This is a genomic window from Corynebacterium sp. HMSC22B11 (assembly GCF_001815965.1).
GTDB lineage: Bacteria > Actinomycetota > Actinomycetes > Mycobacteriales > Mycobacteriaceae > Corynebacterium.
This window is the reverse complement of the sequence record NZ_KV823527.1, coordinates 1-52380: the sequence shown is the minus strand read 5'-3', so window position 1 is coordinate 52380 and position 52380 is coordinate 1. Positions and strand designations below refer to the sequence as shown.

Annotated in this window: 39 protein-coding genes, 4 tRNA genes and 1 pseudogene; 30 read left to right on the top strand and 14 right to left on the bottom strand. The window is 64.8% G+C overall.

Annotation, left to right across the window (positions count from 1 at the left end; genetic code table 11):
* Positions 1-80 precede the first annotated feature (80 nt).
* Entirely contained in the window at positions 81-962 is an 882-nt protein-coding gene (locus tag HMPREF3088_RS09940) for a 1,4-dihydroxy-2-naphthoate polyprenyltransferase (protein ID WP_070759821.1), read from the bottom strand.
* Positions 963-1206: 244 nt separating this feature from the next.
* Here HMPREF3088_RS09940 and HMPREF3088_RS09935 point away from each other — a divergent pair, with 244 nt between their 5' ends.
* Both HMPREF3088_RS09935 and HMPREF3088_RS09930 read left to right on the top strand, forming a co-directional pair.
* The gene (locus HMPREF3088_RS09935; protein WP_070759820.1) at positions 1207-1869 is read left to right on the top strand and encodes an excalibur calcium-binding domain-containing protein; all 663 of its coding nucleotides are present in this window, start codon (positions 1207-1209) and stop codon (positions 1867-1869) included.
* 111 nt (positions 1870-1980) lie between these two features.
* Entirely contained in the window at positions 1981-3969 is a 1989-nt protein-coding gene (locus HMPREF3088_RS09930) for an FAD/NAD(P)-binding protein (RefSeq protein ID WP_070759819.1), read from the top strand.
* A 67-nt stretch (positions 3970-4036) separates the two neighbouring features.
* Here HMPREF3088_RS09930 and HMPREF3088_RS09925 read toward each other — a convergent pair whose 3' ends face one another.
* Genes HMPREF3088_RS09925 through HMPREF3088_RS09910 form a run of 4 tightly spaced genes read right to left on the bottom strand, consistent with a single transcriptional unit; the run spans position 4037 to position 9392 of the window.
* Complete coding sequence (locus tag HMPREF3088_RS09925; RefSeq protein ID WP_070759818.1) at positions 4037-5818, bottom strand: dipeptide ABC transporter ATP-binding protein; 1782 nt, start codon at positions 5816-5818, stop codon at positions 4037-4039.
* Positions 5815-6720: an ABC transporter permease gene (locus HMPREF3088_RS09920; RefSeq protein ID WP_070759817.1), complete on the bottom strand. Its 906-nt coding sequence runs from the start codon at positions 6718-6720 to the stop codon at positions 5815-5817. The genes HMPREF3088_RS09925 and HMPREF3088_RS09920 overlap by 4 nt, the downstream gene beginning before the upstream one ends.
* 3 nt (positions 6721-6723) lie before the next feature.
* Positions 6724-7701 carry an ABC transporter permease gene (locus HMPREF3088_RS09915; protein WP_070759816.1) on the bottom strand — a complete coding sequence of 326 codons (978 nt, stop codon included), beginning with the start codon at positions 7699-7701 and terminating at the stop codon, positions 6724-6726.
* 2 nt (positions 7702-7703) lie between these two features.
* The gene (locus tag HMPREF3088_RS09910) at positions 7704-9392 is read right to left on the bottom strand and encodes a TIGR04028 family ABC transporter substrate-binding protein (RefSeq protein WP_070759815.1); all 1689 of its coding nucleotides are present in this window, start codon (positions 9390-9392) and stop codon (positions 7704-7706) included.
* Between the two features lie 86 nt (positions 9393-9478).
* Here HMPREF3088_RS09910 and HMPREF3088_RS09905 point away from each other — a divergent pair, with 86 nt between their 5' ends.
* On the top strand, positions 9479-11662 hold the full coding sequence (locus tag HMPREF3088_RS09905; RefSeq protein WP_070759814.1) for an FAD/NAD(P)-binding protein: 2184 nt from the start codon (positions 9479-9481) through the stop codon (positions 11660-11662).
* Here HMPREF3088_RS09905 and HMPREF3088_RS09900 read toward each other — a convergent pair.
* A complete protein-coding gene (locus HMPREF3088_RS09900) occupies positions 11659-13005 on the bottom strand; it encodes an AMP-binding protein (protein WP_070759813.1) in 1347 nt (448 codons plus the stop codon). The two genes, HMPREF3088_RS09905 and HMPREF3088_RS09900, sit on opposite strands and share 4 nt — an antisense overlap.
* Before the next feature lie 125 nt (positions 13006-13130).
* On the opposite strand from HMPREF3088_RS09900, the gene HMPREF3088_RS09895 reads away from it, so the two are divergent.
* Positions 13131-14495, top strand: coding sequence for a cutinase family protein (locus HMPREF3088_RS09895; protein ID WP_083317398.1), 1365 nt, complete (start codon positions 13131-13133; stop codon positions 14493-14495).
* A gap of 85 nt (positions 14496-14580) precedes the next feature.
* Positions 14581-15522 (top strand): RluA family pseudouridine synthase, encoded by a 942-nt coding sequence (locus HMPREF3088_RS09890; protein ID WP_070759811.1) that lies wholly within the window; start codon positions 14581-14583, stop codon positions 15520-15522.
* Positions 15523-15541: 19 nt separating this feature from the next.
* Here HMPREF3088_RS09890 and HMPREF3088_RS09885 read toward each other — a convergent pair whose 3' ends face one another.
* Entirely contained in the window at positions 15542-16498 is a 957-nt protein-coding gene (locus tag HMPREF3088_RS09885; RefSeq protein WP_070759810.1) for a 1,4-dihydroxy-2-naphthoyl-CoA synthase, read from the bottom strand.
* Positions 16499-16543: 45 nt separating this feature from the next.
* Between HMPREF3088_RS09885 and HMPREF3088_RS09880 the strand changes: the two genes are divergently transcribed.
* Both HMPREF3088_RS09880 and HMPREF3088_RS09875 read left to right on the top strand, forming a co-directional pair.
* Positions 16544-17716, top strand: coding sequence for an o-succinylbenzoate synthase (locus HMPREF3088_RS09880; protein ID WP_070759825.1), 1173 nt, complete (start codon positions 16544-16546; stop codon positions 17714-17716).
* A gap of 206 nt (positions 17717-17922) precedes the next feature.
* Complete coding sequence (locus tag HMPREF3088_RS09875; protein WP_168167051.1) at positions 17923-19677, top strand: ATP-binding protein; 1755 nt, start codon at positions 17923-17925, stop codon at positions 19675-19677.
* A 239-nt stretch (positions 19678-19916) separates the two neighbouring features.
* Here the strand turns inward: HMPREF3088_RS09875 and HMPREF3088_RS09870 are convergent.
* Positions 19917-20380 (bottom strand): annotated as a pseudogene (locus HMPREF3088_RS09870) (pyridine nucleotide-disulfide oxidoreductase); the annotation flags it as partial.
* 232 nt (positions 20381-20612) lie between these two features.
* On the opposite strand from HMPREF3088_RS09870, the gene HMPREF3088_RS10905 reads away from it, so the two are divergent.
* From HMPREF3088_RS10905 to HMPREF3088_RS09840, 6 genes are all read left to right on the top strand, one after another.
* A complete protein-coding gene (locus HMPREF3088_RS10905; protein WP_083317397.1) occupies positions 20613-21755 on the top strand; it encodes a type IV toxin-antitoxin system AbiEi family antitoxin in 1143 nt (380 codons plus the stop codon).
* A 19-nt stretch (positions 21756-21774) separates the two neighbouring features.
* Positions 21775-22581 (top strand): nucleotidyl transferase AbiEii/AbiGii toxin family protein, encoded by an 807-nt coding sequence (locus HMPREF3088_RS09860; RefSeq protein ID WP_210401528.1) that lies wholly within the window; start codon positions 21775-21777, stop codon positions 22579-22581.
* Positions 22582-22744: 163 nt separating this feature from the next.
* Positions 22745-24724 carry a 2-succinyl-5-enolpyruvyl-6-hydroxy-3-cyclohexene-1-carboxylate synthase gene (gene menD, locus HMPREF3088_RS09855; protein ID WP_070759806.1) on the top strand — a complete coding sequence of 660 codons (1980 nt, stop codon included), beginning with the start codon at positions 22745-22747 and terminating at the stop codon, positions 24722-24724.
* Entirely contained in the window at positions 24717-25301 is a 585-nt protein-coding gene (locus HMPREF3088_RS09850) for a hypothetical protein (protein WP_070759805.1), read from the top strand. Before menD ends, HMPREF3088_RS09850 begins: the two co-directional genes overlap by 8 nt.
* Complete coding sequence (locus HMPREF3088_RS09845) at positions 25298-26503, top strand: glycosyltransferase family 4 protein (RefSeq protein WP_070759804.1); 1206 nt, start codon at positions 25298-25300, stop codon at positions 26501-26503. The genes HMPREF3088_RS09850 and HMPREF3088_RS09845 overlap by 4 nt, the downstream gene beginning before the upstream one ends.
* Positions 26504-26539: 36 nt before the next feature.
* Entirely contained in the window at positions 26540-27232 is a 693-nt protein-coding gene (locus HMPREF3088_RS09840) for a demethylmenaquinone methyltransferase (RefSeq protein ID WP_012359529.1), read from the top strand.
* A 134-nt stretch (positions 27233-27366) separates the two neighbouring features.
* Here HMPREF3088_RS09840 and HMPREF3088_RS09835 read toward each other — a convergent pair whose 3' ends face one another.
* Positions 27367-28803 carry a geranylgeranyl reductase family protein gene (locus HMPREF3088_RS09835; RefSeq protein ID WP_070759803.1) on the bottom strand — a complete coding sequence of 479 codons (1437 nt, stop codon included), beginning with the start codon at positions 28801-28803 and terminating at the stop codon, positions 27367-27369.
* A gap of 211 nt (positions 28804-29014) precedes the next feature.
* Here HMPREF3088_RS09835 and HMPREF3088_RS09830 point away from each other — a divergent pair, with 211 nt between their 5' ends.
* Together HMPREF3088_RS09830 and HMPREF3088_RS09825 are read left to right on the top strand one after the other, a co-directional pair.
* Positions 29015-30025: a polyprenyl synthetase family protein gene (locus HMPREF3088_RS09830; RefSeq protein WP_070759802.1), complete on the top strand. Its 1011-nt coding sequence runs from the start codon at positions 29015-29017 to the stop codon at positions 30023-30025.
* Positions 30026-30165: 140 nt separating this feature from the next.
* Positions 30166-30248: transfer RNA gene (locus tag HMPREF3088_RS09825), tRNA-Tyr, on the top strand.
* Positions 30249-30323: 75 nt separating this feature from the next.
* Here HMPREF3088_RS09825 and HMPREF3088_RS10285 read toward each other — a convergent pair.
* The 3 genes from HMPREF3088_RS10285 to HMPREF3088_RS09815 form a co-directional block, all read right to left on the bottom strand.
* Complete coding sequence (locus HMPREF3088_RS10285) at positions 30324-31025, bottom strand: nucleotidyl transferase AbiEii/AbiGii toxin family protein (RefSeq protein WP_246818160.1); 702 nt, start codon at positions 31023-31025, stop codon at positions 30324-30326.
* Positions 30916-31161, bottom strand: a complete 246-nt coding sequence (locus HMPREF3088_RS10825) for a hypothetical protein (RefSeq protein ID WP_256374479.1) — start codon at positions 31159-31161, stop codon at positions 30916-30918. The genes HMPREF3088_RS10285 and HMPREF3088_RS10825 overlap by 110 nt, the downstream gene beginning before the upstream one ends.
* A 191-nt stretch (positions 31162-31352) precedes the next feature.
* Complete coding sequence (locus HMPREF3088_RS09815) at positions 31353-32366, bottom strand: type IV toxin-antitoxin system AbiEi family antitoxin domain-containing protein (RefSeq protein WP_070759800.1); 1014 nt, start codon at positions 32364-32366, stop codon at positions 31353-31355.
* A 217-nt stretch (positions 32367-32583) separates the two neighbouring features.
* Between HMPREF3088_RS09815 and HMPREF3088_RS09810 the strand changes: the two genes are divergently transcribed.
* Positions 32584-33117: a type 1 glutamine amidotransferase domain-containing protein gene (locus tag HMPREF3088_RS09810; protein WP_070759799.1), complete on the top strand. Its 534-nt coding sequence runs from the start codon at positions 32584-32586 to the stop codon at positions 33115-33117.
* Between the two features lie 118 nt (positions 33118-33235).
* Here HMPREF3088_RS09810 and HMPREF3088_RS09805 read toward each other — a convergent pair whose 3' ends face one another.
* The gene (locus tag HMPREF3088_RS09805) at positions 33236-34012 is read right to left on the bottom strand and encodes an SPFH domain-containing protein (RefSeq protein ID WP_070759798.1); all 777 of its coding nucleotides are present in this window, start codon (positions 34010-34012) and stop codon (positions 33236-33238) included.
* Positions 34013-34518: 506 nt separating this feature from the next.
* On the opposite strand from HMPREF3088_RS09805, the gene HMPREF3088_RS09800 reads away from it, so the two are divergent.
* From HMPREF3088_RS09800 to HMPREF3088_RS09765, 8 genes are all read left to right on the top strand, one after another.
* Positions 34519-34591 (top strand) — tRNA-Thr (locus HMPREF3088_RS09800).
* Positions 34592-34658: 67 nt separating this feature from the next.
* Positions 34659-34732: transfer RNA gene (locus HMPREF3088_RS09795), tRNA-Met, on the top strand.
* A 350-nt stretch (positions 34733-35082) separates the two neighbouring features.
* A tRNA-Trp gene (locus tag HMPREF3088_RS09790) sits at positions 35083-35155 on the top strand.
* Between the two features lie 42 nt (positions 35156-35197).
* Positions 35198-35542 carry a preprotein translocase subunit SecE gene (gene secE, locus HMPREF3088_RS09785; RefSeq protein ID WP_083317396.1) on the top strand — a complete coding sequence of 115 codons (345 nt, stop codon included), beginning with the start codon at positions 35198-35200 and terminating at the stop codon, positions 35540-35542.
* A 224-nt stretch (positions 35543-35766) separates the two neighbouring features.
* Positions 35767-36651, top strand: coding sequence for a transcription termination/antitermination protein NusG (gene nusG, locus HMPREF3088_RS09780; protein WP_070759797.1), 885 nt, complete (start codon positions 35767-35769; stop codon positions 36649-36651).
* A gap of 143 nt (positions 36652-36794) precedes the next feature.
* Positions 36795-37235: a 50S ribosomal protein L11 gene (gene rplK / locus HMPREF3088_RS09775; protein ID WP_070759796.1), complete on the top strand. Its 441-nt coding sequence runs from the start codon at positions 36795-36797 to the stop codon at positions 37233-37235.
* Positions 37236-37341: 106 nt separating this feature from the next.
* Positions 37342-38058: a 50S ribosomal protein L1 gene (gene rplA, locus HMPREF3088_RS09770; RefSeq protein ID WP_070759795.1), complete on the top strand. Its 717-nt coding sequence runs from the start codon at positions 37342-37344 to the stop codon at positions 38056-38058.
* Positions 38059-38252: 194 nt separating this feature from the next.
* On the top strand, positions 38253-39689 hold the full coding sequence (locus HMPREF3088_RS09765) for a hypothetical protein (protein WP_141759461.1): 1437 nt from the start codon (positions 38253-38255) through the stop codon (positions 39687-39689).
* Between the two features lie 105 nt (positions 39690-39794).
* On the opposite strand, the gene HMPREF3088_RS09760 is transcribed toward HMPREF3088_RS09765, so the two are convergent.
* Positions 39795-40514: a DedA family protein gene (locus HMPREF3088_RS09760; protein ID WP_083317395.1), complete on the bottom strand. Its 720-nt coding sequence runs from the start codon at positions 40512-40514 to the stop codon at positions 39795-39797.
* 162 nt (positions 40515-40676) lie between these two features.
* Here HMPREF3088_RS09760 and HMPREF3088_RS09755 point away from each other — a divergent pair, with 162 nt between their 5' ends.
* The 6 genes from HMPREF3088_RS09755 to HMPREF3088_RS09730 all read left to right on the top strand — a co-directional run bounded on the left by HMPREF3088_RS09755 (position 40677) and on the right by HMPREF3088_RS09730 (position 52264).
* Entirely contained in the window at positions 40677-41675 is a 999-nt protein-coding gene (locus HMPREF3088_RS09755; protein WP_141759460.1) for a hypothetical protein, read from the top strand.
* Between the two features lie 517 nt (positions 41676-42192).
* Positions 42193-42705 (top strand): 50S ribosomal protein L10, encoded by a 513-nt coding sequence (rplJ, locus tag HMPREF3088_RS09750; RefSeq protein WP_070759792.1) that lies wholly within the window; start codon positions 42193-42195, stop codon positions 42703-42705.
* 136 nt (positions 42706-42841) lie between these two features.
* Positions 42842-43228 carry a 50S ribosomal protein L7/L12 gene (gene rplL / locus HMPREF3088_RS09745; protein WP_070759791.1) on the top strand — a complete coding sequence of 129 codons (387 nt, stop codon included), beginning with the start codon at positions 42842-42844 and terminating at the stop codon, positions 43226-43228.
* Positions 43229-43375: 147 nt separating this feature from the next.
* Entirely contained in the window at positions 43376-44350 is a 975-nt protein-coding gene (locus HMPREF3088_RS09740; protein ID WP_246818159.1) for a cell envelope lipid trafficking protein PgfA, read from the top strand.
* A gap of 343 nt (positions 44351-44693) precedes the next feature.
* Complete coding sequence (locus HMPREF3088_RS09735; RefSeq protein ID WP_070759789.1) at positions 44694-48206, top strand: DNA-directed RNA polymerase subunit beta; 3513 nt, start codon at positions 44694-44696, stop codon at positions 48204-48206.
* An 86-nt stretch (positions 48207-48292) separates the two neighbouring features.
* Complete coding sequence (locus tag HMPREF3088_RS09730) at positions 48293-52264, top strand: DNA-directed RNA polymerase subunit beta' (RefSeq protein WP_070759788.1); 3972 nt, start codon at positions 48293-48295, stop codon at positions 52262-52264.
* Positions 52265-52380: the final 116 nt, after the last annotated feature.

Below are 52380 nucleotides of genomic sequence, written 5' to 3'. Positions count from 1 at the left end.
CCCCATTATCGGGGACACTCACAAGGTAACGGGCTGGGGGTCGGCGTTGAGGGCCGGCCGTGTTGGTGGAGCGTGCGCGGCTAGATAAACGCCGCGATCAGCATCATCACCGACCACAGCAGCATGCCGCGGCCGGTAAGCCCAAGTACCGGGATCAGATCCTTGCCCTGTGCGCCCTTGCGCACGGGCCCGGAGGCCAGCACCCACAGCGGCACTGCCAGCAGACCCAGCAGCGCAGCGAGCTGACCTGCGGCCAGCGCGATGGTGAGCACGACGGAGCCACCGACCAGGCTCAGCCATAGCGCGCGGGTGCCCGCATCCCCCAGGCGCACGGCGAGGGTGATCTTGCCGGTGACCGAGTCGGTCGGGATGTCGCGAAGGTTATTGGCCAGGTTCACGGACGAGGAAAGCGCACCGATCGTCACAGCCAGGCCGAGCCCGCGCCAGGTGATCTGCCCGGACTGCGTGAACTCCGTGCCCAACACCGCGACGAGGCCGAAGAAGATGAACACCGCGACCTCGCCAAGACCCCGGTAGCCATAGGGGTTTTCACCGCCGGTGTAGAACCAGGCGCCCGCGATGCAGACTGCGCCGACGAGGATCAACCACCAGGCGCTCAGCAGGCTCAGCGCGATTCCGGCGACCCCAGCCACGCCGAAGCAGGCGAAGGCGGCGTACTTCACGAGCGTGGGCTCCACCAGCCCGGAGCCGGTGAGGCGCAGGGGGCCGGAGCGGTCGTCGTCGGTGCCGCGGATGCCGTCGGAGTAATCGTTCGCGTAGTTCACGCCGATGATCAGCGCGAGCGCGACGACGAGGGCGAGTAGCGCCCGCGGGAAGGACGCCCCGCCGGTGGTTACCGCGGCTGCTGTTCCAGCCAGGACCGGGGCGATGGCATTAGCCCAGGTGTGCGGGCGGGCGCCTTCGAGCCAGTCGGCGGCGGTGGCGGTGTTGGTGGCAGACATACGCGGCGGTCAACCTTCCTTCGGGCAGGGGTGGATGCAAACTGTTTACTCTACTCGCTTGGGCGCGGGGGCTATGTCGGGGCTGCTTCAGCACGCGGGACGGGCGCGTGACGCGGGGGGAATCGGTGGTTATTTCGCCCTTTACGGTGGGAAAGGGGGTGACGGGGGTAGGTGAAAAGGCCCTCGGGGAGAGGTTTTCCACGGGTAAGTTGTGTCCCAAATACAAATGGGTGATTGTTATGCCATGAGAAAAACTGTCATTTCGCTGGCAGCGGCGCTTGCCGTGCTGACCGGCGGCCTCACCCCAGTCGCCCAGGCGGCTCCTGCTTCGCCTGCGGCTCTCATTCAAGCCAATGAAGACTCGACGAACACTAACAACACCGAGGGCCAGTCCGGTCTGTTCGGCTCCTCCTCGAGCCAGGGCAACACCGACGACACCACCACCGGGTCCGGGGGATCCTCCTCCGAGGATGAGGAGAAGGAAGGGCTCTCCAAGGGCGCGATCGCGGGCATCGTCATCGGCAGCATCGCGGCCATCGCTGCGGTTATCGGCGGCGGCCTGTGGGCGATCCAGGCTGGCATGGTGCCCAACCCGCTGCCTGGCATCATCCCGGGCCCGGCACCGGCGCCGAAGCCTGCCCCAAAGCCGGCTGCGAAGCCAGCCGCTAAACAGGCCCCGAAGCAGGTGGCAAAGCCGAAGCCGGTACCACAGCGCGCTGCGCCAAAGCCAGCGCCGAAGCGAACTGCGCCGAAACCTGCGCCGCGTCCGGCACAGTCCCGCTACTACCAGAACTGCCGTGCAGTATGGAACGACTTGGGCCGCCCGATCCGCCGCGGCGAGGCGGGCTACGCTTCCCACCTTGACCGTGACAACGACGGCGTCGGCTGCGAGCGTCGCCCCCGTTAAAACTCTGTACTCCGTTTCCTCATAGCCCTGGCCCGTGTGGCCAGGGCTTTTATTATCTCGCTTAGTATGGCGCTGCCTCGCCGTGATCGGGATCATCCGTAGGGTGGGGCCATGAGCAGTATTGAGCGCAGGATCGCGATCATCGGGGCCGGGCCACGGGGGATTTCCGTGCTGGAGCGGATCGTGGCTACCCACCGGGAGCTGGCGGAGCAGGGTACTGCCCCTGAACGCCTGGCCGTGGCCGTGGTGGACGACGTCCAGCCCGGGGCGGGGCGCATCTGGCGCACCGACCAGAACTTCGACCTGTGCATGAACACGCTGGCCGACGCGGTGACCTTGTTCCCGGAGCCGGGCTCCAGCGTGGCATCCCCGGTTTTCGAAGGCCCGACCATGTACGAGTGGATCATGCTGCTTCGCGGCGAGGAGCTGGGGGAGCAGCGCGACCCGCGTGGGGCGAAGGCAGCGCTGTTTTCCCGCCACCCGGTCCAGCCCCTGGACCACCGGGCGCAAGACATCCAGCAGGCCCGGCCGAATACCCACCCGCCGCGGGGCCTGTACGGCGAGTACCTGCGTTGGGTCTTCTCCGCGGTGCTGGGCATGGTACCCGAGGCCATCGAGGTGACGGTGCACCGCTCGAAGGCGGTGGGCATCGAAGCAGCGGCAGACGGCACGGACACCATCGAACTCGCGGACGGCACCCGCCTGCATGCGCACGCGACGGTGCTCGCCCTGGGCTGGTTGGACACGGATCTCGCCCCGGAGGAGCAGGAACTCGCGGCTGCCGCGGCCAAGCACGAGCAGCTGGAGTGGGTTGCGCCGAATAACCCGGCTGATCAGGACTTCTCTGCCATCCCCAGCTGGGAGGAGTCCGGCCAGGAGATCCTGATCCGGGGCTTGGGCATGGGATTTTTCGACGCCATGTCCATGCTCACGCTCGGCCGTGGCGGGGCCTTCATACCGGACGCCACCGCGCCAGCGGGATTGCGCTACCAACCTTCCGGGCGGGAACCGCGGATCCTGGCTATGGCGGGCCGTGGCTACCCGCATCAGCCCCGCCCGGAGTTCTCGGGAATGCCGCCGCGTGCGGAGCTGCGCCGCCTGGACGAGGCGATCGCCCAGCTCGATATTCCGCTGGACCCCAATAGCCTGGACTTCGGGGACACGCTGTGGCCAGCACTGCTGCGCGACGCACAAGATGCCTACTACCGGGTTCTGCTGGCGGCCGAACCTGACGTCCTGAAGAAGGTCACCGAGGTCATCGACGACCCGGCCACCGACCCGCTGAACATGCACGAGGACACCCGCCTGGACGGGCTGGTGGACCCGGAAAAGCGATTCAACATCCCCTGGGAGAACGACCCGGTCGCTCGTCTTGAGGACAAGGCGGAGGCAGCGGGCGAGGAGCTGAGCATCGACTCCTTTACCCGGAGCCTGTTCGAACACCTCCTCGGCGACTGGCGGGAGGCGCAGCGCGGCGAGGAATCCCCGGTGAAGATGGGGCTATTCAGCTTCGGGGCGGCGATGAAGCGGATCGCCCTGGTCGACGAGCCGGGGCGGTTCACGCAGGCCTCCCGCGAGGAGGAATACGCGCTCTTCGGCAGCATCGCCCAGATGGTGAGCGTGGGCCCGCCGGCCTTCCGCACCGCCGAGCTGCTCGCGCTCATCGACGCCGGGATGGTGCGCTTCCTTGGCGCAAAACCGGAGCTCACCGTGGACGAGGAGGTCCCGGCGTTCCGGGTCATTTCCGCGACGACGGGGGAGGAGGTGTGCGCGCCTGTGCTGATCGAGGCGCTGATCCACGACCCGGATGTGCGGCACACGGCCTGCCCGCTGAGCAGGCAGTTGCTGGCACAGTCCCGGATGCGGGCTTGGGCCTGGGGCGATGGCTCCCTGTCTGGCGCCCCGGAGGTGGACCGGGAAACGGGCCTGCTTATTGGCCAGTCGGGTCAGCGCGATCCGAGGGTGCACATGCTGGGCGTGCCGCTGCGGGAGGTTCGGGCCGATATGACGAACTCACCGAAGGTGGGGGAGGACCCGGTGATCTTCCAGGAGACGGACGCCGCCGCACGTTCCGCACTGCGGATCGCAATGTCCCGCTAGGGCGCGGGGCGGATCCGCTGTGGCAGGTGGACGGGGCGCACGGAGGGGAGCACCAGCGTTCGCGAGCTTAAAGCCCCAGGTTGAACACGCCCTCGCGGTAACGCTGGCCCGGGATGGCCCGCAGCAGCTGACGGGTGAAGTCGTGCTGCGGATCGTTGAAGATCTCCTCGGTGAAGCCCAGCTCGACCTGGCGGCCCTTGCTCATCACGCTGACCGTGTCGCTGATCTCCCGGACGACGGCGAGGTCGTGGGAGATGAACAGGTAGGTCAGGTTCAGCTCCTCCTGCAGCTCGTCGAGCAGTTCCAGGATGCGGGCCTGGACGGTGACGTCCAGCGCGGACACGGCCTCGTCGAGAACCAATAGCTCCGGCTCCAGGACCATCGCGCGGGCGATGGCCACGCGCTGGCGTTGCCCGCCGGAGAGCTCCCCGGCACGCCGGTTGGCCAGCGCCTCGGGCAGGCTGACCTGGTCCAACACCTCGGCGACCTTCGCGCGGATCTGGGTCCGTGAGAGCGAGCTGAGGTTGCGCAGTGGCTCGGCGATCGCCGAACCGATGGACTGGCGTGGGTCGAGCGAGCCATAGGGGTTCTGGTAGACCATCTGCACCCTGCGGCGCAGCTGGCGCGGATCCTTCTCCGCGAGCTCGTTGATGGCAGCCCCCTCGAGGTAGGCCACCCCCGCGCTGGGATCCTCGAAGGCACAGACCATGCGGGCGAGGGTGGATTTGCCGGAACCCGATTGCCCGACGATCGCGTGCGTGGTGCCACGGGCGACAGAGAAGCTCACACCGTCGACCGCAGTGAATGCCTCTTGGCCGCGGGCGGGGTGGAACCGCTTGCTCATCGAGCTAACGCGCAGCAGCGGGGGAATGGGCTCCTTGGAGCCGCGTGGCTCGGAGCTACGTGCCTTGGAGCCGCGTGCCGCGCGGGTGGCGGGGGCCTTCTCCTTAGGGGCCACCTCGCTGCCGGGAGCACCGGTCTTGGGGCCAGCGGCCCCAGGGGCGCTGGCTCCCGCATGCTTCCGAGCCCGCGCCGGTCGGCGCACGGGGTTGGTCAGCCCAGGGGCGTCAGCGAGCAGTCGGCGGGTGTAGGGGTGCCGCGGATCGCCGAGGATGCGGCCGGTGAGCCCGGCCTCCTTGACCTGGCCGGACTGCATGACCACCAGTTCGTCGGCCCGGTCGCTGGCCACGGCGAGGTCGTGCGTGATGAGCAGCACACCAATGCCGCGGTCTTCCCGCAGCTGGTCGATGAGGTCCAGGATCGTCTGCTGCACCGTCACGTCCAGGGCGCTGGTGGGCTCGTCGGCGATGATGAGGTCCGGTTCGGTGGCCAGCGCGGCGGCGATGAGGGCGCGCTGCCGCATACCGCCGGAGAGCTCGTGCGGATACTGGTCATGGCGCAGCTCGGGCTGATCGATGCCCACGGCGTCCAGGAGCTCGATGACGGTCGCGCGGCGCTCCTGTTTGCTGGGATTGCCCAGCGCCTGGCGGTGAATCCGCAGCACCTCGCCGACCGAGTCGCCGATGGTTTTCACGGGGTTCAGCGAGGTTCCGGGGTCCTGCGGGATGAGCCCGATCTTCAGGCCGCGGACGCCGCGCCACTGCTGCTGCGTGATGCGGTTTAGGTCCTGCCCATTGAGCTCGATTTTTCCGGACGCCGACGCGTTGGCAGGCAGCAGCCCCATCGTCGCCATGGCGGAGGTGGATTTTCCGGAACCGGATTCTCCCACGATGGCGGTGACCCGACCGGGGGCGACGGAGAAGGACACATCTGTCACCGCGTGCACGGGGCCGTGGGCGGAGTTGTACGTGACCGCGAGGTCGGTGACCTTCAGCAATGGGGTGGTCATGAGCGGGCTCCTTCCCGGTCGCGGAGGACGGTGCTGAGGTGGTTGGTCGCCAGGACGACGAGGACGATGGCCAGGCCCGGAAGGACGGTCAGCCACCAGGACGTGGCGATGAAGTCCCGGCCCTCGGCGATGATCAGGCCCCACTCGGGCGTCGGTGGCGGAGCACCGTAGCCCAGGAAGCTCAGGGCGGACAGCTGCAGGATGGCGCTGCCGAACTGGAGGGCCGCCAGCGCGAGCACCGGGGTCAGCGAGTTCGGCAGGACGTGCCGCCACAGCACGGAGGCACGGGTGCCGCCGGAGGCGTAGGCGGCCTCGACATAATCGGAGGACGCCACGCCCAGCACCTCGGAGCGGGCGAGCCGGGCGAACATCGCGACGTTGGTGATACCCACGGCGATGGCCGCGTTGATCGAGCCGTAACCCAGCACGATGATCACCGAGAGGCTGAGCAGCAGGGCCGGGATGGCGAGCAGAACGTCCACGATGCGCATGATCAGCGTGTCCACCCAGCTGCCCTTAGCACCTGTGCTGGAGCCGCGCCGGGCGCGGGAGGACCCGGCGATGACACCCAGCAGGGTGCCGATGATCATGCCGAGCAGAACCGCGACGAGCGCCCCGAGCAGGGACTGCCGGGTGCCCCACACCACGCGGGTGTAGAGGTCGCGGCCGACGGCGTCGGTGCCGAACCAGTGCTCGGTGCTGGGCGGCAGCAGTGGGGCGGTGCTACCGGAGTTCACGGGGTCGCCCGAGGCGAACAGCCCCGGCACGAGTGCCCAGGCCAGTGCGATGACAACGATGAGCCCGGAGACCACCGCGCCCCAACCCGCCTTCCGCGGGCGGGGGCGGGATCGGCCGGTCAGCCGGGAGCGCAGTGGGGACTTAGAGGTCAGTGTGGTGGTCATGTTTTAGCCCCTCCCATTCGTGGTGGCGGGTTGTGCGCCCCGGCTGCGCAGCCGGGGGTCGAGCACCGGGTACAGCACATCGACGGCCAGGTTGACCAGCACGTAGACCGCGGCGCTGATGACGACGACGGCCATGAGCACCGGGGTATCGCGGTTAGATACGGCGTCCACGGTCATCGCGCCGATGCCAGCGCGGCTGAACACGGCCTCGGTGACCACAGCGCCGCCGATGAGCTCACCGAAGGTCAGCCCGGCGATGGTCAGTGCGGGAAGCATCGCGTTGCGCAGGACATTGCGCCACAGCACCCAGTGGTGGCTGGCCCCACGGGCCCGCACCACGGTGACGAAGGGCTGGGCCGAGGCGTCCTGAATCCCGCGGAGCAACACCTGGGCCATCGGCGCGGACAGCGGCAGGGCGATGGCGATGGCGGGCAGGATGATCGACTGGGTCGGGGAGGCGTCGATGACGGGGACCCACCCCAGCGTGAAACTGAACACCTGGATCAGGATGATGCCCAGCCAGAACGGGGGCAGTGCGATCAGCAGGGAGGGGACGCTCGCCAGAGTATTGGCCAGCCAGCGGCTGACACGGTTGTTGCGGCCCGGGGCGGCGAGCGTGGCCAGGGTCAGAGCGATCACGCTGGCGAGCAGAAAAGCCACGAGCGCCAGGGCGAGCGTGTTTGGCAGAGCAGCGCCCAAAGCGCTGGTCACGGACTCGCCATTCATCAGGGAGTTTCCGAAGTCCCCGCGCAGCGCGCCGGTGAGAGAGTTGATGTAGCGCACGAGGATGGGCTCGTCGGCGCCGTACACGTCGCGCATCTGCTGGATCTGCGCCGGGGAGAGCCCAAGCTCGGGGTCGGCGTAGCGGGTGGCCACCGCATCCCCGGGCAGTGCGGTGAGCAGGATGAATGCGAGGGTGAAGGTGGCCCACAACACGAGGATCGCCTGGCCGATGCGGGCGAGGATCTGGCGGCCGGTCATGGCTAGGCCTCCTTTCGAGTCAGGTAGAACCAGGGTCGGCCGATGCTCTCGGCGCGGAAGCCGTGGACGTGTGGGTGCACGCCGAAGACCTGCGGTTCCTCGAAGAAGGGCAGGACGTAGGCGTTATCGGTCAGGTGCTTCTGCACTGCCTTGGAGGCTCGCGCGCGCTCCTCCTCGGTGGGGGACTGCGCGACGTCGAGCAGGAGCTGCTGGAGCTTCTCATCGCCGATGGATTCGTCGGGGTGCATGTTCAGCAGCGCGTTGCGGTTCTCGGAGTAGTACTGGCTTTTAATGACGTCGTAGTCGGCGCGGCCCACCATCGTGAGGTTGAGCTGCACCTGGTTCTCGTCCGTCTGGGCTGCCTTTTGGGCGGCGACGTCGCCGGGGTGCAGCTGCGCGTCGATGCCGACGGCACGCAGTTGTTGCTGCAGCATCGTGACGACCTCCCGGGTGCGGGGTTGCTGTGGGGCGTCGTTGACGACGAGGCGCAGGCGCTTGCCGTCCTTGGTGCGGATACCGTCGTGCCCGACGGTCCAGCCGGCCTCGTCGAGGAGCGTGCGGGCCTTATCCGGGTTGAACTCGTAGGCACCCTTCTGCGCCTCGTAGCCCTGCGCGGTGTGGGCGAGGGTGGAGGTGGCCAGCGGGTAGGAGTCGGAGAACAGGGTGCGCAGGATCTTCTCGCGGTCCACGCCGGCGATGATCGCCTGGCGCACCCGGATGTCCTGCAGCAGCGGGTGGCGGAAGCGGAAGGCCAGGCCGTTGTTCACGCCGTTGGTCGGTGCTGCGTGGATGTTGATTCCGGCCTTGGCGAGGTGCTTTTCCTCCGGGGCCTCGATTTGGCGGGCGATGTCCGCCTGCCCGGCCTTGAGTCCACCGACGCGGACGCTGTCCTCCTTGGCGACAACGACGCGCACGGTGTCCAGCTCCGGACGCCCGGTGTTCAGGCCGCGCTCGGCGAAGACCGGTGGCGCCCAGTCGTAGTCCTCCCGCGCGCTCAAGGTCAGTTCGCGGTTCCGCTTCTCGCCGGTGATGACGAAGGGACCGGAGCCAATGACCTTGCGGGCCGAACCAGGGGCGAAACCCTCGTCCGTCATCTCCAGGGAGGAGTTGGCCAGCAGCCCGGCGTTGATGGAGCTGGCAGCCTGGGGGAAGCCGGGCTCGGGCTCGCTGAAGTGGAAGCGGACGGTGGAATCGTCGATAACCTCGCCGCGCTCATAGGAGCTGATCTGTTCGGAGGCGGTGAGCTTGTTCTCCGTGTTCCCGAGGCCGAAGAGGTCGAAGTTCTTGACGACGTTCTCCGCGTCCAGCGGGGTGCCGTCGGAGTAGGTGACCCCGTCGCGCAGGCGGAAGGTGAACTCGGTGGCGTCCTCGTTGACTTCCGGCAGGTCGGTGGCGATCCACGGGTGGAGCTCGAGGGTGTCCGGGTCCTGCCACAGCAGCCGGTCGGTGATGTTGTTGACGACACCGCCGTTGGGGTAGAAGCCCGCGGTCGGCGGGTAAAGGTTGTTGAAGGGGAGGGAATCGAGGTAGGTCAGCTCGGCGGGGTTGTCCTCGGAACCACCGGCGCTGCTGCAGGCGGTGAGTCCGCCGAGGCCGAGGACGACGGCGGTGAGCAGGGTGATCACCGATCTGATGGGGCGCCGGGTGTGGCGCCTGGACGTGCCCTGGGTGCGGGGCAAGCCGGGGGACATAGGTATTCCCTCCTGTGGATAAAAATGAACAGATCTGTCTATAAGGGGTGAGGGCTAGGGTATCACGGGAAAACCTTCACGATAAGATGGCCTACATGACCAGCCCAAGGACCATGACCGATTCAACGCCCACCATCGCGATCATCGGAGGTGGCCCGCGAGGTATTTCCATCCTGGAGCGCCTCGCCGCCGAATATCGCCAGCTCGATCCGCGTAAAACCACAACTCACCTGGACATTCATGTGGTTGACGAGGTGCAGCCGGGGGAGGGGAAAGTCTGGCGCACAGACCAGACCAAGACTCTGTGCATGAACACTCTGGCCGATGCGGTCACCCTCTTCACTGAGCCCGGAGCAACCGTTACAGCACCCGTGGTGGAGGGGCCGACCATGCACGAGTGGATCATGCTCATCCGCGGTGAAGAGCTGGACTCAGAGCGGGATCCGGGCGGAAAAAAGACAGATCTGTTCACTCGCCTTCCGCTGAGTGTTGGGGCCGAACGCAACCCGTTGACCTCGGATAATGATGGGACCCAGGCTGCGGAGCCTCTGCCGGAGGCGACCTCGGAGGCCGGAGAATCCGCCTCAACCGTGGGTGCTGGGTGGTCCCTGGCGGAATACGCCACGGAGATCGCCGAAACCCGGCCCGAATCCCACCCCAGCCGAGCCCTTTACGGCGAGTATCTGCGTTGGGTTTTCAGCGTGGTGTTGGGGCTGCTCCCGGAGGGGATGTCGGTGCACCAGCACCTCGCCCGCGCCACCAAGATCGAGGAGGTGCCGGGAGGCTCCGCAGCCGGGGCCGACGCCGAAGCGGGCAACGGCGAAGGCCATCCCACCCGTGACCGCATCACGCTGGACAACGGCACCACGATCCTCGCGGATGCCACCGTGCTCGCCATCGGCTGGGCCGATACCACCCCCGATGCGATGGAGAGCTTCACCGCTTCCGCCGTGGACATGCACCCGGCCCTCACCTGGATCCGCCCCGGCAACCCCGCCGACCAGCAGATCAGCCAGATCCCCAGCTGGGAGGAGTCCCAGGAGGAGGTGCTGGTCCGCGGCCTGGGGATGGGCTTCTTCGACCTCATGGCCATGCTCACCATCGACCGTGGCGGGCGGTTTATTCCGGACGCCGACGCCCGCTCGGGGCTGCGCTACGAGCCCTCTGGCCGGGAGCCGAAGCTCGTGGTCACCTCCCACCACGGCTACCCGTACCAGCCGAAGCCGGTCTTCGGCTCGCTGCCTCCCGCGGCTTGGCTGCCTCGCTTCAAGGCCGCCGTCGCGGAGCTGGATCTCGCACAGATTCCGGCGAATAGCCTGGACTTCGGCGAGACCCTGTGGCCGGCGATCCTGCGGGACTCACAAGAGGCCTACTACCGGGTTCTGCTGGCAGCCGAACCTGACGTCCTAAAAAAGGTCGGCGAGATCATCGACGACCCGGACACCGACCCGTGGCGGCTGCACGAGGACACCCGACTGGACGGGCTGGTGGCGCAAGAAAACCGCTTCGACCTGCCGTATCACGCCGACCCCGTCGCGCGTTTCGCGGAGCAGGCCGGGGAGGCGGGCCAGAGCATCGACGAGCTCACCGCGTGCATTGCCGATGGTTTGGCCGCGGATCTTTCCGAGGCTCAGTCCGCGCGCGAGTCGGCGGTGAAGATGGGCCTGCAGGTCATCGGCTCGGCCCGCAAGCCCGCTGCCGTCGTGGACGAGCCCGGCCGGTTCACCACCGAATCTCGCCGAGGTGCCTATGCGGAGCTCAAGCGCGTGGGCCAGATGGTGGGCTCCGGGCCGCCGGCCTTCCGCACCGCAGAGCTGCTGTGCCTGGTGGACGCCGGCTACGTCCGCTTCCTGGGCGCGCACCCGACGATGGTGATCGACCCCGAGACGCCTGCGTTCGTCATGACCTCCCCGGTGACCCGGGAGGAGCCGGTGGAGTCCCGCACCCTGGTGGATGCGTGGCTGCACAAGCCGGACGTGCGCAGCACCGCGGATCCGCTGAGCCAGCAGCTCAAGGACGCCGGCCGGATGCGCACCTGGCTGCGCGGCGATGGCACCGCCTCCCGCGCCCCAGAGGTCGAGCTGGCGACGAGCCGGCTGATCCACGAGGACGGGCAGGTTGATCCGCGGGTGCACATGGTCGGCATCCCGCTGCAGGACATGCGCGCGGATATGACGATTTCCCCCATGCCGCGCACCGACCCGCTGATGCTGCAGGAGACGGACGGTGCGGCAGTCTCCGCGCTGCGGGTGGTGACGGACAACCGCTAGTTCGCGGCGCAGGCCTGGCGGGCGAGCTCCGCGATCGCGATGCGATCCAGCTTGCCCGGGCCGGTCTTCGGCAGCTCCGCGACAGCGAAGGCGCGGCGCGGGATGAGGTAATCCGCGCAACCGGCCTCCCGCATGGAGGAGCGCACGGCGTCGGTGACCTCCACCGGATCGCCGGAAGCCTCAGTACCAGCGGTGCGCAGCACGGCGACCACGGCCTCGCCCCAGTGCTCGTCGGAAACACCAGAGACACAGACCTCGGAGACCGCCTCGCCGTTCACAACAGCGTGGGAGCGGGTGGCGTTCTCCGACTGCTCGGGCAGAACCTTCACGCCACCGGTGTTGATCGCGCCGTCGGCCCGACCCAGCACCTGTAATGTGTTCCCGTCCAGGGCGCCGATGTCGCTGGTGCGGTAGACCCCGAGCTCGGGGAAGCAGTCCTCGTCGTTGTTGCGGTAACCGCGGGCGACCATCGGACCTTCGAGGACGATGCGTCCGGCGCCGTTGGCGTCCGCGTCCTCGATGCGCACGCTCGCGCCCGGCAGCGCCTGGCCGTCGTAGACCATCCCGCCGCTGGTCTCGCTGGAACCGTAGGTCAGGACGTAGTTCACACCCGCCTCGTCCAGCTGCTGGCGGGCCTTATCGCCCAGCGCCGCACCGCCGATGAGGACCACGCCGAAGAGCTTCAGCGCCTCGATGCCTTCCTCGGACTCCAGCAGGGAGTGCACCTGCGGCGGGACCAGGGAGGTGTGCAGATCCTCGTGCGGGAAGCGCTTCTTCAGCGCGGCGGCGTCGGCTGCGAAACCGGACACGCTAAAGCCCGTGCCCTCGATCAGTGCGGTGGTCGCGACCGGGGTGAAACCGGCCATCATGCCACGCAGAATCACCTGCAGGCCCGCGATGTGGTGGGCCGGCAGCGCCAGCAGCCACGGGCCCGGCTCCACCTTCAGCTTCTTGCGCAGCACCTGCTCGGTGGCGCGGGCGGAGGAGCGCAGGTTCGCGGCGGAGAGTAGCGCGCCCTTCGGGGTGCCCGTGGACCCGGAGGTGGTGGCCACGAGGGTGCCGGCCTCGACCGGCTCGCCTGCCCGCATGACCTTCTTCAGCTCTTCGCTGGCACCCGCGTCCGGGGAGTCGGCGGCGGGGACCGGAAGGATCGAGCTGCGCCCGTCCAGCACCTGGGAGAGCATGCCGCGCGCGGCCTTGAGATTCTTCGCAGAGACCTCAAAGGCCTCGAGCGTTGCCATGCCGGTGCCGTCGTCGATCTTCGCGGGGTAAATGAACTTCGAGTGTCCGTCCCCGCGGTCGCCGAAGCGGCCTAGTTCTTGCGTCTCATTATTAGTACTCACCCGTCCGACTCTACTTGGCTGCGTGGCGGGGGTGTCTCCCGGCTGCGAGGTGTCGCCCCGCTGACCAGCGGTGTACTGCCGGGCTCACCGTTGAGCGCCGGAGCGTGCGCAATACACTATTGCCCATGCGTCGCCTTGTGTCTTGCCTTGTTTCCCTCCCGCTCGTTGCTGCTGCTGTTGCGGTCCCGCAGGCGGGTGCGAGCCCTATTCAGGACGTCACCCCCACGCCGATCGCGTCCTGCCCAGCCGTGGAGGTCATCACCGCTGCTGGGTCTGGGGACGCCCACCCGGGCGATGACCCGAATGTCCCGCGGGGCTTCGTGGTGGGCACGAATTTCAGCAAGCTTGCCGAGCAGCGCTTCGAGGGCGTGCGGAGCTGGCAGCTGCCCTATTACGGCAGCGCAGGCATCGTGGGCAGCAACGAGAAGATCGGCCTGCCGAGGTTCCCGAACTACGCGGCTTCTGCGGCGGATGGCGTCGAGAAAGTGCGGGCGCGGATCGATGACGTCTCGGCCGCGTGCCCGGATACCGCGTTCGCGCTCGCGGGATTCTCCCAGGGCGCGCACGTCGCTGGTGATGTGTTGATGCATCTTTCCTCGGAGCAGGCGGAGAAGGTGATCGCGGCGTACCTGCTGGCGGATCCGCGCCGGGGCAACAACGATGGCGCCACCCTCATCACCACGAACCACGGGCCGATCTCGGAGCAGCACACGGGCCTGTTGGGCTCCCGCCCGGCGGGGACCTTTGACCGCTACGAGGGCAAGGTGCGCAGCATCTGCAGCCAGGGGGATCCGGCCTGTGACATCCCGCCGGGTGGGCTGCTTGCCACGGTCGGGCAGTGGGCGCAGCAGGCCGACCCGGAGCCCTACGAGGTCACCCCGGTGGTGGCGATGGATTCCATGCTCACCGACGGCAGCTTCCTGATCGCGGTGGCACCGGTGGCCCCGCGGCTGGCGGTCGCCCTGGGTCACAGCGACCCACGTGGCGTCGGCGATGCGCTGCGGGCAGCGGCGGGGAACCCCCGGCTGAACCAGGCACAGCGCAACACGATGAACCTCGCCGCCCACGAGGTGCAGGACATGCTGAGCTACCTGAAGGCGAAGGGCTTCGCCACCCACGAGCCGGGGGCGACGGGCAGCACCGCCGTGGACACGACGATCGGGCTGGTGCGCCTGGCCTTAGACCCCGCGGTCGCGGCGGCCGTCCCTCAGGCGCTCGGGATGTTCGACCGCCACTTCGTCTACCGCGGTGAATCCCGGGCGTTCACCACGATCGACGGGGTGCGGGTGGATGACTGGATCACCGCAGACCTGACCCGCGAGATCGGCAATTACCTGGGCCAGCCAGAGCAGGCGGTGCGCCCGGTTCCTGCCAGCGAGCGCCGGGGTCTGGTTAAGCTCTTCGGGCACGGCCTGTGGAAGCTGCTCGACAAGGTCCTGGGGAACCGCGATCCGGCCGCGCAGCGGGTGTGGGAGCGCTTCGAGCTCTAGCCGCGGGCCGCGGGCAGCGCTGCGAGCGTGAACAGCCGGGTGGGCCTGTTTGCCCGATCTGCTACAGATAGAGCCCAGAGCCACCATGAAGCATTCCGAACCTCAGACCCTGATCGTGAGCGACTCCCAGGCGGATCGCCGCCTGGACAAATACATCCGTTCGCAGGTCAAGGGCGTGCCCGCCACGGTGCTGTTCCGCATGATGCGCACCAAGCAGATCACGGTCAACGGCGCGAAGTGCAAGCCCGACCAGCGCACTGTCGCCGGCGATAAGGTCCACCTGCCCGCCCTCGAGGTCGCTGAGGCGAAGCCGAAGCCCGCGGGGGATCGCAAGGCCGCGGAGCAGCTGGCCCGCAGGCTGTCCCGGCACATTGTTTTTGAGGACGATGATCTGCTCATCGTGAATAAGCCCGCCAACATCGCCGTGCACGTGGGCAGTGGAGTCAAGGCTGGGGTGATCGAGGCGCTGCGCGTGTTGCGGCCGGAGGATAAGGAGCTGGAGCTGGCGCACCGGCTGGATAAGGAGACCTCCGGTCTGCTGATCGTGGCGAAGAATTCGAAGATGTTGCGCCACCTGCAGTCCCTCCTGCGTGAGGGTGGGGAGGACATCCAGCGCTATTACCTGGCGGTGGTCAGTGGCGCCGTGAAAAAGTCGGGCAAGCAGCCGCGACGGATTGATGCCCCGCTGCGGAAGACGGGGGCGGCCACGGTGGTGGATCGCCGCGCCGGGCAGCAGGCGGAGACGAAGCTGTGGGTGAAGAAGCCCTGGGGACGTGCGGGAACCCTCGTGGAGGCTCAGCTACTGACCGGCCGGAAGCACCAGATCCGTGTGCACCTGCAGCATCTGGGCCACCCGATCATCGGGGATTCCCGCTACGGGGATAAGGCAGTGAACCAGGCGGCCGCGGAGAAAGGCGTGCGGATGCTGATGCTGCACGCCTCCCGACTGGTGATCCCGCTGTCGAGTGGCGAGGAGCTGGACGTGCAGGCCCCGATGCCCCCGGCGTGGAATAAGCTGCGCGGCTAGCGCCGACCGGCCACAAAATCTAGTAGTAGTACGGGAACTCGTCCCAGTTCGGCTCGCGCTTCTCCAGGAAAGAGTCGCGGCCCTCCACGGCCTCGTCGGTCATGTAGGCCAGGCGGGTGGCCTCGCCAGCGAAGACCTGCTGGCCCATCAGGCCATCGTCGGTCAGGTTGAAGGCGAACTTCAGCATGCGCTGCGCTGTCGGGGACTTCGTGTTGATCTTCCGCGCCCACTCGATCGCGGTGGTCTCCAGGTCGGCGTGGTCCACCACGCGGTTCACAGCACCCATCTGGTGCATCGTCTCGGCGTCGATGGCCTCGCCGAGGAAGAAGATCTCGCGCGCGAACTTCTGGCCCACCTGCTTGGCCAGGTATGCGGAACCATAGCCGGCGTCGAAGGAGCCGACGTCCGCGTCCGTCTGCTTGAACTTCGCGTGCTCGCGGGACGCCAGGGTCAGGTCGCAGACCACGTGCAGGCTGTGTCCACCACCGGCGGCCCAGCCGTTGACTAGGCAGATCACGACCTTCGGCATGGTGCGGATCAGCCGCTGGACCTCCAGGATGTGCAGGCGGCCACCCTCGACCTTCGCACGGGCCTCGTCCACGCCCTCGGCACCAGCGGCGGCGACGTCCGAGTCGTGGCTGGTGGCGTACTGATAACCGGAACGGCCGCGGATGCGCTGGTCACCGCCGGAGCAGAACGCCCAGCCGCCGTCCTTCGGGGACGGGCCGTTGCCGGTCAGCAGGATGGTGCCGACGTCCGGGGTGCGGCGCGCGTGGTCGAGTGCGCGGTACAGCTCGTCGACGGTGTGCGGGCGGAAGGCGTTGCGCACCTCCGGCCGGTCGAAGGCGATGCGGACGATGCCGTTGGCGCGGCCCTTACCGGTGTGGCGGTGGTAGGTGATGTCGGTGAAGTCGAATCCCTCAACCTCGCGCCAGGCGGTGGGGTCGAAGATCTCGGAAACCTTATTTTCGCTCATGCCTGCCCATATTAGGTGTCTGGTCGCTCGCCTAGGGTGGGTGGCGTGAATATCACTCAGCAGCAGCTCGACCAGTTCCTCCGCCACGCCCGCGAGCACGCGCACGTGGTGGCCCTGCCGATGCGCACGCGTTTCCGCGGCATCGATACCCGCGAGGCGATGCTCGTGCCCACCGCCGGCGGGTGGGTGGAGTTCGCACCCTTCCTGGAATACGGTCCCGCGGAGTCTTCCCGCTGGTTGCGCAGTGCGGTGGTCCATTCCCTTCTTCTTGACGACGACGCCACCGCCCGGCCGCAGGGTGCCTTAGCGGATCATGCCGCGTTGCAGGTCCCGGCGGGGGTCGCGGTGCCGGTGAACGCCACGATGCCCGCTGTGGACGCGCAGGCGAATCCGCAGCAGGTGGGGGAGCTGATGGCCCGTTACCCGGGGTGCACGACGGTGAAGGTGAAGGTCGCTGAGCCGGCCGTGCTGCGGGAGCAGGGCTTTGATGTTGCTCTGGCTCAGGATGTGGCGCGCGTGCGAGCCGTGCGGGCCTGGTTCGCCGAGCACGGGGTCGCCCGGCCCCGGATCAGAGTGGATGCGAACGCGGGCTGGTCGGTGGAACAGGCGCTGGCGGTGATCTCGCAGTTGGCGGCCGAAGATGTGGCGGGGGAGGACCTGGATTACGTGGAGCAGCCCTGCGCGACGGTGGCGGAGCTCGCGGAACTTCGGCAGCGGTTGGCCGATGAGGGGATCGCGCCGGGTGGTTCCCCGGTGCGGATCGCCGCCGACGAGCTGATCCGCAAGGCATCGGACCCGCTGGCCGTGGTGGAGGCCGGGGCGTGCGATGTGGCCGTGGTGAAGGTCGCCCCGCTGGGCGGCATCGACCAGGTCGTGGCGGTCGCGCGCCAGGTGGCGGCCCACGGGGTGAGTCTGACGCTTAGCTCCGCGCTGGATACCGCCGTGGGCATTGGTGCGGGCCTGCAGGCTGCTTCCCTGGTGGCGCAGGTGGGGAAGGGCGCCGGGGTGTTCGGCCAGGCTGGGCCGAATGCGGCGGGCTTGGCGACGGGCTCGCTGTTCACTGCGGACGTGGGGGCGCGGGAGATCAGGGATGGCGCGATGCTCACGGGCGCGACCCAGCCCGATCCGGCGGTGCTGGAGCGCTACGCGGTGGACGCGGAGCGTCGGCAGTGGTGGGTTCGCAGGATGGAGGCTGCAGCCGTTCAACTGGGATCGTGACGCCCGCTAGGGGAGCATCCCAAAACAACTAGAAACAACTTTGAAACAACCGCCGGAGGCTTCTTGACCTGGGGGAATAATGAGATGAAGGGTCGGGCTGGCCACAATAGTTGTTCGTAAGTTGTTTCAAAGTTGTTTCGCTGGGGTGGGTGGCGTCTCTAAAACAACTTCCTGGGGAAATGTATACTTCACATATGGAATCCCCCATGATTGACGATGCGACACCGTGGCTGCCTGAGGATGTTGCAGAGGCTCTAGAAGCTATTTGGAACGGAGATTCGGCTGGCAATGTCGAATCGGAGACCCTAGAGATCAAAGAGGACCCTGCCCGGGTTCAGTATGCGCCTTCGAAGGCCGATAAGCATCGGGCACAACTTGTAGAAAAGCTCATTGATGAGGCGGTGTGCCTGGCTAATGGGGAGTCCGCTATGGGGCACATCATCGTGGGTATCAGTGACAAGCTGACCGGACCTGAAGCGTTTACGGGGACGGACTTGGATACCTTAACCATTGAGAGAAAGATTCTTCATGGTACGCAGCAGCAACTGAGGGTTGAAGCATCTGAACTTGAGTATCACGGTAGTCGCCTTGTTGTGATCCGTATCCCAGAAGCATTGACCATGTATACCCGCACCCAAGGCCAGGCGAAGCGGCGGCGGGGCACGAGTTGTGAGCCGCTGCTGGAGGCAGAACGGCAAGCGTTGGTTCGGGAAAGGGCGAACCCCGATTATTCAAACGGGAGCTCGAGGCTCCAGGTTCAGGACATCGAGCTGCCAGTCCTGGAAGAGGCTCGCCGACTGTTGAGGGGGAAACGGTCCAGGGAAGACGGGTCGGATTATGTGCCGAAAGGTGCCAACGGACTCCTTCGCGAACTGGGGCTCGTGGGCCATGATGGTTCGCTCAAGAGGGCGGCAGAGATCCTCATGCTGCCACCGGACAAGCCCGCCCTGACGGTTCAGTATTTCTGGAGACCCATCGTGGGGGCCGATCCTGAAGTGAGCGAGATCAGTGAACCGCTGTTGACTGCGCTTCCCCGGCTGCGCCGCCTAATCAGGGAGCGCGCAAGTCAAGAAATTGAAAGAGTGCAGTTTGATGATGGGCAGGAAACCGCGATCCCACGCTTCCCTGCCCAGGCGATTGACGAGGCCGTCACGAATGCCTTCATTCATAGGGACTGGCAAATCAGTCGCCCCGTGGTTGTTGACCAGACGCCTCGTACTCTGAAGATTTGGTCCCCGGGTCCTCTGCCGCCGGGGGTTGATCGGGATCACTTGCTGACGACTCAATCGGTGCCGCGGAATAGTCGCCTTATGGCGGTAATGCGTGGGCTCGGCCTGGCTGAGGAATCGTCGCGCGGTTTTGACCGCATGTGGTCCGCAATGATTGGAACAGGTCGGGAAGTTCCGGAAGTGCGTGCTGAGGAAACCTTCGTTGAGGTGATTCTTTCAGCAGGTAAGCCCGATGTGGGTTTTATCAAGATGCTTCATGAACTGGAGAAGCTACCTGATGGCGAGGCCGTGAGGAGCGTGGGCACTCTCATTGTCTTAAAGCAGCTGTGGAGCGCGCCTCGGATCACGAAGAATCAGGTTGAACGGCTTGCGCAAATTTCTTCAATGGAAGCCGCCGAACTGATGGAGTCGCTCCAAGACATTGGGGTGGTAGCGCGGCTCCAGGGGGCGGATGAATGGGTTTTGGGAAGGGCGGTTCAGCAGGGGACAGCTTCTTCGGGTGGTGCCCAGCCCCAGTTTGCTAGTGCTGCGACGATGCCTACAGAAGAGTGGTTGGAAGAGCAGCTGCGAACTGGCACGGTACGCGCAGCAGAAGCCGCCGAGATTTTGGGTATAGAGCGCTCCGAAGTGACGAAGATCTTGCGGAAACTGCGGGAGCGCGGGGTGGCGCGTATTGACCCGGCCGGCCCGCAGCGTGGGTCAAACACACGCTGGATTGGGGCGTCGGAGTAAATAGCTTGGCAACAATCCTGGAACAATAAAAACAACTTTGAAACAACTTCCGTAGGCTTCGTGACCTGGGGGAATAATGAGATGAAGGGTCGGGCTGGCCACAATAGTTGTTCGTAAGTTGTTTCAAAGTTGTTTCGGCGTGCCGGAAAACAACTCCGGAACAACTAGTAACAACCCGGCAACACCTCGCAGCAATGCCAATCGCAGCATCAGGTTGACGTCCTGAAGCGAACGCCGGGCTACCGGGACTCGAGATAGCGGACGGCGGCCTGACCGGCGCGCCTGCCGGCGCGAGTCGCGCCCACCGTCGAGGCGGTGGAGCCATAGCCGACCAGCAGCACCCGCGGGTCCTTGGCTACGCGCACTTCGCCGTCCATGAGGATTCCTCCGCCCGGTCCCCGCAGCTTCAGTGGGGCGAGGTGGCGCAGGGAGTGACGGAATCCGGTGTTCCAGAAGATGACGTCGGCATCCACCTCGGTGCCCGGAGGTTGGCCCAGATGGTTTCGCTCACTTCCTGGAGCTCCAGGAGGAACTGAACGGCCGACAGTCCGCCACCGACGACGAGGGTGCGCAGGCCCGCGAAGTCCTCCTTGCGGGTGTAATCCTTCGTGTGCAGCTGGCGGCCGCGGAAGGTTTCGATGCCAGGGATGTGTGGCACGTGCGGGTTGTTCCAGGTGCCGGTGGCGTTGAGGAGGACGTCCGTGGTGATCGTGGTGCTCGTGGCGTCCGGCCCGGTGGCGGTGACGGCGAGCCCGGCCTGGCCTGCACCGATAATGAGCGCGCGGAAGTGGCCCCGATCCAGGGAAGATAGCTCCATAACCTCACCCTAACGATGCTGATGTTTTCGGCCGGAGGCCGACAAGTGTGTTCACTAAAAATGAACGTTCAGTATTAATGAACGTTCATTATTGCTGGACATCAGCTAAAGTGGCGGTATGAACGGGGAAGAAATCAGTCGCTGGAACGACATATTCAACCTTGTAGAGGTGCCTCTCGAGTTCGTGGAGCTAGGTCAGGAGGGCGTCGGGGATGGGGGACTGTTCGTGCGTCACGGTGACGCCTCCGCGAAGTGTATGGCCCGCCAAGTTGAGACGAATGATCCACAAGGGTTACGGGCTTTGGTGGCGGAAAAAACTGCCGACGAGAGCGACCTCCCAACGCTGCTTCTCGCTCCGAGGGTTACGCCTAAGGTGGCTGATTTCCTACGGGGGGCGGGGGTTATGTTCGCAGATGAGCGAGGAAATTGTTTTATCTCCTTTCCCGGGATGTACCTAGATATCCGTGGCAGGGTGAAGGGTTCTCCGGTTGAACAAGGCGGTAGCGTTTCGCTGAAAAGAGGGGAGCAAGCAACTTCGGCAAGTCCACAGGATAAAGCTGCTCGGCGATTACGAAAGCCAGCAAGGGGTGCTGCATCGCAAGTTAAGGCGCCTACCGGTTCCTTGTTTACGCCACGCCGAGCGCAGGTGAGCGCGGTTATTTTGGATCGCCCGGAACTGCTTGACTCTCCTGTCCGAGAGGTTGCGAGACAGGCGGGGGTCTCCGTTGGTAGCGCTGCGCAGACGCTAGAACTGCTGACGCAAGCTGGGTACCTCAATAAGTCGGGCTTCGGGGGAAGGTATTACTTCGAGCGACCGAAGGCGCTCCTGGATGCGTGGGCGCAGTCCTATGCCACTGGGCTTGGTGCTGATCTGGAAATCTTCCGAGGAGAGGCGGATCTGGACAGATTTGGGGCCATGGACCCCATGGGCTGGGTAAGCGGCGAGCAGGCTGTGCCGCACTTGGTCCGAGGCGGAACTACCGTTCATCTTTATTTGCGCGACTCGGCTGAACTTAGAGAGTTGTTGAGGAGCGGTCGGATTCGCCGATCAGACAATGGCAATGTCATCGTGCGCACGGCGTTTTGGGGCGCTGGCCAAGGAAGCCGTGATGCGAATCAGACGGATCAGAGTGATCATGCGACCGTGCTTGGTGAATGGCCATGTGCGCCGTGGCCAGTAATCTATGCGGATCTCGTGGGCACTCACGAACCCCGCCTGCTGGGAGTCGCGCAAGAGCTAAGATCGACAATCAATTTCTAGAACTTCTGGGGGTGGGGTAATGAAATGGTCGGAGAGCAATGAGGATATTGCTGAGGTTCTTGCTGCGCTTGGACGGTATATCGACCTAGATCAGATCATGCTGGTGGGGGCGCGGTGTAGGGATATTCATCAAGAAAAATACCGGCCAGGCCCGCCAGCTCGGGCGACGCGGGACATCGATTTTGCGGTAGCGCTTCGCAGCTGGGCGGATTTCGATCGCCTCAAGGAGCATTTCGCTTATCCGGGGAGAGCTTGGCAAGCGATCAAGGTCAGTGGCTTTGATATTGACTTGGTGCCGTTTGGGGCAGTTGAAAACCCGCCAGATGAAGTTGAGCGCGAAGGGCTAATTCTTAACGTTCATGGGGTTCAAGAGGTGTTTGATTCGGCGGACTTCGTCTCTTTGCCGGGCGGCGTGATGGTGAAGATCCCGTCTGTCGCCGGACTGGCCGCCCTGAAACTGCACGCATGGTTCGACCGAAAGGAGCGTCGGACCTATAAGGATGCCCAGGACCTGGCCTTGATTCTTGCCTGGTATGAAGAGGATGACGAGATCTGGGACCGTTATGGAAGGTTAAAGCCGAGCTTCCAGTCTTATTGGGGAGATGTTCATTGCATGGCTGCCCAGCTACTCGGCAGCGATGTCGCTCAGGTGCTCGGGATTAGAGAAGCGAGCGTATTGGTTAATCGTTTCGCTGAAGAGGGTGATAGGGGGATTGGTCTTGCAGAGCATCTTATTGCCGAGGGGGAGCACCCGACTCCGTTTGAAGCGCGAAAGGAGCAGGTCGAAGCCCTCTTGAAGGGAATATGCGAGGCCTTCGATGGTTAAGTCGCGTGTTCTCCATGTTTTTGGATGGACGTGGGCCCTTCTGAGGCTAAAGGGGGTTGGAAACACGTGTTCACTAAAACTGAACGTTCAGCATTAATGAACAATGATTAGGCTGAGCCAGGCTCGTCGCCCCGCCGGGGCAGGGTCACGTAGGTTATGGGGTGTGAAAAACAGCATCTCCCAGAGCACGCCCGAGACCCTTGATCAGCCCTCACCCGCAGTACTGCTTGGCGCGGTACTGGTTGACGAGCTGATTCGCAACGGGGTTCGGGAGGCCGTGGTGTGCCCGGGCTCGCGCTCGGCTCCGCTGGCCTTGGCGTTTGCGGAGGCCAGCCGCGCCGGGCGGCTGCGGCTGCACGTGCGCACCGACGAGCGCTCCGCGGCCTTCCTGGCCCTGGGCCTGGCGAAGTACTCGGACACTCCGGTGCCGGTCGTGATGACCTCCGGCACGGCGGTGGCTAACTGCCTGCCCGCCATGGTGGAGGCCACGGCGACGAACGTCCCGCTGCTGATCCTTTCTGCCAACCGGCCGTGGTCGATGGTGGGGACGGGGGCTAATCAGACCATCCAGCAGCGCGAGATCTTCGGCGCCCACGCGGTCGCCACCCTGGAGTTGGACGCCGCGATCGATGCCGTGACTGCCAGCGCCGCTGCGCCGTCCGCCAGCGCCAACACCGCGGCCGGTGCCGACGAGGCAGGCCCAGCCGCCGCCCTGGACACCACGAACCCGCTGGTCCGCCGCGTCCGGGTTAAGGTCGACGAGCTGGTCCGCGCCGCCACCCACCCCACCCGGGGCGGTGGGGCGCACCTCGACATCCCGCTGCGGGAACCACTGGTCCCGGAGTCCAGCACCCAGCTGACCCTCCTGGCCCGCCAGCTCGCCGAGGGGCCCGCCCGCGCAACGGCGGCCGAGCAGCCGACCGCGCCGGCCCGAAATTACGTCCTACCGAAGCAGGCCGCGCGCCTGCCCTACGGTGAGGCGACGGTGGACGCGTCCAAGCGGACCCTCGTCATCGCGGGTTCGGTCAGCGATCGGGCGTGGGCCCGCGAGCAGCTGGAGGAGCTCGGCGACCTGCCTGTCCTGGCTGAACCCGCCAGCCCCGCCCCGGACTTCCCGGTGCACCCGGCGGCGGCCGCGATGTTCACCACCGGCCTGGTTTCCCACGGGGAGTATTCCGCGGCCACGCGCCCGGAGCAGGTCATCGTGCTTGGCCGGCCGACCCTGCACCGCCCGGTGACCCAGCTGCTGGCCAGCGAGGACATTTCCATCACGGTGCTCACTGAGGTCGAACAGCCCACGGACGTGGCGCTGACCGCCGACCAGATCGCGAGCACGGTGCGCGTGACCGGTGAGTCGCCGCAGTCCTGGCTGCAGGTCTGCCGCGGTGTGTCCGAGCTGGGCGCGGAGGCGGTGCGCGACGGCATCGCTCAGGCCACAGAGGACGGGGCGTTCACCGGGCTGCACGTGGCTGCGGTGCTGGCGGATTCCCTGCGGGACGGGGACGCGCTGTTCGTCGGCGCTTCTTCGCCGATCCGCGACATCGCCCGGGCGGGCCTGCCCTTCGACGGGGTGCACACGGTGGCCAACCGTGGTGCCGCGGGCATCGACGGCCTGGTGTCCACCGCCGTGGGTACGGCCCTGGCGCATGCCTCCGCCGATCCGACGGCGATCCGCGCCCCGCGGACGTTTGCCCTGCTGGGTGATCTTTCTTTCCTTCATGACGTCAACGGGCTGCACTTTGGTCCGGACGAGCCCAGCCCGGAGAACCTGGTGATTGTGGTCGCCAACGACGACGGCGGCGCGATCTTCGAGACCCTGGAGCCGGGTGGGGATAGCCTGCGGAGTTTCGACGACGGCACCCCGGCCTTCGAGCGGGTCTTCGGCACCGGCACGGGCGCGAAGCTCGCTGGGCTGTGCGAGTCCGCTGGCGTGGACTGGGTGGGGGTTCACAGCCCGGCGGAGCTCGCCGAGGTGCTGGACGCGCTGGAACACGGCGACCTGGACGGCGAGGCCGGCGAGAAGCTGGGCCTGGTGCCGGGCCGCCGGGGCGGCGGGGTGCTGGTTGTGGAGGCCTTTGTGGACCGGGGTGCGCGCGTGGCGCTGGAGAAGTCGATCCGGGGCAAGGTGACCCCGGGTGAGTAAGCCGGTGGACCGCGAGCAGGAGGCCGCGCCAACGGGCGCGGCGGGTCCGGCGAACGTAGAGCAGCCCGTGGCCGCCGAGCAGGCCACCGAGCAGGCCACGGAACAGTCAGCGGTGGGGAAGGAGCCGGCCGTTGAGCAGCCGACCCCGACCCGCTTCCGGCGCGGCAAGCAACTCGTCGCGGCCTTTACGGCCTTCGCCGCGGCCGTCTGCCTGGGGATGGTGGCGACCGCCGCGCTGAACGACTACCGCATCGGTAGGGACCAGGCGTTCGCCACGGCGGACGTCGTTAACGTCGGGGTACTGCGGACCACCGTGCGCTTCCCGGATGAGTACGGGGTCTACCACCAGCCGGACCGGGGCTTGCTGTACCCGATCGGCCTGGAGGCGGGCCAGCGGGTGCGGGTGGAGTATCAGAAGTCCGAGCCCCGCAATGTGAAGGTGCAAGGCCGTGGCTGGACCTTGGCCTGGATACCCGCGCTCTCCTCGCTCGTCGTGGCGATGGTGCTGAGCGGGGGTCTGTGGCTGCTGGTCCGGTGGCGAGAAAACTCATGGAAGGCGCAGCAGGGAGAACAATGAGGGTTGCGATCGTCGCGGAGAGCTTCATCCCCATCGTCAATGGGGTTTCCAATTCGGTGTTGCGGGTGCTGGAGCACCTGCGGCGGGAAGGGCACGACGCGATGGTCATCGCGCCGCGCCCGCCGGGCTGGCAACCACCGGCCGGTGATGCTCCCGCCGGGGATGCGTCCGTAACCAGTACCAGCGAACCAGGTCCCGGCGATACCTACGCGGGCTTTCCGATCCACCGGGTGCCCGCGGTGAACCTCCCGCCCATCAACTCCCTGCCCATCGGCGTGCCCCTGCCGAGGGTTTATAAGCTGCTGAAGCAGTTCCAGCCGGATGTGGTGCACCTGGCCAGCCCATTCGTCCTCGGCGGGGCGGGCGTATTCGCCGCGAAGGCGCTGAAGGTGCCACAGGTGGCGGTCTATCAGACGGACGTGCCTGGCTTCACGGAGCACTACAAGCTCACCTTCCTGCTGAACATGTCCTGGCGCTGGGTGCGCGCGATGCACAACAACTCTTGCCTGACCCTCGCGCCGAGCTCGCCGACGATTGAGCAGCTGCGGGAGCACGGCGTGCAGCGGGTGCACCACTGGGGCCGGGGCGTGGATACGCAGCGCTTCCACCCCGCCAAGCGCAGCGCGGAGCTGCGCGGCCAGTGGTGGGAGGAAGGCCAGGCCAAGCGCAGCACCGCCGCCCCGGCCGAGCCACGCAAGCTGGTGGGCTTCGTGGGCCGCCTGGCCGCGGAGAAGGATGTGGCGAACCTGGCGTCCTTAAACGACCGTGAAGACGTGCAGCTGGTGATCGTCGGCGACGGGCCGGAACGCGAGGAGCTGGAAAAGCTCATGCCGACCGCGGTGTTCACCGGCGCGCTCTATGGGGAGGAGCTGGCCGTGGCCTTCGCGTCCCTGGACGTGTTCGTCCACCCGGGGCGCTTCGAGACCTTCTGCCAGGCGATCCAGGAGGCGCAGGCCTCGGGCCTGCCGGTGGTCGCGCCACGGGCCGGCGGGCCGGTGGACCTCGTCGAGGACGGGGTGAGCGGCTTCCTGCTCGACCCGGAACGCTTCGCCGAGCAGCTGCCCGAGGCCGTGGGGAACATCATCGCGGACGGCGCGCTCGAACAGTTCGCCGCCGCGGCGTTGACCCGCGTGCAGGGCAAGACCTGGCCCGCGCTGTGCGAGCAGCTGATGGGCTACTACCAGCAGGCCATTACTGCGTGATGGTGCTGGCCGGTGCGCCGGGTAGCATGAGAATTTATGTCTAGGGCAAGTCTGGAAAAAGATCCGCGCGAAGTGGCCACGATGTTCGATGCCGTGGGGAAGAACTACGACATCACGAATACGGTGCTGAGCTTCGGCCAGGACCGGCTGTGGCGAAAGCGCACGCGCCGCCGCCTGGATCTCGCGCCGGGGGATAAGGTGCTGGACCTTGCCGCGGGCACGGGCGTGTCCACCGAGGAGCTGGCGGAGTCTGGCGCGTACTGCGTGGCCGCGGACTTCTCGCTGGGGATGCTGCGGGCGGGTTCGCACCGGGACGTGCCGATGATCTGCGCCGATGGCCTGAATCTGCCGTTCGCGGATAATACTTTCGACGCCGTGACGATCAGTTACGGTCTGCGTAATTTGGTGGACTTCCGCGCCGGGTTGCGGGAGATGGCCCGGGTGACGAAGCCGGGTGGCAAGCTCGCGATCGCGGAGTTTTCGACGCCGGTCATCCCCGGTTTCGCGACCGTGTACAAGGAGTACCTGATGCGCGCGCTGCCCGCGGTGGCGAAGGTGGTCAGCTCCAACCCGGAGTCTTATGTCTACCTCGCGGAGTCCATCCGCGCGTGGCCAGATCAGGAGGAGCTGGCCCGCGAGATCCGCGCCAATGGTTGGGAGAATGTCGGCTGGCAGAATCTCACCGGCGGCATCGTTGCGCTGCACAGCGGGACGAAGCCGCTGGACTAGCTCGCTGGCGTAGTTTCGGGGCACGGGTCCCTGCTCTGCCACGTTGCTCGGGCATGTTGCTTGGCCACGTCGCTCGGGTGCGCCGGAGACAACGAAAGCCCACGGGAAACCGTGGGCTTTCGTGCTGTCCGGGTTTATTGGCGCCCGAAGAGGGGGCGGGAGTCCGCGGCGAGGAGCTTATCCACGCCGCGGGATAGCTTGCCGGCGCCGAGCCACAGCTTTGCCGTGAGGTCCCGGTCCTGTGGGGTGACGAGGTTGCCCATCAGGCGGGCCGCGGAGTTCATCACCGTGTGGGCCAAAGGTCCGCGCATGCCCACCGGGCCGATGGCGGCCAGCAGGCCCGGCATGGTGAGCAGCATGCCCAGGCGGCGGGCCAGGGCGAAGGCGTCGCCGTACTCCTGGCGCAGCCGGGCGGGCCAGGCGTAGCGCAGACCGTCGGGGTTGCGGCGGGCGTCGCCCAGCAGTTCGACGAGGAAGCGGGCGGACTCCAGCCCGTAGTCGATGCCCTCGCCGTTCAGCGGGTTGACCAGGGCGGCGGAGTCGCCGATCACGGCCCAGTTTCGGCCCGCCACTCGCGTGACGGCCCCGCCCATCGGCAGCAGGGCGCTGGTGATGCGTTGCGGGGTGCCAAGCTCCCACTCCTCGCGGACCTGGTCGGCGTAGTGGACGAGCAGCTTCTTGGTGTTCACCTTCGCTGGCCGCTGCGTGGTGGTCAGCGCCCCGCAGCCCAGGTTTACCTGCGGGGTCGGGTCGGCATCCGCCCCGTTGCCCGCCTGCCCGCCAGTCGTGGGGGTGCCGAGGGGGAAGATCCAGCCGTAGCCGGGCTGCGCGGTGCCCTCATGGTCCCGCAGCTCCAGGTGGGAGTGGATCCATGGTTCGTCGGCATGCGGGGTTTCCACGTAGCTGCGGGCTGCGATGCCATGGACGATGCCGCGTTCCCACTGCACGCCCAGCTGCCGGGCGATGGAGGAGCGCACGCCCTCGGCGAGGACGAGGAACTCCGTGCGGATTTCCGTGGTTTGTACCTCGCGGTTGGTTCCCGCCGCCTTCCCAGCCCGCGAACCGACGGCCTGGCAGGTCACGGTCTGCCCGTCTTCCGAGACACTCACGGCCTTCAGCCCGCCGTGGAAGCGGGCCCCGGCGTCGATGGCGTGGCGCAGCAGGGCGGCGTCGAAATCGCTGCGGGGGATCGCGGACCCACGGGCGGGGAACTTCTCGTGCTTCGGCCACGGCGCGGTGATCGATCCGCCGAAGCCGTGCAGCTTCAGGCCTTTGATCCGCGGGTGACCATCCAGCAGGTGGCCTGCCCCCATCGCCTCCAGGGCGCCGACGGCGCGTGGGGTCAGGCCGTCCCCACAGGTCTTATCGCGCGGCTGGGTGGCGTGGTCCGCCATATCGATCACCAGGGTGTCCCACCCCGCTCGGGCGGCGTGGTACGCCGCCGCAGCACCCGCCGGGCCGCCGCCGATGATCAGCACCTCGGCGCGCAGCTGATCTTGCGGTACCCGTTGCGGAGCGGCGGACTCGCCTCGCGTCGCCGAATCGTGCGTGGTGGAAGAAGAGGGGCTCATGAGGCTCAAGGCTAGCCGGGGTGACGTCCTAAAAAGAACCGGAGGACCCGCCGCGAACAACACGGCGACCGGAAAACCTGCACCGCGGAAGCAATCCCGCGCGGCGAGGGGTGAATCCATTACTACGCGCCCGAGTAGATCGGCTAACCTATCGAATGGCTAGCTATAGCTCACGCACAATCACAATCTAGATCGAGGCAGACGCAGGGACATGGCAGTACGCGACAACGCCAGGCCGGTAGCTCCGGACTTGGGGAATGCCGAGCTCAACGACCGCATCACGGCGGGGCTGCAGGAGGCGGAGGACTTCCTGCGCTGGCGCCTCAGCCAGGGCGAGAGCTTCATCACCGATAAGATCAGCCACCTCGCGCTGGCTGGCGGCAAGCGCTTTCGCGTGGTGTTTGCGCTGCTCGCCGCGCAGTACGGCAAGAACCCGACGGCCCGCGAGGTGCGCGACGCCGCCGTGGTCGTGGAACTGACGCATCTCGCGACGCTCTACCACGACGACGTCATGGACGAGGCCGACCGCCGCCGTGGCGCGGAGTCCGCGAATGCGCGCTGGGGCAACTCGATGGCGATCCTCGCCGGCGATTACCTGTTCGCGGTGGCCTCGGAGATCCTCTCCGGGCTGGGTTCCCAGACGGTTCGCCACTTCGCGGACACCTTCGGCGAGCTGGTCACCGGCCAGATGCGCGAGACCGTGGGCGCGGCTGATGGCGAGGATGCGATCGAGCACTACATGAAGGTCATCCAGGAGAAGACCGGCGTGCTGATCGCCTCCGCGGGTTACCTGGGCGCGCTGCATTCCGGCGCGGAGCAGGAGCACGTGGACGCGCTGGCGCAGTTCGGCCGCCACATGGGGCAGATCTTCCAGATCGTGGACGACATCATCGACATCTGGGCCGATCCGGAGGAGTCCGGCAAGACGCCGGGCACGGACCTGCGGGAGGGCGTGTTCACCCTGCCGGTGCTGCACGCGATGCGTCAGGAGGACGAGGTTGGCGCGCGCCTGCGCGAGCTGCTGACCGGCCCGGTGACCGACGATGCGGTGGTTGAGGAGTGCCTGGAGCTTATCCAGCGTTCCAACGGCCGTGAGCTCGCGGAGCGGGACGTGGAGCATTACCGCGGCTTGGCTGAGGCTGAGCTGGCGAAGCTGCCGGACAACGAGGTCACGGAGGCGCTGCGCCACCTGCTGGCCTTCTCGCTGGACCGCCTGGGCTAGTTCGGTTGCGGTTGGGCGGTTACCCACCGTTTCCCGGTTGTTCCGCCTTCCTTTTAAGGACGTCAATACCTGGCCCGAGCAGCACGTTTAGGCAATCTTTGAGGCACGTAGTAGGGTATTGAGCGCACCAGATGGTGTACGCCAGATTGTCCGAGCGGCCAAAGGAAGCGGACTGTAAATCCGCCGGCTTATGCCTTCGTTGGTTCAAATCCAACATCTGGCACAGATGAACTCCGTCAGGGAAAACCCTGGCGGAGTTTTTGCCTTGGTGGGGTGTGGCGCTGATTCGGGGGGTAGGTCAGTCGTGAGGCAACGCGACGGCTGTGCCAACAGCTGGGATGATACGTAGTAGGGACGAGTTGCTCAGCTTAAAATGAGCGGCCGGTGCTTGGTATTCATTGACCCATTGCTGGCTCCGATGGTTCCACCACCCGGTGCCGCGTTGGTCGCTGAGAATTTCGTTCAGACGTGTTCCAGCGAACTCGAGGGAGGCCGTAAGAGAGTGAAGATTGGGAGGGAGCCCGTAAAAGTCCTTGGCCTTCTTTTCGTAACCACGTTCCCACTCCGGATCCGGTGAAGCTAAAACTTCCGGTAGCTGGATATTACGCCGGCGTGTTTCGTGTAACAGTGTGGTCTGCAATTTCTGAGCTGAGAAGTCTTGCGTAAGAATGATTTGAATGATGTCCGCAAGATCGTGGTATCGAGTGCTTGTGCGGCCGTGGTGGGTTTCCCGCATCGCACAGATCTTGTCGGATAGATGCGCTTCGATAGGTGTGACGAGGACGGTGAAGGATTCGTAGAGCCTGTCCTGCTGCAACGTATTGAGTAGGGGATCTACCTCAACGTGCTCAGGTGGTGCCTGTGTGTGGCGCGAGAGGGATACATCAATTTTAAAGGTGTGAAACTGTAGTGTTCCGAGTCGAGCTTCGATCGATACAGTGGCGGTCGGGGTGGCGTACTCTCCACGGGCCGTGTTGTCTCGAGAGTGGATATCTTTCACTTCGAAGGTGAAGGGGTCGCCATTTTTTGCCCTGGACGAGTTCTTTCAGGTTGTTAGTGAGTTCTTCGCCGGAGTCCCAGCGTTTTGAACGCGCCAGATCCAGATCCCTGGTGAAGCGCCCCTTCCCGTTACGCATGAGAAGTGCGGTCCCTCCCTTGAGCGTCCACCCAGGGGAAGGATTGCGGAAGATGAGCCTGAGCATGCTTTCGAAAACCAGCTGGAACCGGATGCTGTCCCTCGATCTGCCCTGGGTCTTCGCTTCGTTGGAAATGCGCATGTTGAGGCTCTTCTGGAGATTTCGGGCCTCCCTCGTGGTGAGCGGTTGATTCATCGCTGCTGTGCCCCTTTCGACTCTTGGTGGGCCTCTGTCTCGGGTGTTGCCTGAGCTTTAGGAGTTATCGCAGATGCCGTCAAGTCAAGCTCCCTGAGTGCTTTTGCGGCGGGATTGCTAGGCGGTAGGTCGGCTGAGGGGAGAAGATTCGCAATACCGGGGTACTGGAGGAAAACCTTCCTGATTTGTTTATTGATCTGTTCAGTCTGCGTGGCGTGTGCCTCTTCAAGAACGGAGCCGCCGGCGAGGGAGCCTGCTCTCTTGCTCAAGGCTTCAAGTGTCTCGGCGAGCGTGGTTGAGATTCCCTTGAACCCCAGGTCGACAGCGAGGCTGGTTGCAAAGCGGTGCGCAATTTCTTCACGATCTTCATCTGACCGGGCTTCCGCCTGGCACGCCTCAATGAACGCTTGGCCATTCGCATAGCCATAGACAGGTGCGCTTGCGTCGAGGCATTCAGCCAATGCTGCTATGCGAACACCTTCTTTTCTTAAGGCATCCGTCACGATGACTGCGAGGTAGTTGAACTCAATCTTCTCGTCGGCAAGGTCTGCGATGGTGCGTTCTATCGACGTTACGGGTAGACCATCGACGAGGAGGACGTCCTCCTCGTTCGCGTTGCGATAGTTGTAGATCAGAATGTCCTCATGTCGCGTTTGCTTTCGCGCGCGCGTAGAAAATGTGTGCTTGTGAGGGATGAGGTCACCAATTTGATGGATGATCGCTGCTGATTCGTGAGAGACAAACACGTCATTTTCTTCGCTCAGTCGCTCCCCGGGGAAGAAGCTAGGGCGAAGCGCTACCCAGGCTTCGCGAATATCGGTGAGGGGGCCAAATGATGCGGAGGGGAGGTGGTAGAGGCCCTGCCGAGTGCGCGTGAGTACACCTCGTTCGGAGAGTCGGCTCAGCTGTAGGCGGCTAATTCCTTCGCTTTTGGCTTGGGCCGTGGTGATGATGCCCCACTGGTCTGCGGCTAGGGATTCGAGCAGCTCGAGAGTTTTAGTCGATGACATAACGCCTACCTCCCTCACTCAGGTGACATATGAACTACGTATGTATCACCTTAGATGATACAAACGTAGATTTCATGGGGTGGTTCAATCTGGAATTCTTGCCTCCGCGCTCTAGATTTCCTCGTTAGGGTGCCCTGGTGTTCGGGGAAGTGGGGGTGTTGCTCGCCAGGTTTCGCTGACACCATTGGGGGCATACGTTCTTGAGAAAGGAGCAGACATGGCAAAGCTAGATGGCAAGCGCATTGGTGTTCTCGCGACGAATGGGTTCGAGGACAGTGAGTTCAGCTCCCCGATTGAGGCTGTCCGCCAGGCAGGCGGCGCAGTGACTGTCCTCAGCCCTGGTGGCGAGAAGATTGAGGGCAAGAACGGTTCTACCTCCGAGGCAGATGCCTCGACCGAGAACTCCCGCGACGCTGAGTTCGACGGGATTATCCTTCCGGGCGGTACCCGAAACGCCGACCAGCTGCGCATGGACGAGGCAGCGGTCGAGATCGTGAAGAAGCACGTCGAGGCTGGAAAGCCGCTGGCGGTGATCTGCCACGGTGCGTGGATCCTTACCGACGCGGACGTCCTCCGCGGCCGCACCTTGACCTCGTACCCGTCGTTGAAGACTGACCTCCAGAACGCTGGGGCAACGTGGGTCGACGAGGAGGTCCACGTGGACAACGGCCTGGTCTCTTCCCGCACTCCGGCCGACCTTGAGGCCTTCAACGCGAAGCTGGTGGAGGAGTTCGCCGAGGGGCAGCACTAAAAACTGCTGAATCGGCAGCCGGGTCCCACATGGGGCTCGGCTCCTCTTTCTTTTGGGGCGAGAAAACTCCACCGGGATACGGGATAGCGGGGCGGTCCCCGCGAGCAGCTAGGGGCAGCTAGCTGTCGAGTTCGCCCCGGTCCCGTGGTTCCTGTAGCTGATCCGGCGACTCCAGCGACCGGTCTCGCAGCTCCAGGGTGGTGCCCGGCGGCAGGGCCTCCAGCAGGCGGATCTTCGCCAGCAGCGGGTTCTGCTCCAGCACCTTCGCCGTGCCCATGCGAGCGCGGGTGATCTTCACCTCGGTGCGCGCCCGCTCCAGCTCGCTGGCAGCGGTGAGCTTATCCACCTCCGCCTGGCTCAGTGCCTCGGCCACGCCGTGCGGCAGGGAGAGATCCTTGAGGTGAACATCTCCCAGCACCTCGACGCCGACCGCCGCGCCGGCCTCCCGCGCAGCCTCCGCGACGGGGGAGAGGTCGATGCGCTGCCCGATGAACTCGGCTAGCGGCTTCGTCGCCACCAGTTCTCGCAGGGCGATTTGGGCGGCCAGGTAGACCTCCCGATCCGGCTCATCAGCGGCGGTGAGGAAAGCCACCGGATCACTGACCCGCACGGTCAGCACGAAGGTCAGGGTGACGTCCTGCCCCTCGGCGGTGGGGATCCGCTGCGGGGCGAAGGAAAGCTGGCGGCGGCGTTGATCGACCTGCACGAAACGGTCGGTGGGCAGCGCAAACCCCGGACGGGACAGCGCGGTCACCTCGCCGTCGCGGGAGCGCAGCACAACGTGCCCGGGCAGCGGGATCGGGCTGCGCGGGAAGGATGGGCGCCACGACAGCGGCGTGTCGGTCTCGACGTACTCCATCCAGGAGCCAAAGTCGCGGTTGCGGTTGAAAAACATGTGTCACCACCTGAATCGCCAGCATGCAAGGTGCAGGCGAACGTGAAGTTGAAAATTCCGCGCCGCGTGGGATTCGCAGACGGCGGGGCGTCGGCGCGTCGGAACGCTCGCAGGCGCTCGTCGGGGCCGGGCCGCAGGCCGCAAGCGAAGGGCTCCCGGGCGGCGCGGAATAAAATGATTGAGAGGACTCGAACCTCCTTGCCCCGTGAGGGGTGTGCCATGCGCCGCCGGTGCATCATCCGGAAGGCGCCTGAATTAAAACCCCAGGACACCCCTTAACACCCGATAACGGCGCAATTAGAAACTATAAAACAGCTGGCCCGCCCAGCGGAAGAGGCAATCGCGCGATCCACCGCCTAATGCCAACCAAGACGCACCCATACCGACCGCGGAAACCAGCTACGACGTGCAGATTTGTGCTTCTCATTGGAAACTGGTTATGCTACTTCAGGCTTCGATCAACGGGCTACAGCGGATTACCGCTAGGTTCGGTCGATTTAAGTTGCGCCCCCTTAGCTCAGTCGGCAGAGCGTTTCCATGGTAAGGAAAAGGTCGACGGTTCGATTCCGTCAGGGGGCTCTGTCATTTTATATGGCCGTCACGTGACCTGTTTACGCTGGCCGTGGCTGGTCGTGTAAGTGGCTGTGGCGGTGTAGCTCAGCTGGTTAGAGCGCACGACTCATAATCGTGAGGTCCCGGGATCGAGTCCCGGCACCGCTACTATTTCAGGACCCCGTGGTTTTTCCGCGGGGTCCATTTTTTATTGACGACGCCACCGCCCTCACCGCCGCCTTGGCTCGCCGCGTCCCACAGGGGAGCGGGGGCGCCGGGTGGTCCTGCCGCAAGTCATGCCAGCCCTGAGCGTGTCCCACCGGGGAGCGAGGCCACCGGGTGGGGCTATTGCGCGCCCAACCTCCCAGGTTCACCCCACTTCGAGTGGTGGAGTGCTGCGGAAAACGTGGCAAGTTGTCTAACTGAATGGAAAGTTGCTAGGCTACTCCCGTGTTGCACGCATGGTGCGTTGTCTGCGGGTAAAATCGCGGTCATCAACCCGGCGTTGCCACAGTTTTAGGGGTGTAGCTCAATTGGTAGAGCAACGGTCTCCAAAACCGTAGGTTGCGGGTTCAAGTCCTGTCACCCCTGCAAAGTACGCCCGCCCCCGCGGGCGCCCGAAGGAGTAACCACGTGAGCGAAGATAGCAACAGGGCCGAAGGCTCCGGAGCGGACGCTTCCGGAGGCTCCATGCGCCCCAGCGGTAAGCGTCAGGTCGCTGGCCAGGCCACCACGGCTCGCGCGACCAGCGCTTCGACCACCCCCGAGGTTGTCGAAACCCGGAGCAACCCCTTCACTGCCATCGCGGACTACATCCGTGGCGTGATCTCCGAGATGCGCAAGGTCATCTGGCCGACCGGCCGCGAGATGGTGACCTACTCCATCGTCGTGCTGGTCTTCCTCGTCCTGATGACCGCTCTGGTTGCTGGCGTGGACTACGTCACTGGCCTCGGTGTTCGCTGGGTCTTCGGCGTCTAGCTTTAGCTGGTTCCCCCAAGCACAGCGATATGCTCCAAGCCCTCCCTCGTGGAGGGCTTTTTGCGTCTCCTCTCGCCACACCGGCCTGCTCATGGCCATAAATCCTGCCCGCGTGCTAAACTCGTCAACAGAAAACATCCCGCCTCGCCGACCAACGGTAGGGGCGGATTTTTATTGCCGATCGTGCCTAAAACGACCCAGGCTCACCCGACAAGGAGCATCATATGAGCGCAGATAAGAACCTCAGCGCAGCGGACCTCGCCGCCGCGGCACAGGAGGACATCCACCAGGAAGTCGCAGCCCACAAGGAGTCCGAGGCCGACCAGGCCGCGGCAGCCCTGGGCGACGCGGCAGAGGACACCGCCGCGGAGCTGGCGGAGGGCACCGAGGCCGCCCCGGAGGCTTCCGAGTCTGAGCAGCCGGAGAAGACCGCCGAAGAGGCCGCGATGGAGGCCTACAAGACCCGCCTGCGCGAGTTCATGCGCGCCCTGAAGAAGCTGCCGGGCGAGTGGTACATCATCCAGTGCTACTCCGGCTACGAGAACAAGGTGAAGACCAACCTCGAGATGCGCGCCCAGACCCTGGGCGTGGACGAGCAGATCCACGAGGTCGTCGTCCCGATCGAGGAAGTCACCGAGCTGAAGGACGGCAAGCGCAAGCAGGTCAAGCGCAAGCTGCTGCCGGGCTACGTCCTCGTCCGCATCGAGCTCGACGACGCCTCCTGGTCCGTCGTCCGTGACACCCCGGGCGTGACCTCCTTCGTGGGTAACGAGGGCAAGCCGACCCCGGTGAAGATCCGCGAGGTCGCGAAGTTCCTGCTGCCACCGGAGACCGCAACCGCCGCGGCGGAGGATCAGGGCCAGGACGCCGCCGACGTCGACGTCTCCGCGACCGGCGTGGCCGTCCCGCCGAAGCCGGCCTCCGAGACCGTCGAGGTGGACTACGAGGTGGGCGAGTCCGTCACCATCCTCTCCGGCCCGTTCGCGTCCGTTGCCGCGACCATCTCCGAGATCGATACCGTCCAGAACCGCCTCAAGGCCATGGTCTCCATCTTCGGCCGTGAGACCCCGGTTGAGCTGGAATTTGATCAGGTCGCGAAGCTCGATTAATGTAACTCTGTCTGCTATTCAGTGGCGCGCCTTCGGCGTGCCCGGGTGGCAGTGGAACTATTCATCTCCGGTGGCTGGCTAAGAACCGGCATCCGGTCGGGGAGCGGTACGCCCGCTTCCTGATAACAGAAAGAGGTATAGCGATGGCCAAGAAGAAGGTCCAGGCGCTCATCAAGCTGCAGATCCAGGCTGGTGCAGCAACCCCAGCTCCGCCGGTTGGTCCGGCACTGGGTGCTCACGGCGTGAACATCGTTGAGTTCACCAAGGCTTACAACGCTGCAACCGAGTCCCAGCGCGGCAACATCGTGCCGGTCGAGATCACGGTCTACGAGGACCGTTCCTTCGACTTCAAGCTGAAGACCCCGCCGGCTTCCAAGCTGCTGCTGAAGGCCGCTGGCCTGCAGAAGGGCTCCGGCGTCCCGCACACCGACAAGGTCGGTAAGGTCACCTGGGATCAGTGCAAGGAAATTGCAAAGACCAAGGAGCCGGACCTGAACGCGAACGACATCGAGGCTGGTGCGGCCATCATCGCCGGTACCGCTCGCTCGATGGGTATCGACGTCGAGGGTCGCCCGTCCGCTTAAGTGCGCCACCCCGGTGGGTTCGCCGCCGGGGTTTCATCGCGTGGCAGGGTCGCTTGCTGACCCACTAGACCACAACTCCAACACCTAAACCCAGATTGGAATTTTCATGAGCAAGGTTTCTAAGGCTTACCGCGAGGCGGCCGCTAAGGTCGACCGCGATAACAAGTACACCCCGCTGCAGGCTGCGAAGCTGGCCAAGGCGACGTCCTCCAAGAACTACGACGCAACCATCGACGTTGCGATCCGCCTGGGCGTCGACCCGCGCAAGGCTGACCAGCTGGTCCGCGGCACCGTCGCGCTGCCGAACGGCACCGGTAAGGACGTCCGCGTGGTCGTCTTCGCCGAGGGCCCGAACGCTACCGCTGCCGAGGAGGCAGGCGCAGACTTCGTTGGCTCCGCTGAGCTGATCGAGAAGATCCAGGGCGGCTGGACCGACTTCGACGCTGCGATCGCTACCCCGGACCAGATGGCTAAGGTCGGCCGCGTTGCTCGCGTGCTCGGCCCGCGTGGTCTGATGCCGAACCCGAAGACCGGCACCGTCACCACCGACGTTGCTAAGGCTGTCTCCGAGATCAAGGGCGGCAAGATCTCCTTCCGCGTGGACAAGGCGTCCAACCTGCACGCCCTGATCGGTAAGGCTTCCTTCGACGAGAAGAAGCTGGCCGAGAACTACGGTGCCCTGATTGACGAGCTGCTGCGCATCAAGCCGTCCTCTTCGAAGGGTAAGTACATCAAGAAGGTCACCCTGTCCTCCACCAATGGCCCGGGTGTCCCGGTCGACGAGACCATCCAGAAGAACTACGCAGACGAGGCTGAGGCTTAAGCCCTAGCGTCACTGACGTAGCTGCCTCGATCCCGCAAGGGTCGGGGCATCTTTGCGTTGTGGGGGTAAAACGCGAGGGAGTGGGGGAGGGGACCCTGAGCGCTTGTTAAAATGCTCCTGATTAAAACTGGTTTCCACCGCATCGCTGGTCGAGGAAAGTTTTTAAGGAGCGAGCCATCACAACGAGAGAAGAAATGTCGCGCCGTTATGCCGACATGACGAGTGCGGTGAACCAGTCCACCGCGATGCAGCGCGAAATGGTGTCCCAGCAGCGCCTGGGCAACATGATTAACGCGACCGCCGCGATCGTCGCCCACGCGGATGCGAAGAAGACCCACGGCCTGCTCGGAAAGTCGCTGGCCAACCAGAGGGAATCCATCGCGCTGCAGCAGGAGGCCATTCGGCAGAGCGCTGCGCAGCACCGGGAAGTGGTTCAGGGCTTCTATCAGCTGGATCAGACGATCACCAGCATCGGGGACCAGCTGCACACCGACCTCGACGACATCAAGCACGGGACGTTCGCGAACTGGCGCGATGGCGTGGGCGCCGATTACTTCTACAAGTACCGCCCGCAGGCGATGAAGCACCTGGACGATTACTCCACTATCAGCCGCATGTGGCTCCAGGTGCTGGCCGATCGTTTCGCGGGCATCATCGCGGACTACCCGCGGTGGAAGAAGTCGGATTGGGCGGACGATGCGTTGCGCACCGGGGTCTTCGTGGCTCCCCCTGTGGTGGAGCAGCCACCAGAGATCCAGGATCTGCCGCCGAAGCCGAAGACGCCCTTCGTGCCGCCGAGCTTCCTGGTGTGGATCCTCGCCGGGATCATGTTCTTCGTCGGCATCATCGGGGTCGGGGCGATCCTCCTCGGCGCGATGTCCTGGCGTGCGGAGTCCGAAGGCCAATCGCTGAAGCAGAACATGTTCGAGCAGATTGGCCCCGAGGCGATCGAGCAAGCAGAGGAAAAGGATTTCCGGTTCCTGGACGAGGAGCTCGCAGCGTCGGGCGGTAAGAATTACTCCTGCAACCCTGGCGAACTGCGTGCACAGGCAGAGGGAGTGAACGTCGGGGACCTCGACTTCGATGGCTTCTGCCAGTCCCTGGAAAAGATCAACAAAACCATGAACACCGGCCCCAAAATCGTGATCGCCGGGAGCCTGCTCAGTGGTGTTCTCGGCGCAGGCGCGATTGTCTTCTGGGCTTACCGGCGGGAAGGCAAGGCCGAAGCCGTGGACGACGCGTACGTCGCGGCCGTCAATAAGCAGGTGGCGGAGAACCAGGCTCGCGTCGACGGCTGGAATCAGCACTTCGAAGCCCAGCTGTCGGACTACCAGCGGCGAAACAAGCAAGCCTTCAATGCCGCGCGCTCGTACATCGAATCGGCGATGGGGATCTCCATGAACGGGGACCTGGGCGACCGCTGGGCATCCACCGCGGACCGCACGCGCAAGGAGCAACTCACCTCGCTGATCGAAAACGAGGTGCGGCGCCCGCCGTCGCGCTTCGACTGGATCGAGTTGGAGCTCTTTGTTGCCAACCGGAGCCTGCCCGAAGATCTGAAGGCGATCGCGGTGCGTCTCATCGAGATCCAGACCGGTGGCAGCACCAATACCAGCAAGCTGGAGCAATAGCTTGAGGCCATGAGGAAACCCGGACCCTGAATGGGTCCGGGTTTCCTTGCGTTGCGCAGGCGTGGCAGCGGCTGGGGTATGGCACCCGCCGCGCAAGTGTTGGGCTTAGGCGGCCTTCTTGTTCTGCTTCGAGATGCTCCAGAACATGAACACCAGCAGCGCGATCGTGATCCACATGGCGTAACGGTTGACCTGCTCCACGATGGAGATCACCTGCTCGCCGTAGGTCACACCCAGGTAGGCGAAGAAGGCGTTGGTGACCAGCACGCCGAAGGCGTTGAGTCCCAGGACCGTCCAGAAACTCATGCGGCGGATGCCGGCCAGCAGGTTGGCGATGACGATGGTGGGCACGAAGGGGATGTAGGAGAGCACGATCGCAGCTCCCAGCACGCCGGGGCGCGCGTTTTCCAGTCGCGCGGTCCAGCGTTGCAGCCTGGGGGAGTGGGCGACCGACATGCGCAGGTACTCCAGGCCCCACTTGTTGCCGACCAGCCACCACAGGGGGACGGTCTTCAGCGCACCGACCAGGGTCATCACAACGATCGCGACCGCCGAGATTCCGCCGGTGGTGGATTCTGCCCCGCCGACGATTGAGGAGGTATAGCCGCCCACCATGAGCGCGTAGGGCACGGGGTTGTTGAGCAGCCACACTCGCAGTGGGATCATCGCGAAGCTAAAGAGGGTTGCGGCCACCAGGTAGGCCCAGATCCACTTGTCCAGCCGGTCGGGCTGGGAGATGAAGGCCGGGATCTGTTCTTCCTGGTTCCCGGTCTGCTTTTCAGCGTCGCCCTCTGGGGACGTATCGGCGGTGTCGAATGGTGCCATGTTTTTCCTTCGTTGTTATCCCCGAGCGGCGACATTCTGGGTGAGTGCGGAGAGCAAGGTGATAGCCGCGACGCCAGGGGTTAAGGACTTGAGCGTATCAGCTGCCCCTGGCCGCGAGCTCCACATCGCTGGCGCGTCGATTCTGACCTAGCCTGGGGAGTAATGACTATGGAAGGCCACCAGATCTCAGAGTCCACCCCAAGCGATAAAACTTCCCAGCTTTCAGTGCGCATCGTCGCGGACCCTGGGCTGGTGTCTGCCCAAGTGTCGAAGGTTCTTGATAGCGCGGACTTGCCAGAGGATTGCAGCTTTAACCTCGACACCGAACTGCTGCTCATGGATCCCAACCGCTCCCTGATCGCGCCGGATGTTCCGAGCGGCAGGAGCCCCGCGGATTTGCAGCTGCTCGTCACCGAGCTGCCGCGCTTTAGTGGTGCCACCGTGTTGAGAAGTGAGCTTTATCCGAATCAGGATGTGGCGGTGATCAGCTACCCCACGCTCGGGATGCTCGGCGCCCGCGACGGACTGGCCCAGGAAATAGCGCGCGTGATTGGGGAATACCGCGACTACCTGGCGTCCTCCCAGGGCGAAAGGGAGCAGTCGACGAGGGAGGAAAAGAACAAGTTCAAGACGATGCTCGGCATGATCTCCACAAATCAGCCGCGCCACTCCCTCGGGGCGCTGTCCGGTGCGCTGGCTGCGGGCATCGGGGTCGGCGCCTTCGGCATCTTCTACAGCTCTATTTGGGAAATGGCGGACTACCTCACCATCACCCGCCTGGCCGTGGTCAATATCGTTGCGGTGCTAGCCATGATTCTGTGGCTACTGCTGGATAACAGCCTCTGGGATAAGCCCAGCGCAAAATCTTTCAAGCGGGTCATTGCGCTGTACAACGGTTCGACGCTTCTCACGCTCGCGTTCGCTGTTCTGGGGATGTATGCCATCCTTTTCCTCATCATTTTCGCCGGCGCCGGTGCGATCATTGCCCCAGACTTCATGACGAAGGTGCTGGGTGAGCCGGTCACCGTGGGCACTTATGCCAGGATTTCCTGGCTCGCTGCATCCATGGGCGTGACCGCCGGGGCCCTGGGTTCGAGTTTCAATTCGGACTCCGCGGTCCGGCGGTTGACCCACGGGGCGCGCGAACGGCAGCGGCTGTAATCGCGCAATGAGGATTACGACGAGAACGCCGATGGGACCGGGGAGCACGACTGGGATGGTGCGTGGAGCCAGCGGTCCCAGGAGGCAGCACGCCAGCATTGGCACCAGATGAAACGCCGTGGGGAAGAACCTGAGCAGTACCGCGATGCCGCCTAGGCCGATTTGGTCTTTCGGCTGCTGGGCGTTAAGCTGTCAGGCGAAGTTTTGATATGTTTCAAAGTTTCACCGAAGACCGTCGGTCACTTGGGAAAACGCTTTCCGGCCGTGCTGATCTGATCAGCAAGCGCGTGCGAGCGCTCCCGGGTTGAAGGATCATCGTCATGATGACGGCCCACGCAGGTAACACGAGACGTTTTGTATCGCGCCGCTAGCTTCACGCTAGCGAGCTGCGATTCCAGAAGCGCCCCGTTGCCCCCTGCGGGTACGGGGCGCTTTGTCGTTGTGAAAGTGTTTCCTTCGTTTCGATCGCCGGTGCACGTACACACGTACACCAGAACATCAGGAAGGAGGCGAGAGTATGGCTAATCCAAAGAACACTGCAGCGCTGCAGGAGCTCAAGGCACGCTTCGAGGAAGCAGACGCCACCGTGCTGACCGAATACCGCGGTCTGTCCGTGGTTGAGACCACCGAGCTGCGTCGCGCGCTGGGTCAGGATGTCACCTACTCCGTCGCCAAGAACACCCTGCTCAAGCTGGCTGCTAAGGAAGCCGGCGTTGAGATTGACGAATCCCTGCTGACTGGTCCTACCGCTGTTGCTTTCATCAAGGGCGAGGCTGTTGACGCAGCTAAGGCCATGAAGGATTTCGGCAAGGATCACGAGGCTTTCGTCGTCAAGGGCGGGAACATGGACGGCGCTGCGCTGTCCGCTGAGCAGGTCATGGCTATCGCCGACCTGGACAACCGCGAGACCACCCTGGCCAAGCTGGCCGGTGCTCTCCAGGGTTCCTTGGCAAAGGCTGCTGGACTGTTCAATGCTCCTGCGTCCCAGGTTGCACGCCTCGCGGCTGCCCTGCAGGAGAAGAAGGACTAGTTCCGCCACGCTGGGTGCGAGGGCACGGTGTGCCACCGCGCTGGACCACAAGCCGGTCCACCACAGTAAAAACTTTTAAAAACACTTCGCCGCAGGGCCGATTGCCCAGGCGGCACAACACGAAAGGATGCCTATTATGGCTAAGTTCACCAACGAAGAGCTGCTGGATGCCTTCAAGGAGATGACCCTGATCGAGCTCTCTGAGTTCGTCAAGCTGTTCGAGGAGACCTTCGACGTCACCGCTGCTGCTCCGGTTGCTGCTGTTGCAGCTGCTGGTGGCGCTGAGGGCGGCGCTGCTGCTGAGGAGAAGGACGAGTTCGACGTCGTCCTGGAGGACGCAGGCGCTAAGAAGATCGGCGTCATTAAGGTCGTCCGCGAGGTCGTCTCCGGCCTGGGTCTGAAGGAGGCTAAGGAGCTCGTTGAGGCTGCTCCGAAGGCTCTGCTCGAGGGCGCTTCCAAGGAGGACGCTGAGGCAGCTAAGGCTAAGCTGGAAGAGGCCGGCGCAAAGGTCTCCCTCAAGTAATCCAGTTGCCGCGCACAGCGGCCGCGTGATTCACCGCCCCGCAAGGTTCGCCTTGCCGGGGCGGTTTTTCTATTGCTGCGCCGACCTGCCTTGCGACCCGCTTTCAAAGGGAACAGCGTGTCTGCGGGCTGTTGTAGCATGTTCAGCATGAACTCGAAGTCCCGTATCGTTGCTGTGTTTGTGCTCGGCCTGGCCAGCGCCATGATCGTGGCGGGCGTGCTCCTGCCACGGCTCTTCCCCGAGGAGCGGCCGGTGCCACTGAGCCTGCAGCACACCACCTTCACCTTGGAGGACGAGGACGCAACCGTGGGGCCGGGTTACCTGGGCGTGGGGGAGGAGGATCCCATCCAGGCGCCGGTGGCTCGCCAGTTCAACATGCAACTGGGCCAGCCGGCCACGGAGGAGGAGGCGACGGTGCGCGTCGGCGTCTCCAACGCCCGCACCAATGTGAAGGACGATCTGGAGTCCCTGCTGGACGCGCAGGTGTATAGCTACCGGGTGAACCGGATGAACGGTGAAGCCGTGGGGGAGGCCAAGGTCGCGGATTCCCCGGCGACCCCGCCGAAGGCCGTGGAGATGGAGGGCTCCTGGGCGAAGTTCCCGGTGGACACCCAGCAGCAGAGCTACGAATACTTCGACTGGACCGCCCGCCACGCCTACCCGGCGGAGTTCCGGGGCACGGAGCGCCGGGAAACCTCTAGCGGTGACGAGAAGGAGATCTACCTCTTCCGCCAGGAGATTCCGTCGGAAAAGGTCAGCTCCCGCTACAGCGGCATCCGCAATGCCATCGTCAAGGACGGCGACCGTGCGGAGCTGTACCACGGCGGCTGGCGCGAGCTGGCGGTGGAGCCGGAGTCTGGCATGATCGTCGGCATCGAGGAGCACATTCGGGACGAGTACCGCAACGCTGAAGGCGAGGTGGTGGAGCCGCTGCTGAAGTTTGAGGGGCGCACGACCGAGGCCAATGAGCGCCAGATGTTGGACCAGGCAGACGAGCTCGGTGGCAAGCGTTCCACGGAGAAGTGGGGCCGCGGGGTGTTCTGGGCTGGCGTGATCCTGCTGCTCGCCGCACTGGTGGTGGCGCTGCGTCGTGAACGCAAGCGCCGGGCTACAAGCGTGTAATTTTGCGCCCGTCGAAGCGGACGGATACTATCGGCCTGATCAGTATCCACGGGGGTGGACATTTGGGGGCTACTACTATATGGTAGTTCGTTGCGCTGGTTAAATTCTGAACCCTTGTGGGCAGGCGAGTTGAGAGATGATGTTCTCACCAACAATCGGCCTTGGCAATGAGCTTCCCTCCAGCAGTCACAGACTGCGGGAAAGCGGATTTGACAAGGTCCTTTAGGCATTCCTGCTTATCCGGCGTTCAGAGTAACACCACCGATATAGACCACCACGAAAAATCGTACGCTCACGCAACCGTTTCCCAGCCTGGCTCCACCCAGGCAAGGAGAAACGCCTAGTGCTGGAAGGACCCATCTTGGCAGTCTCCCGCCAGACAAGTTCAGTGGCCGGAATCCCCGGAGCTTCGACTCGCTACTCTTTCGCGAAGATCGACGCGCCGATCGAGGTTCCAGGCCTTCTTGACCTCCAACGAGAGTCCTTCGCCTGGCTCGTCGGCGCCCCGGAGTGGCGCGCCCGCAGGCAGGCCGAGGCTGGGGAGGGAGTCCGCGTCACGAGCGGACTGGAGGACATCCTCGAAGAGCTGTCCCCCATTGAGGATTATTCGGAAAACATGTCCCTCACGCTCTCGGAGCCACGCTTCGACGACGTGAAGACCTCCATCGACGAGGCCAAGGAAAAGGACATCAACTACGCGGCACCGCTGTACGTGACCGCGGAGTTCACCAACGCCCAGTCCGGCGAAATTAAGTCCCAGACCGTCTTCATCGGCGACTTCCCGATGATGACCGATAAGGGCACCTTCATCATCAACGGCACCGAGCGTGTCGTCGTCTCCCAGCTGGTCCGCTCCCCGGGTGTGTACTTCGACGAGTCGATCGACACCTCCACCGAGCGCCCGCTGCACGGTGTGAAGGTCATCCCGTCCCGCGGTGCGTGGCTGGAGTTCGACGTCGATAAGCGCGACACCGTCGGTGTCCGCATCGACCGTAAGCGCCGCCAGCCGGTGACCGTCCTGCTGAAGGCCCTCGGCCTGACCACCCAGGAGATCACCGACCGCTTCGGCTTCTCCGAGATCATGATGTCCACCCTCGAGAAGGATGGCGTCGAGAACACGGACGAGGCACTGCTGGAGATCTACCGCAAGCAGCGTCCGGGCGAGTCCCCGACCCGCGACTCCGCACAGGCCCTGCTGGAGAACTCCTTCTTCCGCCCGAAGCGCTACGACCTGGCGAAGGTCGGCCGCTACAAGGTCAACCGCAAGCTCGGCCTCGGTGGCGACACCGACGGCACCATGACCCTGACCGAGGAAGACATCCTCACCACGATCGAGTACCTCGTTCGCCTGCACGCGGGCGAACGCACCATGACCTCCCCGGAGGGCGTGGAGATCCCGATCGAGGTCGACGACATCGACCACTTTGGTAACCGCCGCCTGCGTACGGTCGGCGAGCTGATCCAGAACCAGGTCCGGGTTGGCCTGTCCCGCATGGAGCGCGTCGTCCGCGAGCGCATGACCACGCAGGACGCCGAGTCCATCACCCCGACCTCCCTGATCAACGTGCGTCCGGTCTCGGCAGCGATCCGCGAGTTCTTCGGTACCTCGCAGCTGTCCCAGTTCATGGACCAGAACAACTCCCTGTCCGGCCTGACCCACAAGCGCCGTCTGTCCGCGCTGGGTCCGGGTGGTCTGTCCCGTGAGCGTGCTGGCCTCGAGGTCCGCGACGTTCACCCGTCTCACTACGGCCGCATGTGCCCGATTGAGACCCCAGAGGGTCCGAACATTGGTCTGATCGGTTCCCTGTCCTCCTACGCCCGCGTGAACCCGTTCGGTTTCATCGAGACGCCGTACCGTCGCGTCGTCGATGGTCAGATCACCGACGAGGTCGAGTACTTCACCGCTGACGAAGAGGACCGTCACGTCATCGCTCAGGCGAATACGCCTTTCGATGCGGACATGAAGTTCACCGAGGACCAGATTGAGGTCCGTCTGCGCGGGGGCGACGTGGAGGTCGTCCCGGCAAGCCAGGTGGATTACATGGACGTCTCCCCGCGCCAGATGGTCTCCGTCGCAACCGCGATGATTCCGTTCCTGGAGCACGACGACGCCAACCGTGCCCTCATGGGTGCGAACATGCAGCGTCAGGCTGTGCCGCTGCTGCGCGCCGAGGCCCCGTACGTCGGTACCGGTATCGAGCAGCGCGCTGCCTACGACGCCGGTGACCTGATCATCGCCCCGAAGGCTGGTGTGGTGGAGTACGTCTCCGCTGACTACATCACCATCATGGACGATGAGGGCATCCGCGATACCTTCATGCTGCGCAAGTTCGAGCGCACCAACCAGGGCACCAGCTACAACCAGAAGCCGCTGGTTAACCAGGGCGACCGCGTCGAGGCCGGCCAGGTCATCGCCGACGGCCCGGGCACCGATAACGGTGAGATGGCGCTGGGCAAGAACCTGCTCGTCGCCTTCATGCCGTGGGAGGGCCACAACTACGAGGATGCGATCATCCTCTCCCAGCGCATGGTTGAGGAGGACGTGCTGACCTCGATCCACATCGAGGAGTACGAGATCGACGCCCGCGACACCAAGCTGGGCCCGGAGGAGATCACCCGCGACATCCCGAACGTCGGCGAGGACGTCCTTGCTGACCTCGACGAGCGCGGTATCGTCCGCATCGGTGCGGACGTCCGCGACGGTGACATCCTCGTCGGTAAGGTCACCCCGAAGGGTGAGACGGAGCTGACCCCGGAGGAGCGCCTGCTGCGCGCCATCTTCGGTGAGAAGGCACGCGAGGTTCGCGATACCTCCATGAAGGTCCCGCACGGTGAGACCGGCAAGGTCATCGGCGTGCGCGTCTTCTCCCGTGAGGACGACGACGACCTCGCCGCTGGCGTCAACGAGATGGTCCGCGTCTACGTCGCCCAGAAGCGCAAGATCCAGGACGGCGATAAGCTCGCCGGCCGCCACGGCAACAAGGGTGTCGTCGGCAAGATCCTGCCGCAGGAGGACATGCCGTTCCTGCCGGACGGTACCCCGGTGGACATCATCCTGAACACCCACGGTGTGCCGCGTCGTATGAACATTGGTCAGGTCCTGGAGGTGCACCTGGGCTGGCTGGCGAAGGCCGGTTGGCAGGTCGACACCAACTCCGAGGACCCGAAGATCAAGGCGATGCTGGAGACGCTGCCGGAGGAGCTCTACGACGTTCCGGCCGACTCCCTGACCTCCACCCCGGTGTTCGACGGTGCGTCCAACGCCGAGCTGTCCGGTCTGCTGCGCTCCTCGCGCCCGAACCGCGACGGTATCCGCCTGGTGGATGACTTCGGTAAGGCGCAGCTGATCGACGGCCGTACTGGTGAGCCATACGAGCACCCGATCTCCGTGGGCTACATGTACATGCTGAAGCTGCACCACCTGGTCGACGAGAAGATTCACGCCCGTTCCACCGGTCCTTACTCCATGATTACCCAGCAGCCGCTGGGTGGTAAGGCCCAGTTCGGTGGCCAGCGCTTCGGCGAGATGGAGGTGTGGGCAATGCAGGCATACGGTGCCGCCTACACCCTGCAGGAGCTTCTGACCATCAAGTCCGATGACGTGGTGGGCCGCGTGAAGGTCTACGAGGCGATCGTGAAGGGCGAGAACATCCCGGATCCGGGTATCCCAGAGTCCTTCAAGGTCCTCCTCAAGGAGCTGCAGTCCCTGTGCCTGAACGTTGAGGTTCTGGCCGCGGACGGCACCCCGATGGAGCTGTCCTCCGATGATGACGACGAGCTTGAGTCCGCAAACGCAGCGCTGGGTATTAACCTGCAGCGCGATGAGCGTCCAGACGCCGACATCGACGTTGGCTAACGCTCAAGGCTTCGCACACTTTCAGATTCTGACCTAGGTTCACCCACAATGGCCCTCCACATTCTTGGAGGGGAAAGGAAGTCCACGTGCTGGACGTCAACTTCTTCGACGAACTACGCATTGGCCTGGCCACGGCCGATGACATCCGTCGCTGGTCGCGCGGCGAGGTAAAGAAGCCCGAGACGATCAACTACCGCACCCTCAAGCCAGAGAAGGACGGTCTGTTCTGCGAGCGCATTTTCGGGCCGACCCGCGACTGGGAGTGCTCCTGCGGTAAGTACAAGCGTGTCCGCTACAAGGGCATCATCTGTGAGCGCTGTGGCGTCGAGGTGACCAAGTCCAAGGTTCGCCGTGAGCGCATGGGCCACATCGAGCTGGCCGCTCCGGTGACCCACATTTGGTACTTCAAGGGCGTTCCGTCCCGCCTCGGCTACCTGCTGGATCTGGCCCCGAAGGATCTCGAGAAGATCATCTACTTCGCGGCCAACATCATCACCTCTGTCGATGAGGAGGCTCGTCACAACGACCAGACGACCCTCGAGGCAGAGATGCTGCTCGAGAAGAAGGAGGTCGAGCAGGACCGCGACGCGGAGCTGGCCGACCGTGCCAAGACTCTCGAGGAGGACCTCGCGGAGCTCGAGGCTGCCGGCGCGAAGGCCGACGCCAAGAAGAAGGTGCAGAACGCCGCTGACCGCGAGATGCGCCACATCCGTGAGCGCGCTGAGCGCGAGGTGGAGCGCCTCGACGAGATCTGGAACACCTTCGTCAAGCTCGCCCCGAAGCAGATGATCGCGGACGAGACCCTCTACGAGGAGCTGCTCGACCGCTACGAGGATTACTTCACCGGCGGCATGGGCGCGGAGGCTATCCAGACCCTGATCCGCAACTTCGACCTCGAGGCCGAGGCCGAGTCCCTGCGTGAGGTCATCCGCGACGGCAAGGGCCAGCGCAAGCTGCGCGCCCTGAAGCGCCTGAAGGTTGTCGCTGCGTTCCTGCGCTCCGGCAACGACCCGGCCGGCATGGTCCTGGACTGCATCCCGGTCATCCCGCCGGAGCTGCGCCCGATGGTTCAGCTGGACGGTGGCCGCTTCGCGACCTCCGACCTGAACGACCTGTACCGCCGCGTCATCAACCGCAACAACCGCCTGAAGCGCATGCTGGATCTCGGCGCCCCTGAGATCATCGTGAACAACGAGAAGCGCATGCTGCAGGAGTCCGTGGACGCGCTGTTCGACAACGGCCGCCGCGGCCGTCCGGTCACCGGCCCGGGCAACCGTCCGCTGAAGTCCCTCTCCGACCTGCTGAAGGGTAAGCAGGGCCGCTTCCGCCAGAACCTGCTGGGTAAGCGTGTGGACTACTCCGGCCGTTCGGTGATTATCGTTGGTCCGCAGCTGAAGCTGCACCAGTGTGGTCTGCCGAAGCTGATGGCCCTGGAGCTGTTCAAGCCTTTCGTGATGAAGCGCCTGGTGGAGAAGTCCTACGCGCAGAACATCAAGTCCGCGAAGCGCATGGTTGAGCGCCAGCGCCCAGAGGTCTGGGACGTTCTGGAAGAGGCCATCGCCGAGCACCCGGTGATGCTGAACCGTGCACCAACGCTGCACCGCCTGGGTATCCAGGCCTTCGAGCCCGTGCTGATTGAGGGTAAGGCTATTCAGCTGCACCCGCTGGCCTGTGAGGCCTTCAACGCGGACTTCGATGGTGACCAGATGGCAGTCCACCTGCCGCTGTCCGACGAGGCACAGGCTGAGGCTCGCATCCTGATGCTGGCTTCCAACAACATCCTGTCCCCGGCGTCCGGTAAGCCACTGGCTATGCCGCGTCTGGACATGGTCACCGGCCTGTATTACCTGACCCTGACCAAGGGCAAGGAGGAGTTCGGCGGCCAGGGTGCCTTCACCGAGGCCACCGACCAGGGCCCGGCAACCGGCGTGTACACCTCCCTGGCGGAGGCCATCATGGCCTACGACCGTGGTGTGCTTGGCCTGCAGGCCCCGATCCACGTCCGCATCGACCACCTCCGCCCGCCGGCTGAGGTTGAGGCGGAGCAGTTCCCGGATGGTTGGCAGAAGGGCCAGACCTGGACCGCCGAGACCACCCTGGGCCGCGTGCAGTTCAACGAGCTGCTGCCGTGGAACTACCCGTACGTCGAAGGCGTGATGGACAAGAAGAACCAGGCCGTCGTCATTAACGACCTGGCAGCGAAGTACCCGATGATCACCGTCGCGCAGACGGTGGACAAGCTGAAGGACGCTGGCTTCTACTGGGCAACCCGCTCCGGTGTGACCATCACCATGCACGACGTGCTGGTTCTGCCGAATAAGCAGGAGATCCTCGACGAGTACGAGGCCAAGGCACAGCGCATCGAGAAGAAGCTGGCTCGAGGCAAGATCAACGAGTCCGAGCGCTACCAGTCCCTGGTTGACCTGTGGAAGGAAGCAACGGACTTCGTCGGTGAGTCGGTGGAGAAGCTCTACCCGGATGACAACCCGATCCCGATGATCGTGAAGTCCGGTGCTGCCGGTAACATGCGCCAGATCTGGACCCTGGCCGGCATGAAGGGCATGGTCACGAACTCCCGCGGTGACTACATCACCCGCCCGGTGAAGACCTCCTTCCGTGAGGGCCTGTCCGTGCTCGAGTACTTCAACAACTCCCACGGTTCCCGTAAGGGTCTGGCGGATACGGCACTGCGTACCGCTGACTCCGGTTACCTCACCCGTCGTCTGGTGGACGTCGCGCAGGACGTCATCGTCCGCGAGGACGACTGTGGCACCAAGCAGGGCGTTGTTCTGGACGTCTGCACCCCGGTGCTGGACGCCAACGGCGAGAAGACCGGCGAGTTCGCTCGCGCGGACTTCGTCGAGACCTCCGTGCTGGGCCGCTTCCTGGCCGCCGACGCCATCGGCGCGAACGGCGAGGTTGTCTGCGAGGCCGGTGCGATCATCGGCGAGCTGGAGCTGGCTGAGCTGGTCAAGGCTGGTGTGGAGACCGTGAAGGCCCGCTCCGTCATGACCTGTGGCACCGCCACCGGCGTGTGCTCCACCTGCTACGGCAAGTCCATGGCGACGGGTAAGAAGGTCGAGATCGGCGAGGCTGTCGGTATCGTGGCTGCCCAGTCCATTGGTGAGCCGGGTACCCAGCTGACGATGCGTACCTTCCACCTCGGTGGTGTTGGTGGCGATATTACGGGTGGTCTGCCGCGTGTTCAGGAGCTGTTCGAGGCTCGTGTTCCGAAGGCGAAGTCCCCGATCGCTTCCGTGGACGGCAAGATCAAGATCGAGGACGACGACGCGTTCTTCACCCTCACGATCATCCCGGACGATGGTTCCGAGGAGGTTGTGTACGAGAAGCTGTCGAAGCGTCAGGGCCTGGCAACGCTGGGCACCGGTGGCGTGGAGCGTCCGCTCCGCGACGGTGACCACGTGAAGATGGGCCAGCAGCTGCTGAAGGGCGCTGCGGATCCGCACGAGGTGCTCCGCGTGATGGGTCGCCGTGGCGTGCAGCAGCACCTGATCAACGAGGTGCAGAAGGTGTACCGCGATCAGGGTGTGGCTATCCACGACAAGCACATCGAGATCATCGTGCGGCAGATGCTGCGCCGCGTGACGGTCATCGACTCCGGCTCCACGGAGTACCTGCCGGGCTCCCTGGTGGATCACTCCGACGCGGTGGCCGCGTCGAAGGAGGCCGTGAAGACGGGTGGCCGCCCGGTCGAGGTTCGCGCCGAGATCATGGGTATCACCAAGGCTTCCCTGGCAACCGAGTCCTGGCTGTCCGCCGCCTCCTTCCAGGAGACCACTCGCGTGCTGACGGACGCTGCGATCAACAAGCGTTCCGATAAGCTCATCGGTCTCAAGGAGAACGTGATCATCGGTAAGCTGATCCCGGCTGGTACGGGTATCGCCCGCTACCGCAACATCCAGGTCCAGCCGACCGAGGAGGCTCGCGCTGCGGCGTTCACGCTGCCGTCGACCTTCGGTGACGGTTTCTACGGTGACGAGGGCTACGGTGAGTTCACCGGCGCGTCCGTCCCGCTGGATGACCTCGGCCTGCACTAAGGCTTAGGGGTTCTAGGCTTGGGCCTAGAGGTTTAAGGCCTCAGGGTTTTAAAACCCTGAGGCCTTTTGCTGTGCGCGGGGAGGGGGGGTGTCCCTATGTTTTTGTCAAGTGCCAG

Bases quoted from the DNA above. Each gene is read 5' to 3' on its own strand.
- HMPREF3088_RS09895 (WP_083317398.1), top strand. From the start codon at position 13,131: ATGCGTCGCCTTGTGTCTTGCCTTGTTTCCCTCCCGCTCGTTGCTGCT.
- HMPREF3088_RS09815 (WP_070759800.1), bottom strand. From the start codon at position 32,366: ATGTCATCGACTAAAACTCTCGAGCTGCTCGAATCCCTAGCCGCAGAC.
- HMPREF3088_RS10825 (WP_256374479.1), bottom strand. From the start codon at position 31,161: ATGCGTAACGGGAAGGGGCGCTTCACCAGGGATCTGGATCTGGCGCGT.
- rplA (WP_070759795.1), top strand. From the start codon at position 37,342: ATGAGCAAGGTTTCTAAGGCTTACCGCGAGGCGGCCGCTAAGGTCGAC.
- HMPREF3088_RS09830 (WP_070759802.1), top strand. From the start codon at position 29,015: ATGGCAGTACGCGACAACGCCAGGCCGGTAGCTCCGGACTTGGGGAAT.
- HMPREF3088_RS09810 (WP_070759799.1), top strand. From the start codon at position 32,584: ATGGCAAAGCTAGATGGCAAGCGCATTGGTGTTCTCGCGACGAATGGG.
- HMPREF3088_RS09890 (WP_070759811.1), top strand. From the start codon at position 14,581: ATGAAGCATTCCGAACCTCAGACCCTGATCGTGAGCGACTCCCAGGCG.
- HMPREF3088_RS10905 (WP_083317397.1), top strand. From the start codon at position 20,613: ATGAACGGGGAAGAAATCAGTCGCTGGAACGACATATTCAACCTTGTA.
- HMPREF3088_RS09860 (WP_210401528.1), top strand. From the start codon at position 21,775: ATGAAATGGTCGGAGAGCAATGAGGATATTGCTGAGGTTCTTGCTGCG.
- HMPREF3088_RS09910 (WP_070759815.1), bottom strand. From the start codon at position 9,392: ATGTCCCCCGGCTTGCCCCGCACCCAGGGCACGTCCAGGCGCCACACC.
- HMPREF3088_RS09935 (WP_070759820.1), top strand. From the start codon at position 1,207: ATGAGAAAAACTGTCATTTCGCTGGCAGCGGCGCTTGCCGTGCTGACC.
- HMPREF3088_RS09840 (WP_012359529.1), top strand. From the start codon at position 26,540: ATGTCTAGGGCAAGTCTGGAAAAAGATCCGCGCGAAGTGGCCACGATG.
- HMPREF3088_RS09930 (WP_070759819.1), top strand. From the start codon at position 1,981: ATGAGCAGTATTGAGCGCAGGATCGCGATCATCGGGGCCGGGCCACGG.
- HMPREF3088_RS09755 (WP_141759460.1), top strand. From the start codon at position 40,677: ATGACTATGGAAGGCCACCAGATCTCAGAGTCCACCCCAAGCGATAAA.
- rplL (WP_070759791.1), top strand. From the start codon at position 42,842: ATGGCTAAGTTCACCAACGAAGAGCTGCTGGATGCCTTCAAGGAGATG.
- rplK (WP_070759796.1), top strand. From the start codon at position 36,795: ATGGCCAAGAAGAAGGTCCAGGCGCTCATCAAGCTGCAGATCCAGGCT.
- HMPREF3088_RS09915 (WP_070759816.1), bottom strand. From the start codon at position 7,701: ATGACCGGCCGCCAGATCCTCGCCCGCATCGGCCAGGCGATCCTCGTG.
- HMPREF3088_RS09885 (WP_070759810.1), bottom strand. From the start codon at position 16,498: ATGAGCGAAAATAAGGTTTCCGAGATCTTCGACCCCACCGCCTGGCGC.
- HMPREF3088_RS09875 (WP_168167051.1), top strand. From the start codon at position 17,923: ATGATTGACGATGCGACACCGTGGCTGCCTGAGGATGTTGCAGAGGCT.
- rplJ (WP_070759792.1), top strand. From the start codon at position 42,193: ATGGCTAATCCAAAGAACACTGCAGCGCTGCAGGAGCTCAAGGCACGC.
- HMPREF3088_RS09760 (WP_083317395.1), bottom strand. From the start codon at position 40,514: ATGGCACCATTCGACACCGCCGATACGTCCCCAGAGGGCGACGCTGAA.
- HMPREF3088_RS09925 (WP_070759818.1), bottom strand. From the start codon at position 5,818: ATGACCACCCCATTGCTGAAGGTCACCGACCTCGCGGTCACGTACAAC.
- nusG (WP_070759797.1), top strand. From the start codon at position 35,767: ATGAGCGCAGATAAGAACCTCAGCGCAGCGGACCTCGCCGCCGCGGCA.
- HMPREF3088_RS09740 (WP_246818159.1), top strand. From the start codon at position 43,376: ATGAACTCGAAGTCCCGTATCGTTGCTGTGTTTGTGCTCGGCCTGGCC.
- HMPREF3088_RS09835 (WP_070759803.1), bottom strand. From the start codon at position 28,803: ATGAGCCCCTCTTCTTCCACCACGCACGATTCGGCGACGCGAGGCGAG.
- HMPREF3088_RS09905 (WP_070759814.1), top strand. From the start codon at position 9,479: ATGGCCTACATGACCAGCCCAAGGACCATGACCGATTCAACGCCCACC.
- HMPREF3088_RS09845 (WP_070759804.1), top strand. From the start codon at position 25,298: ATGAGGGTTGCGATCGTCGCGGAGAGCTTCATCCCCATCGTCAATGGG.
- HMPREF3088_RS09765 (WP_141759461.1), top strand. From the start codon at position 38,253: ATGTCGCGCCGTTATGCCGACATGACGAGTGCGGTGAACCAGTCCACC.
- HMPREF3088_RS09805 (WP_070759798.1), bottom strand. From the start codon at position 34,012: ATGTTTTTCAACCGCAACCGCGACTTTGGCTCCTGGATGGAGTACGTC.
- HMPREF3088_RS09940 (WP_070759821.1), bottom strand. From the start codon at position 962: ATGTCTGCCACCAACACCGCCACCGCCGCCGACTGGCTCGAAGGCGCC.
- HMPREF3088_RS09920 (WP_070759817.1), bottom strand. From the start codon at position 6,720: ATGACCACCACACTGACCTCTAAGTCCCCACTGCGCTCCCGGCTGACC.